This window comes from Flavobacterium suaedae (assembly GCF_014642915.1).
Lineage (GTDB): Bacteria > Bacteroidota > Bacteroidia > Flavobacteriales > Flavobacteriaceae > Flavobacterium > Flavobacterium suaedae.
On the sequence record NZ_BMJE01000001.1, the window covers coordinates 172,057 to 229,727 of the forward strand.

At 34.4% G+C, this 57,671-nt stretch carries 59 protein-coding genes (2 of these 59 only partly in view); 25 read left to right on the forward strand and 34 right to left on the reverse strand.

Going from position 1 to position 57,671, the window contains the following annotated elements:
- From IEW45_RS00800 to IEW45_RS00810, 3 genes are all read right to left on the reverse strand, one after another.
- Nucleotides 1-167: the beginning of a D-2-hydroxyacid dehydrogenase gene (locus IEW45_RS00800; RefSeq protein ID WP_188619321.1), read on the reverse strand. The gene continues 784 nt to the left of window position 1, outside the view; 167 of the gene's 951 nt are visible here — the first part of the coding sequence; it begins with the start codon at nt 165-167; the stop codon falls past the left edge of the window.
- 43 nt (nt 168-210) lie between these two features.
- The gene (gene serC / locus IEW45_RS00805; protein ID WP_188619322.1) at nt 211-1,284 is read right to left on the reverse strand and encodes a 3-phosphoserine/phosphohydroxythreonine transaminase; all 1,074 of its coding nucleotides are present in this window, start codon (nt 1,282-1,284) and stop codon (nt 211-213) included.
- Nucleotides 1,285-1,364: 80 nt separating this feature from the next.
- On the reverse strand, nt 1,365-2,423 hold the full coding sequence (locus IEW45_RS00810; protein ID WP_188619323.1) for an acyl-CoA reductase: 1,059 nt from the start codon (nt 2,421-2,423) through the stop codon (nt 1,365-1,367).
- A gap of 70 nt (nt 2,424-2,493) precedes the next feature.
- Between IEW45_RS00810 and IEW45_RS00815 the strand changes: the two genes are divergently transcribed.
- Complete coding sequence (locus tag IEW45_RS00815; RefSeq protein ID WP_188619324.1) at nt 2,494-2,844, forward strand: 4Fe-4S dicluster domain-containing protein; 351 nt, start codon at nt 2,494-2,496, stop codon at nt 2,842-2,844.
- A gap of 87 nt (nt 2,845-2,931) precedes the next feature.
- Here IEW45_RS00815 and IEW45_RS00820 read toward each other — a convergent pair whose 3' ends face one another.
- Nucleotides 2,932-3,468, reverse strand: a complete 537-nt coding sequence (locus tag IEW45_RS00820; RefSeq protein WP_188619325.1) for a hypothetical protein — start codon at nt 3,466-3,468, stop codon at nt 2,932-2,934.
- Between the two features lie 171 nt (nt 3,469-3,639).
- Between IEW45_RS00820 and ychF the strand changes: the two genes are divergently transcribed.
- Nucleotides 3,640-4,734, forward strand: coding sequence for a redox-regulated ATPase YchF (gene ychF / locus IEW45_RS00825; protein WP_188619326.1), 1,095 nt, complete (start codon nt 3,640-3,642; stop codon nt 4,732-4,734).
- 46 nt (nt 4,735-4,780) lie between these two features.
- Here the strand turns inward: ychF and IEW45_RS00830 are convergent, their stop codons facing one another.
- A complete protein-coding gene (locus IEW45_RS00830; protein WP_188619327.1) occupies nt 4,781-5,530 on the reverse strand; it encodes an NYN domain-containing protein in 750 nt (249 codons plus the stop codon).
- Between IEW45_RS00830 and IEW45_RS14770 the strand changes: the two genes are divergently transcribed.
- On the forward strand, nt 5,529-5,696 hold the full coding sequence (locus IEW45_RS14770; RefSeq protein ID WP_229665881.1) for a DUF933 domain-containing protein: 168 nt from the start codon (nt 5,529-5,531) through the stop codon (nt 5,694-5,696). The two genes, IEW45_RS00830 and IEW45_RS14770, sit on opposite strands and share 2 nt — an antisense overlap.
- Before the next feature lie 79 nt (nt 5,697-5,775).
- Here IEW45_RS14770 and IEW45_RS00840 read toward each other — a convergent pair whose 3' ends face one another.
- Complete coding sequence (locus IEW45_RS00840; protein WP_188619328.1) at nt 5,776-6,237, reverse strand: hypothetical protein; 462 nt, start codon at nt 6,235-6,237, stop codon at nt 5,776-5,778.
- Between the two features lie 150 nt (nt 6,238-6,387).
- Here IEW45_RS00840 and IEW45_RS00845 point away from each other — a divergent pair, with 150 nt between their 5' ends.
- From IEW45_RS00845 to IEW45_RS00865, 5 genes are all read left to right on the forward strand, one after another.
- On the forward strand, nt 6,388-6,930 hold the full coding sequence (locus tag IEW45_RS00845; protein WP_188619329.1) for an NADPH-dependent FMN reductase: 543 nt from the start codon (nt 6,388-6,390) through the stop codon (nt 6,928-6,930).
- Nucleotides 6,911-7,600: a TIGR02117 family protein gene (locus IEW45_RS00850; protein WP_188619330.1), complete on the forward strand. Its 690-nt coding sequence runs from the start codon at nt 6,911-6,913 to the stop codon at nt 7,598-7,600. Before IEW45_RS00845 ends, IEW45_RS00850 begins: the two co-directional genes overlap by 20 nt.
- Nucleotides 7,601-7,937: 337 nt before the next feature.
- Complete coding sequence (locus IEW45_RS00855) at nt 7,938-8,924, forward strand: transglutaminase domain-containing protein (protein ID WP_188619331.1); 987 nt, start codon at nt 7,938-7,940, stop codon at nt 8,922-8,924.
- Between the two features lie 117 nt (nt 8,925-9,041).
- On the forward strand, nt 9,042-10,901 hold the full coding sequence (locus IEW45_RS00860; protein WP_188619332.1) for a DNA topoisomerase IV subunit B: 1,860 nt from the start codon (nt 9,042-9,044) through the stop codon (nt 10,899-10,901).
- Nucleotides 10,902-10,960: 59 nt separating this feature from the next.
- The gene (locus tag IEW45_RS00865; RefSeq protein WP_188619333.1) at nt 10,961-13,600 is read left to right on the forward strand and encodes a DNA gyrase/topoisomerase IV subunit A; all 2,640 of its coding nucleotides are present in this window, start codon (nt 10,961-10,963) and stop codon (nt 13,598-13,600) included.
- A gap of 61 nt (nt 13,601-13,661) precedes the next feature.
- Here IEW45_RS00865 and IEW45_RS00870 read toward each other — a convergent pair whose 3' ends face one another.
- The 11 genes from IEW45_RS00870 to IEW45_RS00920 all read right to left on the reverse strand — a co-directional run bounded on the left by IEW45_RS00870 (nt 13,662) and on the right by IEW45_RS00920 (nt 24,079).
- Nucleotides 13,662-15,344, reverse strand: a complete 1,683-nt coding sequence (locus IEW45_RS00870; protein WP_188619334.1) for a T9SS type A sorting domain-containing protein — start codon at nt 15,342-15,344, stop codon at nt 13,662-13,664.
- Between the two features lie 244 nt (nt 15,345-15,588).
- The gene (locus IEW45_RS00875; protein WP_188619335.1) at nt 15,589-16,359 is read right to left on the reverse strand and encodes a TerC family protein; all 771 of its coding nucleotides are present in this window, start codon (nt 16,357-16,359) and stop codon (nt 15,589-15,591) included.
- 6 nt (nt 16,360-16,365) lie between these two features.
- Nucleotides 16,366-16,743 carry a DNA topoisomerase IV gene (locus IEW45_RS00880; RefSeq protein WP_188619336.1) on the reverse strand — a complete coding sequence of 126 codons (378 nt, stop codon included), beginning with the start codon at nt 16,741-16,743 and terminating at the stop codon, nt 16,366-16,368.
- Complete coding sequence (locus tag IEW45_RS00885; RefSeq protein ID WP_229665862.1) at nt 16,733-16,936, reverse strand: DUF6095 family protein; 204 nt, start codon at nt 16,934-16,936, stop codon at nt 16,733-16,735. Before IEW45_RS00885 ends, IEW45_RS00880 begins: the two co-directional genes overlap by 11 nt.
- 10 nt (nt 16,937-16,946) lie before the next feature.
- A complete protein-coding gene (murQ, locus tag IEW45_RS00890; RefSeq protein ID WP_188619338.1) occupies nt 16,947-17,762 on the reverse strand; it encodes an N-acetylmuramic acid 6-phosphate etherase in 816 nt (271 codons plus the stop codon).
- 24 nt (nt 17,763-17,786) lie between these two features.
- Nucleotides 17,787-18,515 carry a ZIP family metal transporter gene (locus IEW45_RS00895; RefSeq protein WP_188619339.1) on the reverse strand — a complete coding sequence of 243 codons (729 nt, stop codon included), beginning with the start codon at nt 18,513-18,515 and terminating at the stop codon, nt 17,787-17,789.
- A gap of 1 nt (nt 18,516) precedes the next feature.
- A complete protein-coding gene (locus tag IEW45_RS00900; RefSeq protein ID WP_188619340.1) occupies nt 18,517-19,248 on the reverse strand; it encodes a class I SAM-dependent methyltransferase in 732 nt (243 codons plus the stop codon).
- Nucleotides 19,249-19,339: 91 nt separating this feature from the next.
- The gene (gene nhaC, locus IEW45_RS00905) at nt 19,340-20,797 is read right to left on the reverse strand and encodes a Na+/H+ antiporter NhaC (RefSeq protein ID WP_188619341.1); all 1,458 of its coding nucleotides are present in this window, start codon (nt 20,795-20,797) and stop codon (nt 19,340-19,342) included.
- Nucleotides 20,798-20,890: 93 nt separating this feature from the next.
- Nucleotides 20,891-21,661, reverse strand: coding sequence for a TIGR02757 family protein (locus IEW45_RS00910; RefSeq protein WP_188619761.1), 771 nt, complete (start codon nt 21,659-21,661; stop codon nt 20,891-20,893).
- Between the two features lie 33 nt (nt 21,662-21,694).
- On the reverse strand, nt 21,695-23,407 hold the full coding sequence (locus IEW45_RS00915; RefSeq protein ID WP_188619342.1) for a DUF8201 family protein: 1,713 nt from the start codon (nt 23,405-23,407) through the stop codon (nt 21,695-21,697).
- A gap of 9 nt (nt 23,408-23,416) precedes the next feature.
- The gene (locus IEW45_RS00920; RefSeq protein ID WP_188619343.1) at nt 23,417-24,079 is read right to left on the reverse strand and encodes an ABC transporter ATP-binding protein; all 663 of its coding nucleotides are present in this window, start codon (nt 24,077-24,079) and stop codon (nt 23,417-23,419) included.
- Nucleotides 24,080-24,330: 251 nt separating this feature from the next.
- On the opposite strand from IEW45_RS00920, the gene msrA reads away from it, so the two are divergent.
- Nucleotides 24,331-24,876 (forward strand): peptide-methionine (S)-S-oxide reductase MsrA, encoded by a 546-nt coding sequence (msrA, locus tag IEW45_RS00925; protein ID WP_229665882.1) that lies wholly within the window; start codon nt 24,331-24,333, stop codon nt 24,874-24,876.
- 55 nt (nt 24,877-24,931) lie between these two features.
- Here the strand turns inward: msrA and IEW45_RS00930 are convergent, their stop codons facing one another.
- The 6 genes from IEW45_RS00930 to IEW45_RS00955 form a co-directional block, all read right to left on the reverse strand.
- On the reverse strand, nt 24,932-25,237 hold the full coding sequence (locus tag IEW45_RS00930) for a DUF6787 family protein (RefSeq protein WP_188619345.1): 306 nt from the start codon (nt 25,235-25,237) through the stop codon (nt 24,932-24,934).
- A gap of 31 nt (nt 25,238-25,268) precedes the next feature.
- On the reverse strand, nt 25,269-25,721 hold the full coding sequence (locus IEW45_RS00935; protein ID WP_188619346.1) for a DUF6146 family protein: 453 nt from the start codon (nt 25,719-25,721) through the stop codon (nt 25,269-25,271).
- Between the two features lie 90 nt (nt 25,722-25,811).
- Nucleotides 25,812-26,126 (reverse strand): hypothetical protein, encoded by a 315-nt coding sequence (locus IEW45_RS00940; protein ID WP_188619347.1) that lies wholly within the window; start codon nt 26,124-26,126, stop codon nt 25,812-25,814.
- 228 nt (nt 26,127-26,354) lie between these two features.
- Nucleotides 26,355-26,501, reverse strand: a complete 147-nt coding sequence (locus IEW45_RS00945) for a hypothetical protein (protein ID WP_188619348.1) — start codon at nt 26,499-26,501, stop codon at nt 26,355-26,357.
- 169 nt (nt 26,502-26,670) lie between these two features.
- Nucleotides 26,671-27,042 (reverse strand): fluoride efflux transporter CrcB, encoded by a 372-nt coding sequence (gene crcB, locus IEW45_RS00950; RefSeq protein WP_188619349.1) that lies wholly within the window; start codon nt 27,040-27,042, stop codon nt 26,671-26,673.
- Nucleotides 27,035-27,589 (reverse strand): GNAT family N-acetyltransferase, encoded by a 555-nt coding sequence (locus IEW45_RS00955; RefSeq protein WP_188619350.1) that lies wholly within the window; start codon nt 27,587-27,589, stop codon nt 27,035-27,037. Before IEW45_RS00955 ends, crcB begins: the two co-directional genes overlap by 8 nt.
- Before the next feature lie 166 nt (nt 27,590-27,755).
- Here IEW45_RS00955 and fabG point away from each other — a divergent pair, with 166 nt between their 5' ends.
- Entirely contained in the window at nt 27,756-28,502 is a 747-nt protein-coding gene (gene fabG, locus IEW45_RS00960; RefSeq protein ID WP_188619351.1) for a 3-oxoacyl-[acyl-carrier-protein] reductase, read from the forward strand.
- A gap of 37 nt (nt 28,503-28,539) precedes the next feature.
- Nucleotides 28,540-30,567, forward strand: coding sequence for a hypothetical protein (locus IEW45_RS00965; RefSeq protein WP_188619352.1), 2,028 nt, complete (start codon nt 28,540-28,542; stop codon nt 30,565-30,567).
- Nucleotides 30,568-30,631: 64 nt separating this feature from the next.
- Here IEW45_RS00965 and IEW45_RS00970 read toward each other — a convergent pair whose 3' ends face one another.
- Together IEW45_RS00970 and IEW45_RS00975 are read right to left on the reverse strand one after the other, a co-directional pair.
- A complete protein-coding gene (locus IEW45_RS00970; RefSeq protein WP_188619353.1) occupies nt 30,632-31,030 on the reverse strand; it encodes a glyoxalase in 399 nt (132 codons plus the stop codon).
- A gap of 74 nt (nt 31,031-31,104) precedes the next feature.
- Nucleotides 31,105-32,364 carry an OmpA family protein gene (locus tag IEW45_RS00975; RefSeq protein ID WP_188619354.1) on the reverse strand — a complete coding sequence of 420 codons (1,260 nt, stop codon included), beginning with the start codon at nt 32,362-32,364 and terminating at the stop codon, nt 31,105-31,107.
- A gap of 110 nt (nt 32,365-32,474) precedes the next feature.
- Here IEW45_RS00975 and IEW45_RS00980 point away from each other — a divergent pair, with 110 nt between their 5' ends.
- Nucleotides 32,475-33,827 carry an NAD-dependent succinate-semialdehyde dehydrogenase gene (locus tag IEW45_RS00980; protein WP_188619355.1) on the forward strand — a complete coding sequence of 451 codons (1,353 nt, stop codon included), beginning with the start codon at nt 32,475-32,477 and terminating at the stop codon, nt 33,825-33,827.
- A 70-nt stretch (nt 33,828-33,897) separates the two neighbouring features.
- Here IEW45_RS00980 and IEW45_RS00985 read toward each other — a convergent pair whose 3' ends face one another.
- The 4 genes from IEW45_RS00985 to uvrA form a co-directional block, all read right to left on the reverse strand.
- Nucleotides 33,898-36,303, reverse strand: a complete 2,406-nt coding sequence (locus tag IEW45_RS00985) for an alpha-ketoacid dehydrogenase subunit alpha/beta (RefSeq protein ID WP_188619356.1) — start codon at nt 36,301-36,303, stop codon at nt 33,898-33,900.
- A 184-nt stretch (nt 36,304-36,487) separates the two neighbouring features.
- Entirely contained in the window at nt 36,488-39,322 is a 2,835-nt protein-coding gene (locus IEW45_RS00990) for a gluzincin family metallopeptidase (protein WP_229665864.1), read from the reverse strand.
- Nucleotides 39,323-39,440: 118 nt separating this feature from the next.
- Nucleotides 39,441-40,166, reverse strand: coding sequence for an LOG family protein (locus tag IEW45_RS00995; RefSeq protein ID WP_188619357.1), 726 nt, complete (start codon nt 40,164-40,166; stop codon nt 39,441-39,443).
- A gap of 30 nt (nt 40,167-40,196) precedes the next feature.
- Nucleotides 40,197-43,028: an excinuclease ABC subunit UvrA gene (gene uvrA, locus IEW45_RS01000; RefSeq protein ID WP_188619358.1), complete on the reverse strand. Its 2,832-nt coding sequence runs from the start codon at nt 43,026-43,028 to the stop codon at nt 40,197-40,199.
- Nucleotides 43,029-43,318: 290 nt separating this feature from the next.
- Here uvrA and IEW45_RS01005 point away from each other — a divergent pair, with 290 nt between their 5' ends.
- The 4 genes from IEW45_RS01005 (at nt 43,319) to IEW45_RS01020 (ending at nt 45,653) form a co-directional block, all read left to right on the forward strand.
- Entirely contained in the window at nt 43,319-43,948 is a 630-nt protein-coding gene (locus tag IEW45_RS01005; protein ID WP_188619359.1) for a hypothetical protein, read from the forward strand.
- Nucleotides 43,949-44,015: 67 nt separating this feature from the next.
- Entirely contained in the window at nt 44,016-44,822 is an 807-nt protein-coding gene (locus IEW45_RS01010; RefSeq protein ID WP_188619360.1) for a hypothetical protein, read from the forward strand.
- A 22-nt stretch (nt 44,823-44,844) separates the two neighbouring features.
- Entirely contained in the window at nt 44,845-45,354 is a 510-nt protein-coding gene (locus tag IEW45_RS01015; protein ID WP_188619361.1) for a TlpA family protein disulfide reductase, read from the forward strand.
- Nucleotides 45,355-45,440: 86 nt separating this feature from the next.
- A complete protein-coding gene (locus IEW45_RS01020; protein ID WP_188619362.1) occupies nt 45,441-45,653 on the forward strand; it encodes a hypervirulence associated TUDOR domain-containing protein in 213 nt (70 codons plus the stop codon).
- 58 nt (nt 45,654-45,711) lie between these two features.
- Here IEW45_RS01020 and IEW45_RS01025 read toward each other — a convergent pair whose 3' ends face one another.
- Nucleotides 45,712-46,722: an aldo/keto reductase gene (locus IEW45_RS01025; protein ID WP_188619363.1), complete on the reverse strand. Its 1,011-nt coding sequence runs from the start codon at nt 46,720-46,722 to the stop codon at nt 45,712-45,714.
- A 220-nt stretch (nt 46,723-46,942) separates the two neighbouring features.
- Here IEW45_RS01025 and IEW45_RS01030 point away from each other — a divergent pair, with 220 nt between their 5' ends.
- Complete coding sequence (locus IEW45_RS01030) at nt 46,943-48,568, forward strand: ABC-F family ATP-binding cassette domain-containing protein (RefSeq protein WP_188619364.1); 1,626 nt, start codon at nt 46,943-46,945, stop codon at nt 48,566-48,568.
- A 62-nt stretch (nt 48,569-48,630) separates the two neighbouring features.
- Here the strand turns inward: IEW45_RS01030 and IEW45_RS01035 are convergent, their stop codons facing one another.
- Nucleotides 48,631-48,891: a hypothetical protein gene (locus IEW45_RS01035; RefSeq protein WP_188619774.1), complete on the reverse strand. Its 261-nt coding sequence runs from the start codon at nt 48,889-48,891 to the stop codon at nt 48,631-48,633.
- Between the two features lie 91 nt (nt 48,892-48,982).
- Between IEW45_RS01035 and pyrR the strand changes: the two genes are divergently transcribed.
- The 8 genes from pyrR to IEW45_RS01075 all read left to right on the forward strand — a co-directional run bounded on the left by pyrR (nt 48,983) and on the right by IEW45_RS01075 (nt 56,297).
- On the forward strand, nt 48,983-49,516 hold the full coding sequence (pyrR, locus tag IEW45_RS01040; protein WP_188619365.1) for a bifunctional pyr operon transcriptional regulator/uracil phosphoribosyltransferase PyrR: 534 nt from the start codon (nt 48,983-48,985) through the stop codon (nt 49,514-49,516).
- A gap of 27 nt (nt 49,517-49,543) precedes the next feature.
- On the forward strand, nt 49,544-50,473 hold the full coding sequence (locus IEW45_RS01045) for an aspartate carbamoyltransferase catalytic subunit (protein WP_188619366.1): 930 nt from the start codon (nt 49,544-49,546) through the stop codon (nt 50,471-50,473).
- Nucleotides 50,474-50,568: 95 nt separating this feature from the next.
- Nucleotides 50,569-50,904: a ribonuclease Z gene (locus IEW45_RS01050; RefSeq protein WP_188619367.1), complete on the forward strand. Its 336-nt coding sequence runs from the start codon at nt 50,569-50,571 to the stop codon at nt 50,902-50,904.
- A gap of 45 nt (nt 50,905-50,949) precedes the next feature.
- Nucleotides 50,950-51,855 (forward strand): ribonuclease Z, encoded by a 906-nt coding sequence (locus IEW45_RS01055; RefSeq protein WP_188619368.1) that lies wholly within the window; start codon nt 50,950-50,952, stop codon nt 51,853-51,855.
- A 112-nt stretch (nt 51,856-51,967) separates the two neighbouring features.
- The gene (gene pdxH, locus IEW45_RS01060; RefSeq protein ID WP_188619369.1) at nt 51,968-52,612 is read left to right on the forward strand and encodes a pyridoxamine 5'-phosphate oxidase; all 645 of its coding nucleotides are present in this window, start codon (nt 51,968-51,970) and stop codon (nt 52,610-52,612) included.
- Between the two features lie 91 nt (nt 52,613-52,703).
- The gene (locus IEW45_RS01065; protein WP_188619370.1) at nt 52,704-53,225 is read left to right on the forward strand and encodes a SixA phosphatase family protein; all 522 of its coding nucleotides are present in this window, start codon (nt 52,704-52,706) and stop codon (nt 53,223-53,225) included.
- Complete coding sequence (ppk1, locus tag IEW45_RS01070; protein ID WP_188619371.1) at nt 53,191-55,317, forward strand: polyphosphate kinase 1; 2,127 nt, start codon at nt 53,191-53,193, stop codon at nt 55,315-55,317. Before IEW45_RS01065 ends, ppk1 begins: the two co-directional genes overlap by 35 nt.
- Before the next feature lie 89 nt (nt 55,318-55,406).
- The gene (locus IEW45_RS01075; protein ID WP_188619372.1) at nt 55,407-56,297 is read left to right on the forward strand and encodes a Ppx/GppA phosphatase family protein; all 891 of its coding nucleotides are present in this window, start codon (nt 55,407-55,409) and stop codon (nt 56,295-56,297) included.
- 51 nt (nt 56,298-56,348) lie between these two features.
- Here the strand turns inward: IEW45_RS01075 and IEW45_RS01080 are convergent, their stop codons facing one another.
- The 3 genes in view from IEW45_RS01080 to IEW45_RS01090 are tightly spaced (at most 30 nt apart) and all read right to left on the reverse strand, a layout consistent with a single transcriptional unit that may run on beyond the window.
- Nucleotides 56,349-56,792, reverse strand: a complete 444-nt coding sequence (locus tag IEW45_RS01080) for a sensor of ECF-type sigma factor (protein WP_188619373.1) — start codon at nt 56,790-56,792, stop codon at nt 56,349-56,351.
- Nucleotides 56,793-56,796: 4 nt separating this feature from the next.
- Nucleotides 56,797-57,219, reverse strand: coding sequence for a hypothetical protein (locus IEW45_RS01085; RefSeq protein ID WP_188619374.1), 423 nt, complete (start codon nt 57,217-57,219; stop codon nt 56,797-56,799).
- Nucleotides 57,220-57,249: 30 nt separating this feature from the next.
- Nucleotides 57,250-57,671, reverse strand: partial view of an RNA polymerase sigma factor gene (locus IEW45_RS01090; protein WP_188619375.1) — the 3' portion only. The gene runs 121 nt beyond the window's last position; only the last 422 of its 543 coding nucleotides appear in the window; its start codon lies off the right edge, out of view — the gene reads right to left on this strand; it ends in the stop codon at nt 57,250-57,252.

Genomic DNA, 57,671 nt, shown 5'->3' on the forward strand with positions numbered 1-57,671 from the left:
TTAGTTACTTTGGTAGCACTACGTACTAATAATACACTAATATCATTTTTATTAATGTAGTTTGCCAGTTGTTCCTGTGCTACTTTTGTAGTTATTACTTCAAAGCCGTTTTCTTCCAGTTTTTCAATACCACTTTTAGAAATTCCGTCATTTGCCAGTACTTTCATATTTATCTGTTCTCGTTTTTATTCTATTTATATTTAATGCGCTTTATTTGAAACTCTTTTCAAATTCCTGCATTACGCTTATTAATACTTTTACACTTTCAATAGGCATTGCGTTATATATTGAAGCCCTGTAGCCACCCACAGAACGGTGCCCGTTGATACCCGAAATACCTGCGTCTTTACACAGTTTATCAAAAGCATCTGTATTTACTCCTTCAACAGTTACAAAGGTAACATTCATTTTAGAACGATCTTCTTTTATAGCCGTTCCTGTAAACAGGCTGTTTCTGTCTATTTCGTTATATAACAGTGCTGCTTTTTCATTATTTTTTTTCTCAATATTTTCAATACCTCCGTTAGCTTTTATCCATTGCAGGGTAAGCATTGCAGTATATGTGGCAAAAACGGGAGGGGTGTTGTACATGCTTTCTTTCTCGATATGTTGCTGATAGTCCAGCATTCCCGGTATAGTTCTGCCTGTTTTACCTAAAATTTCCTCTTTTATAAGTAATAATGTAACTCCTGCGGGACCTATATTTTTTTGTGCTCCTGCGTATATAATACCGAATTTACTAAAGTCGATTGTTCGGGAAAAAATATCCGAACTCATATCACACACTATAGGTACATTAGTTTCGGGGAATTCCTGCATTTGTGTACCATAAATAGTATTGTTACTGGTACAGTGGAAGTAATCTGCGTCCTCAGGTATAGTATAACCTTTCGGTATGTAGCTATAATTATCTTCTTTTGATGAACCTACTACGGTAACATCTCCAAAAATTTTGGCTTCTTTTATAGCTCCGGCAGCCCAACTTCCTGAGTCAATATAGGCAGCTTTACCATTAACTTTCATTAAGTTATATGGTATACGGTCAAACTCCAGCCTTGCACCACCCGAAAGGAATAATGCTTTATAGCCTTTGCCTGATAACCCTGAAAGTTCCAGAGCCAGCGATTGTGCCTCTTCCATAACAGCTATAAAATCTTTGCTGCGATGGGATATTTCCAGTATTGATAATCCTGAATTATTATAGTCCAAAACTGCCTGAGAGGCTTTTTTAAATACCTCTTCTGGTAGTATAGACGGTCCGGCACTGAAGTTGTGTTTTTTCATTGCGTAAATGTGATAAGAATGAAATGCAAATTTCATAATTATCTATCAAACTGGTATACTAAAACTGTTTAATAATTCAGCTATATTTTTGATAAAAATGAAATAGTATCCACATTATCCGCATAATCCCATAAAGCAGGTTTTTGCGTTTGCCCGAAAGCAATGCTGTCTTTGGTTAGCCCATTGCTCACAACACACTGTAATTGTTCATGTTCTGCTTTTAATTTTTCTTTTAAGACTTCTAAATCATCATAAAATTCATAAAATAAAGATGAAATAGGAGAGGAGTAGCTTGTGTCTTCTTTTAGTGTAAGAAATTCATTGTCGAGTAATTTAAAATTACTCATTAGAAATACAGCTTTGTTGTAGTCGTAATTATTAGCATACTTTTCATAATGTATAATGTCACCGTATTCATATATGGCCTCAAAAAAGTTTTTAAAGTCATAATCTTTAGGAACATATAACTTGGAAACATTTCTGCAACCTAATCCAAAATACCTGAAAATATCTTCGCCCAATGCTACTAAATCTTCCTTACTTTCATCTCCGGTAAGTATAGCTGTTGAATTTCTGTTTTTACGTATTATAGCAGGCTTGTCTTTAAAGTAATATTCAAAGTAACGAGCTGTATTATTACTGCCCGTAGCTATTACAGCATCAAAGTTTTCCAGTTTACCGTCAGTGAACTCTATTCGGTTAGCCAACTCATTATTTACAGCGATAAGGTATTTGGCTAAAAATGGTAGTAAATGCTTGTCGTTAGATGATGTTTTAACCAATGCTTTATTACCTGTAAGTATAACCGAAATAAAATCGTGAAAACCAACGAGAGGGATATTACCCGCCAGTATGAGTCCTACTGTTTTAGGTTCCTTATATTCAATAGTATATCTGTCAAGCCACTTGTTAAGGTTTTCTTCTGTAAGTGCTTCAGCCCACGACTGTACAGCATGGTGTACCTGCTCTTTGATAAACCAACGGTTATGTGATTGTGACAATGCTATAAGACTGATAAAATCATCATAAAATTCATCATTATATAAAACAGCCTCATTTTTAGTATTATTATCTAATGAAAACTGACTAAGGAATTTTCCTAGTTCTACGAAAGCATTTTTAGTTTCTGTTAACGTCATTTTTTTGCTTATGAATGTAATTGGGCGTAATTTTGTACAAATTTACAGTATTAAAAATAAAACAAAGCTTATGGCTATCATTATAACAGACGAATGTATTAATTGCGGTGCTTGCGAACCTGAATGTCCTAACACTGCAATATATGAAGGTGCAGATGACTGGAGGTATAAAGACGGTACAGCACTTAATGGTACAGTAGTACTTCCTTCGGGGGAAGAAGTTGATGCAGATGCACCACAAACACCTATTTCAGACGATTTATACTATATTGTTCCAAGTAAATGTACCGAATGTAAAGGTTTCCATGATGAACCGCAATGTGCGGCGGTATGCCCTGTAGATTGTTGTGTGCCTGATGATAATCATGTAGAGAGTGAAGAAACACTGCTTAACAGACAGGCGTTTTTACATAATGAATAACCTGCAATAGGTACTAACAAAAAACAAAAAATCCCGAACATCATCTTCGGGATTTTTTGTTTTTCATAGCAATTAATATATACTCTATTATTTTTTGATAAGCGTATACGTTTCTACTACAACACCTTCGCCATCATTATCATAACTTTCTACAACAAAGTCTCCATCTTTGTTAAAGTACCCGAATGATGTTTTATCATCTGTTTTATAAATAAAATTCCCGTTAGATGTTTTTCTTAATACTCCGTAATCAAGATTATCCGGTGTAGAAATTTTATACCCTCTGCGGTCTTTAACAAACATATAGTTTTTGCCATCCATAGTGTAGTATGTAGTAGTACCCATTTGTGTGGCAATACCATCACCCGAAATGGTTTCTGATTTTGTTACTTTAACCGGAGTGTCCTTTATATCCTTATTAAGTTTATTTCCTTTTTCTTCCTTAAATTCAATATCCTGAACTTTATCCGTTTTCTCTGTTTTTACTATTTTTTTCTTTTCAGTACCATTATCAACAGTAACAGTAGTAGTTTTAGTTTCTTCGGTTACATTTTTATTAACCTTTTCCTGAGCGTACATGCCTGCGCTAAGCCCAAGCATTACAATTAAAGCTATCTTTTTCATGTTTTTTCTTCTTTTTTGGTTTGTATAGTTACAAAAGTAATTTTGCAGTGTTAAAATAGCTGATAACAAAAGCATAAAGTATTTATAAATCATACTGCTACATACCTTGCAGTTACACTGTATTTTTAATTTCAAAAACTTATATTTGCAGCCTTAAAAACACAGTTACTAATGAAAGCAGGAATAGTAGGATTACCAAACGTAGGTAAATCAACCCTTTTTAATTGTTTATCTAATGCCAAGGCGCAAAGTGCAAACTTTCCTTTTTGTACTATAGAGCCTAACGTAGGTGTAGTAAACGTACCCGACCCAAGACTTGAAAAACTTGAGGAACTTGTAAACCCGGAGCGTGTACAACCGGCTACCGTAGAAATTGTAGATATTGCAGGCCTTGTAAAAGGAGCCAGTAAAGGAGAAGGTCTAGGTAATCAGTTTTTAGGTAACATAAGAGAGTGTAATGCTATTATACACGTACTGCGTTGTTTTGATAACGATAATATTGTTCACGTTGACGGTAGTGTAAACCCTATTAGAGACAAAGAAACAATTGATATAGAACTACAGCTTAAAGACCTTGAAACTGTAGAAAAACGTCTTGAAAAAGTAAAAAGAGCGGCTAAAACAGGTAATAAAGAAGCACAGGTTGAAGAAGCACTTTTAACCAAAATAAGAGAAGTTTTACTGGAAGGTAAATCGGCTAGGGTAGTAGAGCCTGCTAACCAGGATGAGGAAGAACTGCTTGAAGACTTCCAGCTTATTACTACTAAACCTATACTATATGTATGTAATGTAGATGAAGGTGCTGCTGCAACAGGTAACGAGTATGTAGAAAAAGTAAAAGAACTGGTTAAGGAAGAAAATGCCGAAGTTATTGTACTGGCTGTGGGTACAGAGGCAGATATTACCGAACTGGAAACATACGAAGAGCGCCAAATGTTTTTGGAAGACTTAGGCTTAACAGAACCGGGAGCTTCTGCATTGATACGCGCTGCATATAAACTCTTACGCCTGCAAACCTACTTTACCGCAGGAGTTAAAGAAGTACGTGCGTGGACTATAAACATAGGTGATACCGCACCACAAGCAGCAGGTGTTATACATACCGATTTTGAAAAAGGATTTATCCGTGCAGAGGTAATTGCTTATGACGATTATGTACACTATGGTAGTGAAGCTAAAGTAAAAGAGGCAGGAAAACTACGTGTTGAGGGTAAGGAGTACATTGTGAAAGATGGTGATGTAATGCACTTCCGATTTAATGTGTAACAGCATTGCTATAGCGATATACAAAAGGGAGGTAAAGTTTTAACTTTTACTTCCCTTTTATTTTTACATATATATGTTTTATATGCTTGTTTTCAACATTTCTTTCATCTACTACAAACTCTTTGGTTAACGATTTTATTAAAGGAGTAAGTTTAGGATAGCCATAATTTCTGGGGTCAAAATCAGGTTTTTTCTTCATGATTAAAGCCCCTACTTCAGCAAGAAAAGCCCATCCGCTATCATCTGCAATATCGTCTACTGTAGTTTTTAAAAGTTTAATAAATTTACTGTCAATAGCATCAAATTCAGTAGTATTAGGTGCGCTCTGTGCTGCTTTTCCTTTCGAAATCTCTTTGTTACCTATTATTTCTATATAAATAAATTTATCACAGGCAACAATAAAAGGCTTAGGTGTTTTCTTTTCGCCAATCCCGAAAACAGTTTTGCCGGATTCCCTTAACCGAATAGCAAGCCGGGTAAAATCACTATCGCTGGAAACAAGGCAAAAACCATCAACCTTTTCACTATGCAAAATGTCCATAGCATCTATTATCATAGCAGAATCGGTAGCGTTTTTACCGGTAGTGTAACCATATTGTTGTATAGGCGTTATGGCATGTTCCAGTAAAGCAGGTTTCCAGCCCGAAACGGTTGGTTTAGTCCAGTCGCCATATATCCGTTTTATAGTAGGTAAACCAAATTTAGCTATTTCATCGAGCATACCTTTTATATTAGAGTAAGGTATATTATCAGCATCAATTAAAACAGCTAATTTTAAATCATTTTTATTTTTCATAGATTCTTTTAAGAAGTCTTACCAAAGGTACACTTTTATTCCTATATCAGTTAATTTGCTTATTTACAGCAATGAGGAAGCGAAAGAAGCCGATAAACTACGGGTAGAAGGTAAAGAATACAGAGTAAAAGACGGCGATGTAATGCACTTCCGTTTTAATGTGTAAATAGTATTTAGATATTTAGCATTGAGTATAGAAATTAGCATTGAGTATAGAGATAAGATCCCGCCATTGGTGGGATTTTTTAATATGACTCCCAACCGGGACCTTTTCTCTCTCCACTGTACGGTTGTGTTATTATAAGGTGGTTTAATAATTCAGGATTTTCTCTTCGTTTTATTGCCTTATGCATTTTAAGAAGTATTTTTATCAAGAATATTATTTCTTCTTTTTCCGAATCATTTTTAATTAGTTTAGCAAGAGCCATTTGAGTAGCTTTCCAAAAATAAGCTCTGTTTTCCGGAGTGAATTCTCTTAAGTCAAACACAAACATTATAGACCCTTCAATTCCTTCACGGAAAAAACCTCCAAATCCATTATATTCATCTTCATCGGTCATAACAAGTTTAATAAGATAATTATAGAAATCTTCAGCTCCATCTAATAATTTAATCTCATCATTAATGAGTTTAAGCATATAGTTCATCCAACTCCATCTTCTGCAAAAACCTCTGCCATCTTCTAAATACCAAAATCCTGAAGCCATTTTTTTCTATTTATCTATTTTACTTTGTGAATAAATTTTTTCCTGTTCTTATAGAAAGGGTTAGTTTCAAAAGTAACTATCTTTCTCAATTCCTTAACATTTTAAACTATGTATTTTCTTAATTTTATACAACAACCAAAAATTTTAAAAATGAAAATATTAGCTTTTGCCGGTAGTAGCAGTAATCAATCTATAAACAAGCGTTTCGCAATCTATACCGGTAATTTGTTTGAAGATAAACAACTGGAAATTTTAGACCTTAATGATTACGAACTCCCATTATTTAGTGTAGACAAAGAAGAAGAAATAGGAAAGCCTGCTATAGCCCGTACTTTTCTTGATAAAATAGACTGGGCAGATGTACTGGTACTTTCGGTAGCGGAGCATAACGCAGGATTAACGGTAGCCTTTAAAAACATATACGACTGGGCTTCCCGCCAAAGGGTTAAAGTATTTGATAATAAACCGATGCTCCTGCTTTCAACTTCACCGGGAAAAGGGGGCGGTAAAAACGCCGTGGAAGCTGCTCAAATAATTTTTAAACGCTATGGCGGTAATGTAAGGGCTACTTTTTCATTACCTTCTTTCAACGATAATTTTGATATTGAAGCCGGTAAAATATCCAATAAAGAGCATGATGATGCGTTAAAGGATATTATACGCAACTTTGATTATGGCAAAGAGCCGTCTTAAAAAAACAGTACGTTTCATAAAACAATTTATACTAGCCTTTATAGCTGTTATTACAGTATATATACTGGCTACATTTATATTTTCAATAATTCCTGTTAACAGTAACATTGCCAATCAGGGAGATATAACTGTTTATATAAACTCCAACGGTGTGCATACCGATATTGTAGTACCTGTAAAAAACAATATAAAAGACTGGACAACAGTTATACCATTCAGTCATACCATAGCAAATGACAGTTTAGCCCAATATGTAGCATTTGGGTGGGGTGACAGGGCTTTTTATTTGGAAACCCCGCAATGGAGCGACCTAAAAGCTAGTACGGCTTTTAATGCCGCTTTCCATTTAGGAACATCGGCAATGCATACCCGCTTTTACAGAACATTACAGGAAGATGAAGAATGTATTAAACTTAAAATAAGTAAGAGTAATTATAAAAAACTGGTTACTTATATTGATAATAGTTTTGCCTATAGCGAAAGTAAACAAGTAAAGTGGATAGCAAACCGTTCCTATAATAATTATGATGCGTTTTACGAAGCCAAAGGTAAATACAGTTTGTTTTATACCTGTAATACATGGACTAACAACGCATTAAAAGCTGCTAACCAAAAAGCCGCATTATGGACACTTTACGATAAAGGAATATTATATCATTATGATAAGTAAACTATTAAACAGAATAACTTTAAAAGCAATTTTCCCTACAATTCTTTTATGTACAGGTTTAATCCTTACAGAGTTTTGTAAAATGTTTAAATATACAGAGTACCATGACTATATGGCTTATGGAATTGTTTTAGGTTATTTAACATTATTGTTTTCTATTGTTTTTAGTTTTGTGTGCTCTTTAGAAGTATACAGGGAAATGAAAGTAAATTTTAAGCGATATTATATTTTACTTCTGCTATTAGCGCTATTGCCTCTTTTTTTGTTTATATTCCTTATGATACTATTTGCTTTATATTAAATATAGCTTTGGCAATATTTTTGGTTATAAATAACCATGAAAAAGTATATTCTTACAATAACATTATTATTTTGTTTGTTCTCCGGTATAGCAACCGCTCAAAGCTATACACAGGTAGATGAAAAAGTAAAAACATATCCACAGAAGTTCTCAAGTATAGAGAAATTAGCTGAGCAAATTAATTCAGACTTTACTAAGGACGATGAAAAAGCCCGTGCCATTTTTACATGGCTCGCATTGCATATACAATACGCTTATAAAGCCTTCGGTGCAAACCAAAAGCCTATAGCATATACCTTTAAATCGCAAGAGGAAAAATTAGCCAAAGAGAAAAAATTTAATGAAGACTTAGCTCTGAAAACCTTGCGTACCCGTAAGGCAGTGTGTCAGGGGTATGCAACCTTATATATGCTGGTTGCCGAACAGGTAGGACTGGAAGCTCAGGTGGTTTCGGGAACATCAAAAGCACATTATACACACATAGGTAGAGTTCCAAGTTTAAATACCAGTGACCATGCATGGAATGTGGTTAAAATAGATGGAGAATGGAAGTTGATTGATGTTACATGGGCTGCAGGTTCAGTAACAGGAAATCCCCCAAAATTTGAGTTTGATTTTAATGATAAATACTTTTTTACAAGCCCTGAAGTCTTCTTTTTAAATCATTACCCTGATGATGAAAAATGGCTGATGCTTAATGCTTCAAAAGACGATTTTACAGCGCTGCCGTTATATTTTGGTAATGCTATAAGAGAGGGCTATAAATTTCTTGTGCCTAATATTGGTACACTTACCAGCGACAGAAAAACAGGACTATTAATACCTTTTAAAGTTGAAAACCTAAAACCACAAGACAGGGTTGATTATGTGTACAGCAGCGAAAGAGTTTTTAAAAATGTAACGCCTACATTCAGTAATGGGGTTGCAACATTTTCTATTCCGTTAGAGAGGAATTACAGTGGGTATTTAACGGTATATATCAACGGAGAGTCTGCCATTTCATACAGGGTTACAAGGCAATAATTAGGAAAATAGTCAAAAAGATGCTTTTTTATGCTTTTTGGTGATAAGTTTCCGCATTTGCTACTTTCATCTTTACGGCAGATATATTAAATTAGCACAAAATCCATAAATTTTTCTATGCTGGAGCAAAATCAGTACACTGAAGATAACATCCGTTCACTTGACTGGAAAGAGCATATACGTATGCGCCCGGGTATGTACATTGGTAAGTTAGGGGATGGTTCTTCACCTGATGATGGTATATACATACTTTTAAAAGAGGTTCTGGATAACTCTATTGATGAGTTTGTAATGGGTACAGGTAAAACCATTGAGGTTTCTGTACGCGATAAAACGGTTACCGTACGTGACTATGGTAGGGGTATTCCGCTTGGTAAAGTGGTAGATGTAGTATCTAAAATGAATACCGGTGGTAAGTATGATTCCCGTGCGTTTAAAAAGTCAGTAGGGTTAAACGGTGTAGGTACAAAAGCCGTTAATGCCCTTTCTACATTTTTCAGGGTAGAATCAGTAAGAGATAATCAGCAAAAAGCTGCGGAATTCTCTGCCGGAGAAATTACCAATGAAGAAGATGTTATTGAAACCACAAAGCGTAAGGGTACAAAAGTATCCTTTATTGCCGATGAGACTATCTTTAAAAACTACAAGTACCGTAACGAGTATATTGTAAAAATGCTTAAAAACTATTGTTACCTGAACAGAGGGTTAACAATAATTTTTAACGGCGAAAAATTTGTATCGGAAAACGGACTTAAAGATTTACTTAGCGAAAATATAAGCGAAGAAGACATGCTATACCCAATTATTCATCTTCAGGATGATGATATTGAGGTAGCCATGACGCACAATAAAACCCAGTATAGCGAGGAGTATTACTCATTTGTAAATGGGCAGAATACTACACAAGGGGGTACACACCTTAGTGCTTTTAGAGAAGCAGTAGTACGAACAGTAAAAGAATTTTACGGTAAAAACTTTGAGGCTGCCGATATTAGAAAAAGTATAGTAAGCGCTATTAGTATAAAAGTTGAAGAGCCTGTTTTTGAATCGCAAACCAAAACAAAACTGGGTTCTACTGATATGGGGCCTAATTTACCTACGGTACGTACTTTTATAAATGATTTTATAAAAACCAAACTCGATAACTTTTTGCACCGTAACCCGGAAGTTGCCGATGCTTTACTGAAAAAGATATTACAGGCAGAGCGCGAGCGTAAAGAGCTTTCGGGTATCAGGAAGTTAGCACGAGACAGGGCTAAAAAAGCCAGCTTACACAATAAAAAACTAAGGGATTGCCGTGTACACCTTACCGATAGTAAAAACCCAAGAAGTTTAGAGAGTACCCTGTTTATTACAGAGGGGGATTCTGCATCGGGTTCTATAACCAAGTCTAGGGATGTAAACACACAGGCGGTATTTAGCCTTAGAGGTAAGCCGCTGAATTCATTTGGCATGAGTAAAAAGATTGTTTATGAAAATGAGGAATTCAACTTATTACAGGCAGCACTAAATATTGAGGAGGATATGGAAAACCTCCGTTATAAGAATATAGTAATCGCTACCGATGCCGATGTTGACGGTATGCACATACGTTTACTGCTTATAACCTTCTTTTTACAGTTTTTCCCTGAGTTAATAAAAGAAAATCATCTTTACATATTGCAAACACCGCTTTTTCGTGTGCGTAATAAAAAAGAAACAATATATTGCTATAGCGAGGAAGAGCGCAGAGCAGCTATAGAAAAACTAAAAGGTAAACCTGAAATTACCCGATTTAAAGGACTTGGGGAGATTTCACCTGATGAATTTAAACACTTTATAGGCGATGATATTCGTTTAGACCCTGTCATGCTGGACGGTGCAACTTCTATACAAACCATGTTAGAGTTTTATATGGGTAAAAATACACCTGACAGGCAAGAGTTTATTATAAACAACCTTAAAGTAGAGCTAGACGTAGTTGACGACGAAGAATAGCGAACACTTTACCAAAAAGAAAAAGTACTAACATATCAAATAGAATTTGAGGGTATTACATGAGCGAAGATAACTTTGAACCTCAGGAAGGGGAAGAACTTTACGATAATACAGAACATCAGGAGCAGGGCGATACCATAACCAAAGTTACCGGTATGTATAAAGACTGGTTTTTGGATTATGCTTCATACGTTATACTGGAAAGGGCAGTACCGGCTATAGAGGACGGTTTTAAGCCTGTGCAACGCCGTATAATGCACTCGCTTAAAGAGCTTGATGATGGCAGGTATAATAAAGTAGCCAATGTAGTAGGGCACACTATGCAGTATCACCCGCACGGAGATGCCAGTATAGGTGATGCTATGGTACAAATCGGTCAGAAAGATTTGCTTATAGACACTCAGGGTAACTGGGGTAACATATTAACAGGCGATAGTGCTGCTGCACCACGTTATATAGAAGCAAGACTATCTAAGTTTGCTCTGGATGTATTATACAGCCCAAAAATTACCACATGGCAACTATCGTATGACGGTCGTAAAAATGAACCTGTAAATCTGCCTGTAAAATTCCCATTATTATTAGCACAGGGAGCAGAGGGTATTGCAGTAGGACTTTCTACCAAAGTATTACCTCATAACTTTAATGAGCTGATAGATGCTTCAATAAAAATATTAAAGAATAAACCGTTTACTATATATCCAGACTTCCCAACTGCGGGTATAGCGGATATGTCTAATTATAACGAAGGTATGCGTGGCGGACGTGTGCGTGTGCGTGCCAGAATTAATCAGGTTGATAAAAGTACACTTGCCATAACCCAAATACCTTTTAGTACGACTACATCATCCTTAATTGACAGTATTTTAAAGGCTAACGATAAGGGTAAGATAAAAATTAAGAAAATAGAGGATAATACCGCTGCTGATGTAGAGATATTAATTCATTTACCTACAGGAGTATCGCCGGACAAAACTATTGATGCCTTATTTGCTTTTACAGCCTGTGAAACATCAATAGCACCATTAGGTTGTGTTATTCAAGACCATAAACCACTATTTATAGGAGTTAAGGATATGCTTAAAATGTCTACTCACCAAACGGTAGACTTATTAAAGCGTGAACTTGAAATTAAGCTTGATGAATTGGAAGAGCAATGGCACTTCCTTTCGTTAGAGCGTATATTTATAGAAAACAGAATATACCGCCTTATTGAAGAAGAGGAAACTTGGGAAGGCGTTATAAAAGCTATAGATGAAGGACTTAAACCTTTTACTAAAAACTTAAAAAGAGCTGTTACCGAAGAAGATATTATCAGGTTAACAGAAATTCGTATTAAGCGTATTTCTAAGTTTGATATTGATAAAGCTCAAGAAAAAATTGAGGCTCTTGAAGGAGAAATAGCTCAGGTTAAGCATCATCTTGAACATATTATTGATTTTGCTATAGATTATTTCCGTAACCTGAAAGAAAAATACGGTAAAGGCAGGGAGCGTAAAACAGAACTTCGCAACTTTGATAATATTGAGGCGGCAAAGGTTGTGATGCGTAATACTAAGCTGTATGTAAACCGTTCGGAAGGTTTTATAGGTACAGGTCTTAAAAAAGATGAATATGTTGCTGATTGTAGTGATATAGATGATGTTATTGTTTTCCTTAGAGATGGTAGCATGATAGTTACTAAAGTAGATGTAAAAACCTTTGTAGGTAAAGACATATTGTATGTGGCTATATTCACAAAAGGCGATAAGCGTACTACGTATAATATGATTTACCGTGACGGCAGGTCGGCACCTTCTTACGTAAAGCGTTTTAATGTAACATCGGTAACCAGAGACAGGGCTTATGATCTTACAAGAGGTACAAAAGGCTCACAGGTACTGTATTTTTCAGGGAACCCTAACGGAGAAGCTGAGGTAGTTACTATTTATCTGAGACAAATAGGCAGCATTAAAAAGCTGAAATTTGAAATTGACTTTGCAGATATAGCTATAAAAGGACGAGCATCTAAAGGTAACACGGTTTCCAAATACCCAATTAAACGTATTGAACTTAAAGAAAAAGGTATTTCTACTTTAAAGCCAAGACGTATTTGGTTTGATGAAACAGTGCAACGACTTAATGTTGAGGGTAGAGGAGAGCTTCTGGGTGAGTTTAAAGCAAATGACAGGTTATTGATAATTAATCAGTCAGGAAAAGTGAAAACTATTATACCGGAGTTAACTACTCATTTTGATGAAGATATGATAGTATTGGAAAAATGGAAGCCTACTAAACCTATTTCCGCTATTTATTATGATGGTGATAAAAAACGTTACTACGTAAAACGTTTTGTAATAGAAAATGAAAACAAGGAAGAGCTGTTTATCTCTGAACATGAAGCCTCGCAGTTAGAAATAGTATCTACTGATTATAAACCTGTGGCTGAGATAGTATTTTCTAAAATTAAGGGTGTACAAAAAGATAATTTAGTTATAGAGCTTGAAGAGTTTATAGCAGTTAAGGGTATAAAAGCGCAAGGTAACCAGTTAACTGCTGATAAAATAAAGCAAATAAACTTATTAGACCCATTACCTTTTGAAGAGCCAGAGGAAAAAGAACCTGAGGATATTGAAGTGAAAGATGAGAGTGAAATATTGGACAGCGATGATAAAAGTGAGCTTGATGATGACGGACAAATAACTATGAGTTGGGATTAATTAAATAAAAAAACAGCCCTGTAAAACTTAGGGCTGTTTTAAAAACTAAGAAAAAAGACAATTATTTTTTAATTACTATTTTATGTTGAGATTTTGTTCCGTTTACTTCTAAATCTAACATATACATTCCGTTTTGAAGTCCTGAAACATTTATAGTATTTGCTGTAGCAGCATTCATTACATTTCTACCGGACATATCATATATAGTGTAATTTACATCAGCACCCAGTGTATTACTTATAGTTATTTGAGAAGACGCCGGGTTCGGATAAATTACTAATTCGTTAGTATCAAATTCTGTAGCACTAAGCGGTACCGAAGGTAACTCTACAAGCGCACCACCATTAGCAGTAGCAGCCCATAATCCAAAAGCAGGTCCATTACTATTCATAGTAGGGTCTAAAAAACCACTTGCCAATACTGTTATTGCTGCACCTTCTAAATTTAAGGTAGCAAGAGGAGCATCATATCTGGCAACAACTGTATTGCCATCGGCAGTTGTAACATCAAGTGTGTAATCCGCTGTAGCCAATTCTAAGTAACCGTCAAAGTTACCATACATAATGTCATCTACCACTGTGCCTGCAGGAACACTACTTTCTACTACATCAACTGTAGGAGCATCAGTTGCACCATGGAATACCAGAACATCTGTATTACTACCGTCCGTTGCCATTTCTCTACCCATCGCATAAACATATAATCCAAAAGGTTCATCGGGAGTATATCCTGAATCACTAACTATACCATTAGCTATAACAATATAAGTTTCATTAACATCAAGTGTTGTTGTAAGGTTATAAATACTTTCGCTTGCCGATGTACTTGTAGAAGGAGCAATATCAATTGATATTTCTTCATTTGCCGGAGCATCTATAAAAGGAGTAGCTGTTCTGAAAGCAAAATCATCCTGTAAAATTTCACCATTTAGATAAACATCTACTGTTTGAGCAGCTAAATCGGCAGAATTGTGTATTACCTGAACTCTTGCTGTAAGTTCTGCTGTTGGTAACTCTACAAGAGGTCCACCGCTTGCTGTAGCAGCCCATAATCCAAAAGCAGGTCCTTCACTATTCATAGACGGGTCTAAAAAACCACTGGCTAATACTGTTATGGCTGCACCTTCTAAATTTAAAGTAGATAATGGTGCCTGGTATGAAGCTACAGTTGTACTACCATCGGCAGTAGTAACACTCAATATGTAATCATCAGTAGGTAATTCAAGGTAGTTACCGTTAAAATCGCCATACATAATATCATCTACTACTGTACCTGCACCAAGAGCAGTTACGTCAACAGTAGGTGCATCTGTTGCACCATGAAATGCTAATACGTCGGTATTGGTACCTGCTGATGCATTTTCTCTACCCATAGCATAAACAGAAAGTTCAAATGGTTGTGCAGGTGAGTATCCCGTTTCACTTACTATTCCGTTAGCTACTAAAATATACGTTTCACCTTCTGTGAGAGTAGTGCTTAGTGTGTATATACCATCAGCATCAGATGTGCTTGTAGATGGAGCTACAACAATTTCTATTTCAGTTTCAGCAGGAGCATCTATAAATGGAGTAGCTGTTCTGAAAGCAAAATCATTTAATAATATAGTTCCGTCTAAATATACATCTACTTCATCAGCAGCTGCATCTGCACAGTTGTGTATTACCTGAACCCTTGCATTTTGTGCTGTGGCTGTTAAGCCGATAAGGGCAAACATTAATGTAATAAGCTTTGTAAAGTTTTTCATTTTTATAGATTTTTTTTGTTTAACATTGAATAAAATTAATTAAACAAAAATAATTTTGCACTTTTAGATTAGTAACTATAAGAAATAATTAACGGTTGTTTAAAATTATTTTTTCACATATAAAGTATTAATTATAAGTTTATTATAGGCTTTTTACGGATTTGTGTAAATAATGAAAGTTATAAAAATTAAACAAAAAACGACAGCTATATAGCTGTCGTTTTTTGTTATGAAAAATATTTTGTTATTTATTTTTTCTCATTTTCATATTTAGGAATTCTACTGCCAGTGAGAAAGCAATAGCAAAGTATAAATACCCTTTTGGTACGGCACCTACATGTTGCCCGGCAAGTTCAGCCCCCGAAAGATGCATACTTTCCGTTATTAGCATAAAACCGATAAGTATAAGGAATGCAAGACCTAAAATTTGTATCGATGGGTTTTTGTTTACAAATTTACCTACCGGCACTGCAAACAGCATCATTACACTAACAGATATTACTACAGCAGTAATCATAATGTATAAAGCACCTTCCAGTCCGTTGGTCATACCAACAGCTGTCAATATAGAGTCTACAGAGAATATAAGGTCAATTAAAAGTATTTGCACAATAACATTAGAAAACGACTTTTTAGCTACTGTCTCTAAACTCTTTTCCTCTTCGCCTTTATGATCTACTTTTTCGTGAATTTCTTTAGTACTCTTATAAATCAGGAAAATACCACCGGCTAAGAGTATGAGTGCCTGTCCCGTAAAACTGGCACTAAACCACCCCCAGTTTACACTAAACCAAGGCTCTTTCATTGCAACAAGCAGGCTAATACCAAATAGTAGTCCTATACGCATAAACATAGCGAGAAATAAACCTATTTGAGTGGCTTTCTTCCGGTTTTCTTCCGGTAATTTACCTGTAACTATCGATATAAAAATAATGTTATCAATACCCAGTACAATTTCAAGAAATGTAAGGGTTAAAAGTGCAATCCAGGTATCCGGGCTGGCTAAAAATTCCATAGTCAGTTAGTTTATTTTAGTAACAGTTCCTTTTTGTTTATTATTATCTCCCACAATTGAAAACTCAAAAGTATACGTATTATCATTCGTGGTAAGTATTTTCATGTGTACTGCTTTTTGCTCCTGCATGTTTTTAGGATTAATTTTTTTCAAAATATATTCGCAGTCATTTATCCAGCGTATTGATGATGTATCTGTTTTACCCTCAAAAGTTTCTACTTCAATAGAGTCATTACGCTCAAAATAAGTAGTTTGTTTTTTACCATTTATTTCATGTTCAAACTTAAACTTACCTGTTTTAAAGTCTTTACAGTTACGTTCCTGATTATAACAAGACGATAACAGTATAACACAAAATAAAGATAATAGAAGTTTAATTTTCATTTTCAAAAAGACTGTTAATTATTGTTTTTATTCCTTTTGCCATAAATAAAATAGCCAAAAAGCAAAAAATGATTCCCAATCCTAAAACAGGTATAAACAGAGGGTGACCTTCATTTTTAAAAGAAATGTGTATTACAACAGGACCTAAAAAAAATAGAGGTAGCGCCCAACCCATATAGGTTAGTCCTTTCATTAATATTTTCTTATTTGTTGGCATAACTTTCTATAGCTTTTCTTACACTTTTATGCTCGCTAAGTAACTCTTCTGCTGTTTGTTGCGAAACGTTTAGCTCACCCATAACCATTCTCACACCACGATTTACAAGCTTATTATTACTAAGTTGCATATCTACCATTTTATTTCCTTTTACTCGTCCTAATTGTACCATAACAGCGGTTGATATCATATTAAGCACGAGTTTTTGTGCTGTACCGGCTTTCATGCGTGAGCTTCCTGTTACAAATTCAGGACCTGTTACAACCTCAATAGGGTATTGTGCTGTTTGCGATAGCGGACTACCTGCATTACAGGTTATACACCCCGTAATAATGTTATTTGCATTGCATTTCTCTAATCCGCCAATAACGTATGGAGTAGTACCCGAAGCAGCAATACCAATTACTACATCGTTACCATTTATGTTGTATTCAGATAAATCTTTCCAAGCTTGGTTGTTGTCATCTTCGGCAAATTCAACAGCTTTTCGTATAGCAGTATCGCCCCCTGCAATTAATCCGATTACCAAATCGTGCGGAACACCGAAAGTAGGAGGGCATTCCGAAGCATCTACAATACCCAAACGACCACTAGTTCCTGCGCCTATATAAAATAATCTTCCGCCAACTTTCATTTTATCAACGGTTGCTTGTACAAGTGCTTCTATTTGCGGGATAGCTTTTTCTACAGCAAGCGGAACGGTTTTATCTTCGTTGTTAATATTACGAAGTAAATCGCCTACAGGCATGTTTTCCAGTTGGTTGTAATTAGAATCTTGCTCTGTAGTCTTGGTAAAAGACATATAGTTGTAGTTTTAACCGTAAAATTAGATAAAATACGCCAAAATAACCCCTAATATTATAACTAATAGCTTAGCCATATTAAATTTATGCCCTTCGCTGCTTTCAAATATTATGGTTGAGGATATATGGAACAGTATACCTACTACTATTGCAGAAACTTCTTTATAATATTGCGTAAGGAAATCAAAATGTCCTGAAATTAATGTTCCCAGTGGTGTCATAACAGCAAATGCCATCATAAACAGTAAAATTGCTGTTTTGTTTAAACCGGAATTTACAAAAAAAGCAGTGAGTATAATAGCAATAGGGAAGTGGTGTATGGCAATACCCCAAGCTAAATCATGTTGATGGTTTACCGGCATGCCCTCCATTAGCGCATGTATACATAAGCTTATAAATAATAGCCAAGGCATATGGTCTTTATGTTCATGTCCCTGTCCGTGTACATGCCCGTGCTCAGCGCCTTTAGAAAAGTACTCCAGTATTATCTGGAAAATAATGCCCGCCATTATAAATAACCCCAGCGGACTGTTGTGGTTATGTGCATGACCTCCGTGCTCATGAAGTTCGTGCGCATGTTCACCTGCTTCAATAGAGTACACTTCAGGAAGTAGGTGCATCACCGTGATTGACAGTAAGAAAGCACCACTAAATGCAAGTAATAGTTTAATGCTTTTAGGGTTAGAAGGTTTTAGTAATAATGCTACGACATACCCCAAAACAACTGAAACTAATGGTAATATATATATCATTTTATTTGAAAATCATGATTAAACGTTCAGACTCTTTTTTATCAAACTTATGTAGTTTGTAGTCCCCAAAAATATCAAGCAGGTATATACCAGCTTCTTCCATTAAAGCCTCAAAATCCTCAAGTTTTAAAGCCTTAACTTTTTCGGTATAATTATATTCAGTACCATTATCGGTAAATGATATATCTTTATAAATGTGACTGTCTTTTTCATATCGTTTAATATGAAAATCAATACCATCTACGGTTTTGGTTTCTTTGGCTACAAGGTTTTTTAGTACATAATCAACATTCATAAAGTCAATTACAGCAAAACCATATTCATTTAAGTTACTTTTTATAGCTTTTAAGGTAGTAAGGTTATCCTCATCATTTTCAAAATAGCCAAAACTGGTGAAAAGGTTGAAAACAGCATCAAACTTTTCAGCAAAAGGTTTTCGCATATCATGCACTACAAAATGCAGGTTATCATTACTGAATTTAGAGGCTTCTTCTATGCTTTTTTCAGATAAATCAGCACCTGTAACATTATACCCCAGTTTGCTTAAGTATTTAGAATGTCTTCCTCTGCCACAGGCAAGGTCAAGTATTTTAGCATTATCAGGCAGGTTAAGATATCGAGTTAAGTTTTCCATAAAAAGCCCTGCTTCGGCATAATTACGGTCTTTATATAGAATATGATAATAGGGTGTGTTAAACCACGATGCAAACCATTTTGCTTTGTCTTGTTGCATAGAATTTATTTGTAGCCGCAAATTTATTAATAATTATGATAAGCTACATTTAAATTTGTAAACAAATGCAATATTGTTGCAATAAAATATTTTATCCTTTTATCAGCTTTCTTATTTTTATTCTGAAAGCAGCAAATATTAAAGTGGTTATAGGGCTTAATATATTAAAGAAAGCGTATGGGAGGTATGATAATGTATCTACTCCTAATACCCCTGATTGATAGGCACCACAAGTATTCCAAGGTACTAATACAGAGGTTACAGTTCCTGAATCCTCCAGTGTGCGGCTAAGATTTTCAGGTGCAAGTCCTTTATCTTTATAGGCTTCGGCAAACATTTTACCCGGTACTACTATAGCTAGGTACTGGTCGGAAGCTGTAATGTTTAATGCTATACAGCTTGCTACCGTACTGGTAAAAAGCCCGAATATACTGTTGGCTATACTTAATAATGCTCGACTTATGGTTTTTAAAGCGCCAATAGCTTCCATAACACCACCAAATACCATAGCACATATAATAAGCCATATAGTATTCAGCATTTTGGTCATACCACCGGCAACGAACAACTCACTTAATGTTTTATTTGAAGTTTCTATAACTGTTTCTACTGTAATAGCATTCATTACACCTTTATAGCCTGAAATGAAGTTTAGTGTTTTAGCTCCTCCGGCTTTAGCTACCAATTCGGGCTGAAATATAACCGCAAATGCTCCGCCAAGTAATATACCCAGCATTAAGGCTATAAGTGGCTCAGTTTTCTTTACAATAAGTATTATTACAATAACAGGAACTATAAATAGCCGGCCGTTAATATTAAAAATTTCTGTTATTGCAGTTTGGGTAGATACAGTATCTGTAGAACCTGATACATCTTGTGTTAATCCCAGTATGATAAATAAAATAAGTGTAACAACTAATGTAGGGACTGTTGTAAACGTCATATAACGTATGTGTGTAAACAAATCAGTTCCTGCCATAGCAGGGGCAAGATTGGTAGTATCTGATAAGGGAGACATTTTATCGCCAAAATAAGCACCTGAAATAACAGCTCCGGCCACCATACCCAAATGTATACCCATAGCACCGCCAATGCCTACCAATGCTATACCTACGGTTGCAGATGTTGTCCATGAACTACCTGTAGCAATAGATATTATAGCACATATTACTACACAAGCAGGCAGGAAAATATCAGGGTTAAGTATTTGTAAGCCATAATAAACCATAGCAGGTATAATACCACTTAACAGCCATGTGCCTGAAAGTGCGCCTACCATTAAAAGAATTAATATAGCACCTGCTGTAGATTTTATATTTTTTGAAACTTTGCCTAACATTGTACTGTAAGGTACTTTATGGGTAAAGCCTACTATAGCAGCTATTGCACCTCCTAAAAGTAATACAAACTGGTTGGAACCCGATAGTGCATCGTCGCCAAAAACATATACATTAAAAGCCAAAATGGCTACAAGTAATATAACAGGAATAAGTGCTTTAAATAAACTTAATTGTTTAGTAGTATCGGTAGCTTCAGGAGTAGTGTCCATGTATAAATTTCGGAATTTGAACCTGCAATTTACTAAAATTATATAAATGTAATTTTTACTGTCGCAGTTTCTGCTAAAAAAGAAATTTAATTGCTAAAACTTTTCGAATACTCCTAAACCAAATAAAGCGAAATCATATTTAACCGGGTCATTGCTATCCATTTCCCGTAATGCTACATCCAATTCTGCTAAGGCTTTGGCATCGTTTTGCTTACGATTAAGAATACCCAGTTTACGGGCTACATTACCCGAATGTACATCTAGTGGGCACGATAGGGCGGAAGGGGAGATACTTTCCCAAATGCCAAAATCTACACCTGTGTTATCTTTTCGTACCATCCAGCGCAAAAACATATTAATACGCTTAGCAGCCGAGCCTTTTAACGGGTCAGAAATATGCTTTTGGGTTCTTTGCTGGTGTTCTATTTCAAAAAAAGTCTTTTTAAAAACTGATATACTGTTTTGAAGGCTGTTATTTTGAATGTTTTTATTTAAAACAGCTTCCAGCCCGTTATGGTTAGTATAAATATGCTGTATCGCTTTAATAAAAGTGCTGAAATCAACTCCGTTAAAGGTGCGGTGTACAAAACCATCTAAGGCTTCTAAATGATGTTCTTTATGCTCCATAACAAAATCATACGGAGTATTCCCCATAAGTTCCATCATTTTGCGGGCATTATTGATTATCATTTTACGGTTTCCCCATGCAATAGTTGCTGATAGAAAGCCTGCTATTTCAATATCTTCTTTTTGGGTAAAGCTGTGCGGTATTTGTATCGGGTCTGATTCTATAAAATCAGGTTTATTATATAGTATTACTTTCTCGTCCAGAAAGGCTTTTAAATCCGTTGCATTTAGTGTCATTTCCATAATTGCAAAGATACTAAAGCGTAATGATTAGTTATTATCTACTTTTTTAGCAAAAAAGCCGTCTTTTATTTTGTTGCTTCTCTGTTGTGGTATATAACCTGTTTTTCGTTCAAAATATTTTATTTGTGCTTTATTTACACAGGGTATAGGGCCATTACCCGAAGCCCAGAAAAAATCATTTTTTATGGGTGAGTAAAAAGTAAGGTTTCCTATAGTCACTTTCTCAAATTCAGTATTTAATTTACTATTGCTGTGAGGTGCTACAATTTCTTCAAGTTTAAAGTTGCTGGTTTCTAAAGCGAATTTATTTTCGGCAAATTTATTAAGATCAATGGGTATAAAAAGTACATAGGCAGTAGCTATCATACTGAATATAAGTATAGGTTTCAGTAACATTTTATTTAAAAATAGTTTACTGCTCGTAAATATGAGTGCTGCAAAGAAAAAAGAAAACAATAACAATGTATTCATAAAAAAGCGGTACTGCGGTGATGAAATAAATAAAATAACCATTTGTACTACCATTAGTGTATATAATATCCACCACTTTCTTTCATTCTTGAATTTATAAATACCAAAGGGGGTTATAAAAATAAGTATTGCCCCTATAAGATTAAACAAGCCGTGCAATTTCGGTAATGTTAACCAGCGTAGTATAAGTTCTTTATACGACATGCTGTCGTATGCAGACTTTTTTAATAAGTAACCATACACTTTAGTTTCATCGTAGTACATTTGCGCTATAGACTCAGGGATTACCCAATCAGCATTATAAGCAAAATTTACTACAGGAAATAAAGGGTATCCGCTAATGATAGTATTCTTGACGATAAAAGCGCTTAACGTAATTAAGCCTATAATACTTAACGAACTTATAGCAGGTAATGTTTTTTTGAAATTACTAAAAAACATTATCAAGGGAACTGTTAGTAGGGCTACCGCAGTTGTTTTAATGAAAATAAGGTAAATAATAAGTAGGGCTATAATTTTAAAATCTTCTGTAAAAGTTTCTTTTTTACCAGTAAGGAAATAGCTGAAAATTATAAAACTGAAAACGTATACAGGTATATCAGGGGATGGAGCACTAATAAACTGAAAGAAAAATACATTTGCTAACGGGAACATTCCTATAACAAGACTATTAAATTTTCTATCGGTAAAATACTCGTTTAATTTGAAGATACAGAAGAGATTCCCCAGTAGCAGACAATAGCCACTTATATCATTAAAATTAGAGTATAAAAAAGAAAAACTGAATGCACTTTGGGTTATATGCCACCCACTTGATTGTGCCAGAAAGAAATGAATATTACCTAAACCCTTTACAAATCCACATTCATTCAACCATTTAATTGATTGTATGTAATAGGATTCATTATCAATAACATAAGGAGAAGAAGCACATTGCGCTATAATAAGGATTATATTTATAAATAATAGCGATTTACATATCAGTTTCAGACTGTTTATTTTTGACAAAATCTCTTTGTATATCGCTTTAATTTCCTTTCGTAACGAGTAGCCCGAAGCTAAAGTTAAGAGTAGTAAAAGTATGTGAAACTCTAAACCTACGTTTTTAAAAATAGCCCAAAATGAGGCTATAAGTGTAGTGGTAAACAACCCTAATATAGCAATAACAGAAAAGTTGTTTGTTTTTAATTTTACCAGTTTGGCAAACAGGCAACCTAAATTTATAGTTACAAAGCCTATATATATCCAGCTAATAAAAATTAAAAGCATAACATAGTTTTATCGGATTATATTTCCGTCGCTCATTACCAGCTTACGGTCTGCCATGTCGGCAAGATCTTCGTTATGGGTAACAATAACAAATGTTTGCCCCATTTCATCACGTAGTTTAAAAAATAACTTGTGTAAGTTTTCTGCCGAAGCAGTATCTAAGTTACCGGAAGGCTCATCGGCAAAAATTACAGCAGGTTTATTGATTAATGCCCTGGCAACTGCCACACGTTGCTGCTCTCCACCCGAAAGTTCTCCCGGTTTGTGATTTATTCTGTGTGATAGTCCTAAGTATTCTAAAAGCCTTTTGGCTTCTGCTTCAGCTTCTTTTTTAGGAGTATCGGCTATAAAAGCAGGAATACATACATTTTCCAGAGCGGTGAACTCGGGTAATAATTGATGAAATTGGAATATAAAGCCCAGTTGCAAGTTTCTGAATTTAGAGAGCGCTTTGTCTTTCATTGCCAATACATCTTCGTTATTAATTAATAACGAAGTGCCGTTTTCTTTGGCAGGTCTGTCTAAAGTACCCAGTATTTGCAATAAGGTTGTTTTACCCGCTCCTGAAGCTCCTACTATAGAAACTATTTCGCCTTTTTGTATATGCAGGCTAACTCCTTTTAAAACCTGAAGATTGCCGTAATATTTATGAATATTCTGTGCTTTTATCATTATAAGCTGTTTTCACAAAGAAACGAACAATTTAAAAAATTATAAATGTTTTTTGGCACAATATTTACTGTATTTGTATTGTAAAGTTTAGTTAACGCGGCAATAAGGCGATTTATAATTATTAATTTTGAACAGCTATGAAGAAGGGAATTGCATTAATTTTTGTTATGACTATTTTTTCCTGCCAGCTTAAAGGGAAAAACTCAAAAGAAGAAGTAGCAGAAAACATAAAGGAGAATACAACAAATACTATGGAAAATACAAATACAGCGACTGCAATTTTTGCAGGAGGTTGCTTTTGGTGTACAGAGGCATTTTTTACTGATTTAAAAGGAGTAGAGAAAGTAGTTTCAGGATATATAGGGGGCACGGTTAAAAATCCCAGTTACAGGGAAGTTTGTAATGGCACTACCGGTCATGCCGAAGCTATTAAAATAACTTACAATCCTAAAGAGGTAGCCTACGACGATTTGTTAGAGATATTTTTCGCAACGCATGACCCAACTACGCTTAACAGGCAGGGGGCTGATGTTGGTACACAATACCGAAGCGAAATATTTTACACTAATGACGAGCAGAAAAAAGCTGCTGAGAATTTTATACAGTTACTGGAAAGTCAAAATATATTTGGTAAACCAATAGTTACCAAAGTAAGTGAAGCGAGTACTTTTTACCCTGCGGAAGATTATCATCAGGATTATTATGCACAAAATTCAAATCAGCCGTATTGCCAGGCGGTAATATCGCCCAAGTTGGAAAAACTGAAAAAGAATTATAAATCGAAACTTAAAGAGTAAGAAATAGTAATATTATAATTTGATATATAACAGCCCTGCAAATTGTGGGGCTTTTTTAGTCTTTAAATAAAAAGCCGAAGCCCATCATTTTCAGCATTCTTTTCTCAAAAGCCCAAAAGAATTTGAATTGCCCGAATATAAAGCCAAAGGAAACGAGTAAAACCTGATATATAGGGAATATTAAAATTATATATAGCGGAATGTAGAAATAGAGTGGTAGAGTGTCTTTAGTAATACCCATCCATGCTAAAACCGGTTTAGAAAGATAAGCAGACGTTGAGCCTGTAACTGCAAAAACAATAAATATTATAACTAGCTGAAAATTACTATTTATACCCCAACGTTCTTTTAGTTTTTTCATAATGATAAACCTTCTCGCAAATATACCTGTTTTAGTATTGCGGTACAACACCTGTGAAGTTTTGATTGTTACTTATTTGAAAATAGACTAAATAATTGTAAAGCAAGTAGTTTACCTCATAACCGTAGTCAATATTAGGTCTGTAGTCAATTTGCATTTGGTACAAGTTACCGTATTTCAACGGATTTTGCGCTCTTATATTCCATTCGGTAACCCATTGCCTGTTCTTTACTTCAAGATAAGGCTGTTCATAATAGCCCCTTGGTCGTGCTGTGGAAGCAAGCCAACCTGTAAACCCCGGGTCAATAATAATTATCTCATATTCTATATCATCATTAGCAATACGTACAGTATCATTTTTAATACTACTGTCAGCTAATTCTTTATTAGTAGTATTAGGCTCTTTAAAATTAGGTTTATTTGTTTTACAGCTAATTGTAAGGGTTGCTATAAGTATAGGTATGGTAAAAAAGAGCTTTTTCATGGCAATTGAATTTTATTGTATAAAGTTATAAAAATAAAAGCGCCCTAAAAAGGCGCTTTTATCACAATTGTTGTATTCTTTATGTAGTCGCTATGCTGTTGCTGAGTTGTAATTTTTCTCTTCGGTACTTGCTTTTACATCTATAGTATCACCAAGTTCCTTTCCGGTATTAGCCTTATGTTCTTTTGCTTTGCTGGCAAGATCTTCTCCTTTTTGTACTACCTCGTTAAATCTCTTTTTTGCAGATTCTTTTACATTATTAAACTTGTCTTTAAGGTCGTGTCCCAGTTCATCAGCTTTTTCAGAAACTCCGTCAAGATATCCTTTTCTTTTTAGTACAATTCCTACTGCTGCCATTGCTGCTACACCGGCAGCTATTCCTAATATTAGTTTCTTGTTGCTCATAATAATTTTTTTTGCTTTAATGATTCTACATTTAGTTGTAAGTGGTCAAGTAATGTTTTCCTTGATTATTACAGTACTAAATTAGTCATACTATAAGCGAAACTATACTAAAGGTGTCTTAAAATTTGATAACCAGTAGGTTATTTAACGTCTTGTTAGTAAAGGAGGGAGGAGATACAAAATCCGTGTTAAAAAAAGAGCTGGTATTAAACCGGCTCTTAATGTATATTATACGAATAATGGATAATCTTCTTCGTTACTTACATCTTGCTCCGGTTCATCTTCATTCCATTCGCCTTCCGTTGCATAACCAAAATTAAATTGATGTTTTGGGTTAATGTTAGCGAATAGTTTTAATAATAAATCGATTTTCATTTTCATCTTAATTTTTGCAATTTTAATTGATACAAACAGTACAATTCTGTTTTTCTTAATATTTTATTGCAAAACTATCAATTACATTGTTTCGATGAAAATTTTTAGTAAAACTTTAATATTTACCAAGAATTATTAATGAATAGTTTATGTTTTAGTGATAATTATTTTATTTGCCCAGATATATTCCCAGCCAAACAGCAAAGAGTCCTGTAATTATACTCGCTGCCATATAAGCAAACGCAGTAAAAGTATGTTGCCCTTGCAGCAGGTTTACATTTTCTATGGCAAAAGTAGAGAAGGTGGTGTAACCGCCACAAAAACCTGTTATAAAGAAATATTTAAAGTTATCACTGGCAATTTGCTGTTTTTCCATATAACCGAAAAGTAACCCTATAAGGAAACAACCTATGATATTTACTATAAACGTAGCAGCAGGAAATAAACTGTTTAAATACTTATTGGCAAGTAAAGAGGTTAAGTAACGTAATATACTGCCTATGCCTCCGCCAAGACCTATTATTAATATTGATTTAAACATGATTCTGAATGTATTTTACCATAGTTATCTTATCAGCTATGTGCTTTTCTTTAAAAAAGTTTTTAATGGTGCCACATTCTTCAAAGCCAAATTTATCATAGAGTTTAATCCCTGAAATATTAGAGGAGTAAACTTCCAGCCATATAATATTTACAGGTAAATGTTTTGTAGCAATTTTCAGTAGCATGTCCATAAGGCATGTGCCAATACCTAAATTTTGCCAATTGTTGGCTATACCCATGCCTAGTGCAGCAGTATGGAATATTTTTTCACGTTGATTTCCTGTAAGGTCTATATTTCCTATTAGTTCGTTATTATGTTCAGCAACAAGTAATAAACTGTTTTTTTGCTGTTTATACCTGTTAATTAGTTCTGCTTCATCATCAACTGTATTTCTATATTCATATTCATACAGTGGAATGGAAGTAGTATTTTTTATATAACCTTTTTTCAGGCGTAGCAACGCTTCTGCATCTTCTGTATCTGCTTCACGAACAATTATACTTAAACCGTTTTTTAATTTATATGTCTGGTTTATTAAACTCATAGAAAACTTTTAAGTACAGTTTTTAGTTATTTATAAAGGCTATGCATGTTTACAAATTTAACAAGTTTATTTATGTTGTGCGCCAAAACTATAAAACATAGCGTAATATTACCGTAAACAATTTACTATATTTGCTACTTTGTAAAGAAACAAACTAACGAAATCTATGAAATTATTAGAAGGAAAAACGGCTATTATTACCGGCGCGAGCAGAGGTATTGGTCGTGGTATAGCAAAAGTTTTTGCAGAGCAGGGTGCTAATGTAGCTTTTACATACAGTAGCAGTGCAGAAGCAGCAAAAGTACTTGAAGAAGAATTAACAGCTTTAGGAATCAAAGCAAAAGGTTACCAAAGTAATGCTGCTGACTTTAATGCGGCACAACAACTTGTTGATGATGTAGTAGCTGAATTTGGTACTGTAGATATTTTAATAAACAATGCAGGTATTACTAAAGATAACCTGCTTATGCGTATATCTGAAGAAGACTTTGATAAAGTTATAGACGTTAACCTTAAGTCAGTATTTAACATGACTAAAGCTGTACAACGTACTATGCTAAAGCAGCGTAAAGGTTCTATAATTAATATGAGCTCTGTAGTAGGAGTGAAGGGTAATGCAGGACAAACTAATTATGCAGCATCAAAAGCAGGGGTTATTGGTTTTACAAAATCTGTAGCGCTGGAGCTTGGTTCAAGAAATATACGTTGTAACGCAATTGCACCGGGCTTTATAGAAACAGAAATGACAGAAAAACTTGGTGAAGATGTTGTGAAAGGTTGGACTGAGAATATTCCGTTAAAAAGAGGAGGAAGTCCGGAAGACGTAGCCAACGCATGTGTATTCCTTGCTTCTGATATGTCTGCCTATGTAACAGGGCAAACATTGAATGTTGACGGTGGTATGCTTACGTAATTAAAAAGAATATAAATTTATAATATAAGGGATTGGAATGACTACATCTATGGTTTTATTACTAATAGTAGCTGTTTTTGCAGCATTTGGATTGTCATTCTATCAATATATATTTAAAGCTAAAAAGAAGGGTAAAGCACTTTTCTTTTTAGCTTTTTTACGTTTCTGCAGTTACTTGGCAATATTTATTTTGCTGATAAACCCTATAATAACCCATAAAGACTTTGAAGTAGAAAAAACACCACTACCTGTATTGGTAGATAATTCTGCTTCTATAAAAGAGCTGGGGCAGGATAGCTTGGTTAACAACCTTTATAAAGAGATAGTTGAAGATAAAGCCTTAAATGATAAGTTCGATGTTCAGTTATTTACTTTTGATGAAGGTTTTAACATGGGAGAAGAACCTGACTATAAGGGTAAACAAACTCATATTGCTCAGGCAGCACAAAACTTAAAACAATTATACAGGGGTAAAAAGTATCCGGTACTGTTAATTTCAGATGGTAACCAGACTCTAGGCAATGACTACATATACAGTTTTACTGAGGATACCCAAGTTTACCCAATTGTAGTAGGGGATACTACCTTATACCCTGACTTAAAAGTAAATCAGGTAAACGTTAACAAATACGCACTACTTAAAAATAAATTTCCTGTAGAAGTTTTTCTTCAATACAGTGGGAATAAAAATATAGATGCTGAGTTTAGCATTAAACAGGGGAATACAGTAGTATATAAGCAAAAAGTATCATTTACCCAGAATAATAAAGCACAGGTAGTAAATGTATTGCTTGAAGCTAAAAAAGTAGGTGTACAAACCTATAAAGCGGTAATAACTTCTGCCGAAAAGGAAAAGAACACTTATAACAATACTAAAAACTTTGCTGTAGAGGTTATAGACCAACGTTCGGAAGTTGCAATAGTATCAAACATTACACATCCTGATTTGGGTGCTTTAAAACGTGCTATAGAGAATAACAAGCAACGTAATGTAACATTATTAAAACCTAATGAAGTAAAATCATTACAGGACTATAATGTTTTACTATTATACCAACCTGATGCTACCTTCCGTAATTTATTAGAACAGAATAAAACAGCAGGCTTAAATACTTTTGTTATTACAGGATTACATACTGATTTTAACCTTTTAAACAGGTATCAGGATTTATTAAGCTTTAAAATGACTTCGCAAAAGGAGAATTATACGGCGAAATATAATTCGTTGTTTAACCTTTTTGCTGTTGATGATATAGGTTTTGAACAGTTTCCCCCTTTGCAAAATCCATTTGGTACGGTAACAGTAAAGTCAAGTGCTAATGAATTATTGGGTTCAAGCATTAGAAATTTAGATACTGATAGTCCATTATTTGTTTTTTCTGAAAACGGAGCTTCCCGCAACGCTTTTTTACTCGGTGAAGATATTTGGAAGTGGCGAATGGAAACGTACCTTAAAAATAACTCATTTGAGCAGTTTGATGTATTTATTGATAAGACAATACAGTTTTTAGCTTCAAACTCTAAAAGAAAGTCACTTATAGTTAATCATGAAAGTTTTTATAACTCAGGTGAACTAATAGGTATAACGGCTCAGTTTTTTAATAAAAATTATGAGTTTGATGAAAATGCCCGTTTAACTATAAGCATTAAAAATACTACTACAGGAGAAAGTAAAACATATGATTTTTTAAAAGGTAATAATGAATATAAAGTTAACCTTGATGGTATTACCGCAGGTAAATATTCGTTTACGGTAAAGGAGAATAACTCCAATACTGTTTACAGCAGCTCTTTTGAAGTATTAGATTTTGAAATAGAAAAACAATTTGTAAACCCTGACTTGAAAAGACTGCAACAAACAGCTTTAAAAACAGGAGGGGATGTGTATTACCCAAATAATACAAAAACGTTGTTAGAGAAGCTAATTTCGAATGATAACTATAAGGCTACTCAAAAAGAGATAACCCAAAAATCACCATTAATTGATTGGGTATGGCTATTAGTTATTTTAGCTATAACCTTAGCTATAGAGTGGTTTGTAAGAAAGTACAATGGTTTAATGTAATTAAATAATTTTTATAGTTACATTAATTGAAATAAAAAAAGAGGGCATTTTGCCCTCTTTTTTATTATGCTATTTTTTCCAATAGCTGTACTTGGTCTTTTAATCGTTCAATGAGTAAGTTCATCATTCTTTTATTTAACCTTGACGAATTAGTTATATACTCATTATACTCATCAATAGTAAACATTGCTATAACCATACCTTTTAAAGCATTTCTAAACTTTATGTCCTTTTGTATGGCATTCTCTATAAAAATCAGTTTTTTCTCTGTGTTAAGGCTGTAAAAATCACCTTTATGCTTATTTACATAGTTTAAAAAAGAAGCTAAAAAGAGATCATTCTGAAATTTAAGTATTGGTCGTATTGTTTTGTTTTGGAATATTTCTTCTTCTGATGATTGGGGGTGTATATCGCCTAATATATCACCTCTTATACCAATCAAACCTCTGTCTCTTGTTTCCATGGTTTTTATTTTAAATATAAAAAAACCTCTGCGGCTAGCAGAGGTTTCTATATTTAGTTATCAACAAGTTATTACTATTTCAGTATGAAAGTTACTTTTCTTACTGTTTGACGTGCATATCTTGAGCTCTTATCTACTGATGTATCTTCACCATTACCAACTATATTAAGTCTCGAACCATCAATACCTGCATCTACAAGTATTTGTTTTACATTCTCAGCTCTTCTGCTGGATAGTTGTCTATTATATTCAGTATTACCAATCTCATCAGCATAACCTATTACGTCAGCATTAACTTCAGGATGGTTTTTTAAATATGTAATTAAGAAGTTAAGTCCGTTTGTAGACTCTTGATTTGGCATATCTCTGTTAAAATCAAAGTATACATTTACATAACCACTATTAATAAGATCTTTAATATTACCATTCATAGTTTGAACGCTTTGTTCAACACTCTGCTTAACCTCATTATTTTTTTGTTCTAAGTATGATTCTAACTCATCAGGTACACCATTATTATTTCTGTCAATAGTTCTACCTTTACTATCTACAGCTACTCCGGTAATAGTATTTGGTTCAGCATCAAGATAATCAGGAATACCATCTTTATCAGAGTCATCAAGCATAGTTTCCATTTCGCCAAGTCTGTCTTCTATATCTAATAACTCGTCAGACTTGTCCTCAATATACCAGTCAGCGTGTTGTTCGTGCTTTCCTAAGTAAATTGAAAGACCAATAGTAGCATTGTATAATGTACCATCAAATCCTTGACGACCTTGTCTGTCATAATCACCACCATCCCAGTTTTTATGTTGAGAGAATGTATTCATCATAGTAAAGTCAGCATTAAGAGCAAGTCTTCGTGAAATTTTATACTGTACTCCCATACCTATTAAAAAATCACCAAGGCGATCCTCACCATCAAATCTGTCTCCTGTTAATTGAGAAACACCAAATCCCATGTGTCCTAAAACATTTAATCTGTTTGTCCACGACTCGAATTCCATGATTCTGCCAAGGTTAGCATATCCTTGGAAACCTATTGTTATTACTTCAGATTCAAAAGTGTTATCACTATCACCATCATCGTTTAATACATCATAACCTCCGTGGATTTTTAAACCAAACTTAGTGTTAAACATATACCTAAACCCTAAATCAGCATGAAATAAATTATTTGCATTCATGTGATAGCCTAAAGACATCGGGTTACCGGCCTTATTAACACCACCATTAATATCAATTGACCATTTATTATAGTCGCTTGCACTTTTTTCCTGTGCATTCATTGATGTGAGGCAAATTAATAATAAAGGTAGTACGAGTTTTTTCATAAATAATTGATTAACGTTATCGGTATGTTGAATTTCGGTGTAAATGTAATAATTTTATATTTAAGTAAATACGTGTTATATTTAAGTAATTAACCATGTAAAAGTAAGAAATGTTTTCAATTACAAACCCTTTTAATCAAACTTTTTTGTCTGAATATCAGTATATTACTGATGAACAAGCCATTTCTGATGTAGAAATATGTCAGAAAGCATATATGGGATGGAAAAGTAAAACTGTCGATGACCGACTAAAATTTATCAAAAATTTAATATTTGAGCTTGAAAATCAAAAAGAAATATTAACAAAGCAGTGTACTTTAGAGATGGGGAAACCCCTAAAACAGTCTGTAGCAGAGATAGAAAAGTGCGGAAAGCTATGTGAGTATTATATAAAAAACGCAGAAGATTTTCTTTCAGGAAAGAATATTACTACAGATGGAAGTGAAAGTTATACCACACATGAACCTTTAGGAGTCATTTTGGGTGTAATGCCTTGGAATTTTCCTTACTGGCAGGTTTTCCGCTTTGCAATACCAGCTATAATAGCAGGAAACACTGTTTGTGTAAAACATGCATCGAATGTAGCAGGGTGCGGAAAGTTATTAGAAAAGCTTTTTAAAGATGCCGGTTTTCCTCAAGGAGTATATAAAAACCTACTTATTTCGGGTAAACAGGTAGAAAATGTTATTAATAGCCCTATAATTAAAGGCGTATCATTAACAGGAAGTGAAAAGGCAGGTGCATCGGTAGCATCGGCAGCAGCTAATTTGATTAAAAAATCAGTTTTAGAACTTGGAGGCAGTAATGCATTTGTAATATGTAAAGATGCCAATATTGATGACGCTGTAGAAACAGCTGTAAATGCCCGAATGCAAAATACAGGACAAAGCTGTATTGCAGCGAAACGTTTTATAGTTCACGAAAGCTTATATGACTCTTTTGTAGATAAGTATAAAGCAAAAGTAGCAGATTTAGTTTCCGGTGATCCTATGGATGAAAATACTTATATAGGACCATTGGCAAGAATAGACCTTGCAGAAGATCTAGAAGAGCAAGTAAACAAATCTGTTGAAATGGGAGCCAAGGTAGTAATAGGAGGGAAGCGTAAAGATGCTTTTTATGAACCTACTATAATTACTGGTGTAACTAAGGATATGCCTGTGTTTAAAGAAGAGGTTTTTGGTCCTGTAGCTCCGGTAATATCATTTAAAACTTTTGAAGAAGCTGTGGAGATTAGTAACGATACTGAGTTTGGTTTAGGCGTTACGGTATTTACTGAAGATATAAAAGAAATAAAAGAGAAACTACACCTGTTTGATGAAGGAGCAGTGTTTATTAATGCTTTAGTGAAATCAGACCCTGCGTTACCATTTGGCGGAGTGAAAAAATCCGGTTACGGAAGAGAACTTGCTGAAAATGGAATAAAGGAGTTTGTAAACGTAAAAACAGTTTACATTAAATAAGACTTAAATATTATTCACATATAAAAGAAAAGCCCTGCAATTGCAGGGCTTTTCTTTTATAATTTCTAAATTAATATAATTCTGGATATTGTTCAGGATTAGATTCGTGCATAATAGCGTATACCTTTTCATAAATATCTTCTGCCGAAGGTTTAGAGAAGTAGTCCCCATCAGTACCATAAGCAGGGCGGTGTGCTTTAGCAGTAAGTGTTTCAGGCTTGCTGTCTAAGTGCCTGTATGCGTTTTGCTCGTCTAATACTTTTTGTAGTATATACGCAGAAGCACCACCAGGAACATCTTCGTCAATAACCAATAACCTGTTTGTTTTGGCTACACTTTTCACGATGTCATGGTTAATATCAAACGGTAATAAAGACTGGATATCTATAATTTCAGCATCAATGCCTTTTTCTAATAATTCTTTAGCAGCTTGTTCTACCAAACGAAGTGTAGAGCCATAAGAAACTAAAGTAATATCAGTACCTTCTTTTATTGTTTCAACAACGCCAAGCGGAGTTTTAAACTCGCCCATGTTTGTCGGCATTTTTTCTTTTAATCGGTAACCGTTAAGGCATTCTATAATTAAAGCAGGTTCATCAGTTTCTAAAAGTGTATTATAGAAACCTGCTGCTTTAGTCATATCACGAGGTACTAAAACATGCATACCTCTAAGCGCATTTATTATCATCCCCATTGGCGAACCGGAATGCCATATACCTTCCAGTCTGTGACCACGTGTTCTAATAATTAGCGGAGCTTTTTGCTTTCCTGCTGTACGGTATTGTAGTGTAGCAAGGTCATCACTCATTATTTGTATAGCATATAATAAGTAATCTAAATACTGAATTTCAGCAATAGGGCGTAAACCACGCATTGCCATACCAATCCCTTGACCTAAAATAGTCGCTTCGCGTATACCGGCATCACAAACACGGAAATCTCCGTATTTTTCCTGCATACCTTCAAGCCCTTGGTTAACATCACCAATATTACCGCAGTCTTCACCAAAAACAAGTGCTTCAGGATATTTTGCGAAAAGAGCATCAAAATTATCACGTACTATTACACGTCCATCAACATTTTCTGCATTTTCATCATATTCAGGAGCAACACCTTCTATATTTAATGCATTCTTTTCAGACTCTGAATATAAATGAGAACTGTATTTAGGTTGAATTTTAGCAGTATAATCTTTAATCCATTGTGCCAGTTTGCCTTTACCTGCTTCCCCAACTATAAGTCTCAGTACTTTTCTTGCAGTAACCAATAGCTCTTTACGTATAGGCTCTTTTATAGCATCAAGTTCGTTAGCAAACTTTTCTATAAATACTTTATTAGGGCTATTGCCGGCTATTTCATTAAGTAAATCAACAAGTTCCTTTTTTTCTGCTTTTATAGGAGCGGTATAGGCTGTCCAGGCTGCTTTTTTACCATCGCGAACATCTTTCTTCGCTTGGTCATCAATAGCTTTCAGTTCTTCTTCATTAGCAATATTGTTTTCAAGCATCCACTTTTTCATCTGTGCAATACAGTCGTACTCTTTCTCCCAGGAAAGTCTTTCTTCGTTTTTGTATCGCTCGTGCGAACCGGATGTTGAGTGCCCCTGTGGTTGTGTAAGTTCATGTACGTGCATTAATACCGGTACATGCTCTTCTCTTGCTATAGTAGACGCTTTTTCATAAGCTGCTACCAGTTCAGCATAATCCCAACCTTTTACTTTTATTATTTCGTACCCCTTATTGTCTTCATCACGCTGAAAACCTTTTAATATTTCAGAGATATTTTCTTTTGTTGTTTGGTAACGTGCGTGTACTGAGATACCGTATTCATCATCCCATACACTTATAACCATAGGTACTTGTAGTACTCCTGCCGCATTTATAGTTTCGAAAAACAACCCTTCGGATGTACTGGCGTTACCTATAGTACCCCATGCTACTTCGTTACCTTGTACTGAAAAGTTGTTTTCAGCTTTTATTTCTTTAACGTTGCGGTATATTTTTGATGCCTGAGCTAATCCCAGTAAACGAGGCATTTGTCCCGCTGTAGGAGAAATATCGGCACTTGAGTTTTTCTGTTGCGTAAGGTTTTTCCAGTTTCCGTTTTCATCAAGGCTGTGTGTGGCAAAGTGCCCGCCCATTTGTCTACCTCCGGACATAGGATCGTTTTCTATATCAGGATGGCCGTATAAGCCTGCGAAAAACTGTTGTATAGTTAATTCGCCTATAGCCATCATAAAAGTTTGGTCACGGTAATAACCGGAACGAAAATCTCCGTTTTTAAACGCTTTTGCCATTGCAAGTTGCGGAACTTCTTTACCATCTCCGAAAATTCCAAACTTGGCTTTACCGGTTAGTACTTCACGTCGTCCTAGAAGACTACACTCTCTGCTTACTACAGCAATTTGATAATCGTTAAGTACTTCGGTTTTAAAATCTTCAAATGAAATCGATTTTTTAATCTCTGTCTCTGTCATATAAAAGCGGGTTGTATGTCTACAAATTTATACAAAAGAATTAAATTTTGAAATGCCGTAACTGATTTTGATTTAATTTTTTTCAATAATACGGTTGATATTGAAGGTTTTGGTAGATAATAACCAACGAAATGTAACAAAAAATAGAAAATGTGTATTTTTTAGCTTTTTGATTACATACTCCCTAAAACCACTTTCGGGTAAACAGGTTAATTAGCGTACCGGGGCTTATAGTTACTACAAAGCGTATTTTTTCACTGTAATTACCTTCGTTAAACTCAAAACCATTGCTCGAATATACAGGGAAATATAATTCGAAGTAATCAGGTAAAAGGTTTAAGCGTATACCACTATCATACACAAATTTAGCCCCTCGGTATTTATTTTTAAATAAACCTACATCGCCATAAACTTCTACCCAGTTCCATATATTAAAACTGGCATTTACGGTAGTCATCCATTGGTTTGCAAACCTTGTGTCGAAAATAGATTTAAAGCCACCTTCTGCCATTATATACTGTTGACTGAAAAGTCCATCTGATTCTGAGCGACCGTAGTAGTTATAATCAAACATATAGTCACTTGGGCGGTCTAGTCCAAAACTGAAAAACTCTGAGCTTGTGCTTCTGTACATAAAAGCACCTGCAAAAAAACGAAGGTTTATTTGCCTGTTATCATCAAAAAGTCTCCTATATTGTATTTCTCCTGATAGTTTACCAAATGACTTTGAAATTTGTACATCAGTATAAAAATTATAGTGTTTAACTATTTCTGATTCGTATTTGCTATAGCGCAGGTTAAAAACAGAATAATTTTCATTTTGTTCTTCGGTAGCTACATATCTTGATTTTTCGCGTTCTACCATTACTTGGCGTAATACAATGAACTCCTTTTTGTTTTTCCTGAAATCTTCATCCCTTATCCTGAATGATACCGAAGGTACAAATTTGGTATATCGGGCATCGGGTGCGTAGTGAAATGTTGAGCCACCTATTGAATACCTAACATTGTAAAGTCCTTGTTCCCTTATATAATTGTTATAGGTTAAGTTAAAAGAACCTATAAGTGTACCTGTATTCATGGAGTAGGTAGGCGAAACATCAAATATAAAAGGCTTGGCTAATAATGATTTGTTATGGAAACGCATACCGGGCGAGAAGCCATCGTATAAGTTAAATACAAAGCTAGGCACATAGAACAGTTGGTTATACCTCGGGTCTTCTATATCCTGAAAAAAAGTAAATTTAAAAGGCTTTCGGTTAGGTAGCCAGTTACCTAGTGTTTTTGAATTATTTCTTAAATTAAACTCAGGTATTTCATTATTATAGTTTAAAACCAAACGGTCAGCATCATAAGAATGTATTGTTAATGTGGTATCAGTTTTTACATTTTCAAGCCACTTTTTAAATACTACTGTATCATTTTTAATGCTATATAAGGATATTGGCACATTAGTATGCGTACGGTTTTTAACTTTAACTCTTAAAGAGTCACCTTTTCGCTTAACATGACCAAATTTATAATCAATTAAATCTCGGGTGTCAATAACAGTATTAAAAAACCAGCTAATGTCTTTATCAGTTTTACTTTGTAGTATATTTTCAAAGTCTTTTCTACTCGCTTGTTTTTCGGAGTTTAATTTATAGAACTCTTTTAAACCCTCGGCTACAACATTGTTTTTAGTATAATTGTCAAGGTAGTTTATACTTAACCCTGCACGGTATTTATTAGCTATTTGTTCATTAAATTTTATTAAATCATCTTTTGGCATATTTAATGGCTGATCCAGGTTTCTGCGAGCCATTAACAGGTATAAATAATTATACTTTTCATTATAATCTATCTCAAAAAGATGATGTCCTTTTAAAATACCCCAGGTAGAGAGTTGTCCCATCATTTTTTCATTTTGGTGATACTCTTTTACATACTCCATCATTACATAAATCTGAAAGGCATCATATATCCATGCATCTTTACGCGGGTTGAGTTTTAAGGCATTTTTGAGGTTAGCATATAAGTACGTTTTTAAAAAACGCATTTCATATTTAAATGAGTCTGGGAAAGGGCTTATAAAAGAAGGGAGCTGGTTAAGCCCATATACAGGATTACGCTCATAATCAGTTTGCGATACTATAATTTTACCATTAGGGTAACGCCCAAGCTTTTCATCAACAAATTTAGTTATCTGGTCTATTATAAGCGTTTTTTGTATCTCTGTAATTCTGTTTTCTTTCAGGTTAGTGTTTACTTCAATAACAGAGTTTCTGTAAGTCTGAAAAGTTTTTTCTTTTTCAAGGATTAAACTAAACGTGTTAAACTGTTTACCTATAAAATAGTACTTTGTAGTGTTTTCTTCTTCTATTTTGTTACCCAGGTATAGGTCACACATTACCGAAATATCCGAAGGTACAGTTAAAGACAGTTCAAAATCACTAATAGCGTTAGCAATATCATCAAGATTTTCATTACTGTAGAGTGTAAACTCACCATTAACCAGTCGGGCAGGAGCTAAGTACCAGTTTCTTATATTAAAGTTACCATTATCATCATACCCAAATTTTGTAAACCTGCTACTGGGTATTTTAACCTGATAGCGTAAATAAAAACTGAATTTATGGTTAGGGTATATGGGATTTTTAAGCTGAATACGTACAATATCAGGATGCTCTGTAAATCTGCTCCAGTCCAGCATACGACCGTTTTGGTCTACTACAGATGCTATATCAGTATAACCGCGCTCTTCATCTTTGGCTAAATGAAAAGCACGGACATATTCATCTGAAAATCGTTTTGCAAGCGGACTGTTTTTATCAGAATAAGCATTATTCCAGTCGTTAAGTACAAAACTGTTTAAGGTATCGTTTGATTGGTTATGGAAAGTAATTTCCTGTCTTACATGTAATACTTTAGCATCATAGTCAACATCTACAGATAATTTGTTAAGATGTTGTCCACTAGCGTTTACTGAAAATAACAGTAAAATGAAAAGTAGCCTTGTAATAAAATTAAATTTCCGCAAATAACCTTGATTTTTAATGTTTTGAAAAACAAAAGTTGTACTAAATAGTAACGCCAATAACTTGTAATAAGATGCAATTATTGCATTTAGGTTGCCTTGATAGCTACTAAATACATTACTAGAAGTTAGGGCTAAGGTTATATTTTTTATAGAATGTTTCTATAGCTTCAAGCACTTCATCTTCGGTATCTACAACCTGAATAAGGTTTAAATCTTCAGGGCTGGCATTGAAATACTTTTCAATCATTACACTTTTTATCCAGTCTAAAAGACCGCTCCAAAACTCTCTTCCAACTAATATAATAGGGAATTTAGCTATTTTTTTGGTCTGTATAAGTGTAATGGCTTCAAACATTTCATCAAGCGTACCAAAGCCTCCGGGCATTACAACAAACCCTTGCGAATACTTTACAAACATTACTTTACGTACAAAAAAGTAATCAAAATTCAGGTTTTTGTTAGCATCGATATACGGATTGAAATGCTGCTCGAAAGGTAACTCTATATTAAGCCCTACAGATGGACCGCCACCTGTGTGCGCACCTTTATTTCCGGCTTCCATAATACCTGGACCACCACCTGTAATAACACCGTAACCGGCTTTAGCTATTTTATAAGCAATTTTTTCAGCAAGTAAATAATATTTATCGTCCGGTTTTGTACGTGCGGAACCAAATATGGAAACAGAAGGTCCTATACGAGCCATTGATTCGTAACCGTTAACAAATTCAGCCATTATTTTAAAAATAGCCCAAGAGTCGTTACTTCTTATCTCATTCCAGCTTTTTTGTTTTAACCTTTCCTGTATGCGTTCGGCATCATTTTCATATTTTTCTGTTGACATGCAATATTTTTTTTCAATTGAACAAACACGCTAAGATAGTTCTTTTTTAAGAAATTTAGCGGTATAACTTTTTTTGTCTTTTGCTACTTCCTCCGGTGTTCCTTTTGCAACAAGCTTCCCGCCGCCTTTACCACCTTCGTAGCCAATATCAATTATATAATCAGCCAGTTTAATAACATCTAAGTTATGCTCTATAATAAGTACTGTGTTCCCTTTATTAACCAGCTTGTTAATTACTTCCATTAATACTCTAATATCTTCAAAATGAAGCCCTGTAGTAGGCTCATCAAGAATATAAAAAGTATTACCGGTATCTCTTTTAGAAAGTTCCGAAGCGAGTTTTATACGCTGGGCTTCTCCTCCTGAAAGCGTAGTACTTTGTTGTCCTAGCGTAATATAACCTAAACCAACATCTTGTATGGTTTTTATTTTACGATATATTTTCGGGATGTTTTCAAAGAATACTACAGCTTCGTCTACCGTCATTTCCAAGACATCCGATATAGATTTTCCTTTATAGCGAATTTCCAGCGTTTCACGGTTAAAGCGTTTTCCTTGGCAGGTTTCGCACTCTACATACACATCGGGAAGGAAATTCATTTCAATAACACGAAGTCCCGAACCTTCACAGGTTTCACAACGTCCGCCTTTCACATTAAAACTAAATCTACCCGGTTTGTACCCGCGAATCATAGCTTCGGGTGTTTGTGTAAATAAACTGCGTATTTCACTGAAAACACCTGTATAAGTAGCAGGGTTAGAGCGTGGTGTACGCCCAATAGGCGATTGGTCAATATCAATAACCTTATCAATATGTTCCAGCCCTTTAATACTTTTATAAGGCTGTGGTTTTTTAACCGCATTAAAAAAGTGTGCGTTTAAAATAGGGTAGAGGGTTTCATTGATCAGCGTACTCTTACCGCTACCTGAAACACCTGTAACACATATTAGTTTACCTAATGGGAACTCAACCGATACATTTTTTAGGTTATTACCTGTAGCACCGGTTAGTTTTATAATATGTCCGTTACCCTCTCTGCGTTTTTTAGGTATTTCAATTTCTTTTTCACCGTTTAGGTAAGCAGCGGTAAGTGTATGTTCTTTAAGTAATTGTTTTGGCGTTCCTTTACTAACTATTTGCCCACCAAATCGACCCGCAGCAGGACCTATATCAATAACATAATCGGCACATTCTATCATGTCTTTATCGTGTTCTACCACAATAACCGAATTCCCTATATCTCTTAACTGTTCTAAAGAGTGAATTAATTTCTCATTATCACGTTGGTGTAACCCTATACTTGGTTCATCTAATATATATAGTACTCCAACCAATTGCGAACCTATTTGTGTTGCCAACCTTATACGTTGTGCTTCACCACCCGAAAGCGAGCGTGAACTTCTGTTTAATGATAGATAGGTAAGCCCTACATCTACTAAAAAGCCGAGTCTTGCGCTAATTTCCTTTACAATTTCGGTTGCTATAGCCTTTTGCTTTTCCGAAAGTTCTTTATCAATATTGTCAAACCAGTTGTGCAAGTCTGTAATATCCATTTCGGCAAGTTCAGCAATGTTGAGACCGTTTACTTTAAAGTAAAGCGATTCTTTTCTTAATCTACTGCCGTTACATTCGGGACAAGCTACCTCATCCATAAACTCCTTTGCCCAGCGTTTAATGGAGGTACTGCTGTTTTCGTTATACTGATTTTTTATAAAGCTGGCTATACCCTCAAAATCAATTTTGTATTCCCTGCTAACACCAAGCGTTTTAGATGATACGGTAAACTTTTCTTTACCACCGTTTAAAATCATATCCATTGCCTTTTCAGGAATATCCTCTATAGCGTCAGTCAGTTTAAACCCGAATTTCTCTCCAATAGCTTCAATTTGCTTAAATATCCAAGAGTTTTTATAATCTCCCAGTGGCGCAAATCCCCCTTTTTTAATAGTAAGTTTTGGGTTGGGTATTATTTTAGAAAGGTTAATCTCGTTTACTTTACCAAGACCATTACAATTTGGGCAAGCACCTTTTGGTGAGTTAAACGAAAATGTATTCGGCTCAGGGTTAGGGTACGATATTCCTGTGGTTGGGCACATAAGGCTACGGCTGTAATAGCGCATTTCATTAGTCTCATGTTCAATCACCATCATAACATCATCCCCGTGATACATAGCAGTTTTAATACTTTCTGCTAAACGCTTCTCTGTATCCTCCGATGTATCAACAGCCATACGGTCTATAACCGTTTCTATATCGTGGGTTTTGTAACGGTCAACTTTCATTCCGCTTTCTATTTCACGAATTTCGCCATCAACACGAACTCTTAAAAACCCTTGTTTTGATATTTGTTCGAAAAGTTCACGGTAATGTCCTTTTCGCGAACGAATTACAGGAGCCAGTATAGTAATGCGCTTACCGTTAAATTTTTCAATGATAAGATCACGAATCTGGTCGTCGCTGTAGCTTACCATTTTTTCGCCTGTTTCGTAACTGTAGGCATCAGCAGCACGGGCGTAAAGCAGACGCAAAAAGTCATATATCTCGGTGATAGTTCCTACGGTAGAACGTGGGCTTTTACTGGTTGTTTTTTGTTCTATAGCAATAACCGGTGATAGCCCGTCTATTTTATCTACATCGGGGCGTTCCAGCCCACCCAAAAACTGACGCGCATAAGCCGAAAAAGTTTCTATATAACGGCGTTGCCCTTCGGCGTAAATGGTATCGAAAGCTAAGGATGATTTTCCCGAACCGGAAAGACCGGTAATTACCACGAGTTTTTCGCGGGGTATGGTAACATCTATATTTTTAAGGTTGTGGGCGCGTGCGCCTAACACTTCAATCGTATCTTCGTTATTCAGCATAGCATTTTTGTGCAAAACGCAAATTTACTGATTTTTATGGAGAATAAAGAGGTAAGTGAATTGCAATGTATTGTTAAAATAGAAATATAATATTATACTATTAGTTTACTTAAGTTGTGATTTTTTGATATTTTAACATTAAATTTTACTTTTTAATAAATTAGATAGTTAAAGTATTGATGCCAAGTGTTTTTACCTGTTTTTTGTATAAATATATGATATATGTTTGTTTTATCATTTTGTAGCTACAATGATATTTTTTTTAATTTTTAATAAAAAACTAATTAATTATGAAACAAATAAAGTATTATACATTAGGATTGTTAAGTGTAGCATTATTAACTGTAGGTTTATATTCCTGCAGTAATGAAGATAATAGTGATATCCAAAATAATGAAGCAAGTAAAACTGTCTGGAATAAATCAAATGATGATGTTAGAGGAGGTCTGGTAGCAAAAATTGAAAACGGTGTTGCTGTGGCTTTATATGATGAGAAAGAAGCAAAAGATTTACTAGTAGATAGTGGTACTTTTACTGATGTTGAAAGCATCGAATTAGCATATGGGTTAAATCCTGATACAAATCAGTATGAAGCATTCGTAACTCTTATTGCCACAGAGGCATCTACTTCTATGGTGGTGGGTATAGTAGCAGATTTAACTATAGAAGGAGATAAATTAATTATTCCAAACCCTGAAACGGAATATCAAGCTTTTGCTAAACACTCATGTACTCCAAAAAATTGCAGTTGGTGTCAGTTTGACAGAAGTTGGTTTTTGGGAAGAATAAAGGGGTGTGATTGCAATAGAGCTGCTGAGGAAGGTAAGCCATCTTCATGTTTGCATGGGTTAAATAGTGGTCCTGCGCCTGGTTTACCTGAATTAGTAAGTACTTTAACTAAACTAGCTGCAGGAATTTAGAAGTTAAATTATTAAAGTCCTAATATAGTTTTTACTATATTAGGACTTCATTTTTCAACTAAAAATTATGAAAATTAAATGCCTATTTCTTAAAATGGGATGTTTACTTACTTTATTAAACACATATAGTAATTATGCACAACTTCCTGTAAAAGAGACATTAAAAGTCTTGCAAAAAATGGATGAGTCTTTGCTTAATATCAATACTGTTGTCTATAAAATAGATTATAAAAAGAAATTTCTGTCAAGTAGAGATACTGTTCATACCATAGCTGTTTGCTCACTTTATATAGCACCAAAAGATAAAATGAAAGCATACAATATTGTAGATTTATTGGTAGAAAATAGTTATGGGCATAGGCGATATGATGGAAAAAGGGCTTTTTTAAAGTATCATAGTGTTGATTCTTTGACTAAAGATGTTGAACCGCAGATATATAAAAGAAGAAGAGTAAGACATGCAGTGGTAGAGGGCTATAAGGATTTATTATTAAGTGAATATCTGCCACGTGAGAAATCTCCACACAAGTATAAGCTAAATGATGAAAACGAAGGGAGAATTGAAAATTTCACCCTCACAGAAGATATATTAAATGGTACTCCTGTTTATCTGCTGACTATAAATTTTAAAGATCAAGATGGTATAAAGGATAATGTTGAAAAGCATTATATTAGGAAATCAGATTATTTACCTATCGCTTACTATTCTTATATGTGGTGGGAGACTATGGTTCAATATAGGTATTATGAGGTAGATTATTTAGCTATAAACCCTGATATTTCATTAGATGAATTTAAAGTTGATAAAAATGAAACTATTAATGCAGAAGAGCGTTATAGTACTTTAATGGAGAAACTTAAGAGTGAAGAATAGCAATTTTAAAAATGGATAAATTATGAAAAATAGCTATACTATTATTGTGTTTTGTTTTTTAATAGTAATTTTTAGTTTAAACAGTAGTAATGCTCAAACTAATGAAAAAGAAATAAGTTTACCTGATTTAGAATTAAAATTACATAATGATGAGGTGTTAAATCTTAGTGAACTAAAAGGCAAAGTAGTATTACTTGATTTTTGGTACAGAGGCTGCGCTCCATGTTTAGAGGCTATGCCAGAACTGATTAAGTTACAGAAAGAGTTTAAAGATGATTTGGTTATAATTGGTATAAATAAATTTGATTTTAAAGAGGATATTGTTGCTTATTTTGAATATAAAAAAACGAATTATCCATCTACATATAAAGTTCAAAAAGATATTGATAAATATTTAAATATTACAGTAGAAGGTTACCCTACTGTTGTTCTTTACGATAAGGAAGGAAATATGATTAAAAAGGATTTTGGTTATAGTAAAGGAAGAATGCGTTCTTTATATAAAGCAATTAAAAGAGCTGTAAAGCGATAATTGTTGAGCTTAAAGCGAACTTTAATTAAGTCTTAACGCAAGTAAAAAAATGTCTTCTTTATCTTTAAAGTTAAATAAACATAACTATGGCTTATAAAGAAACTGATACAGTAGAATGGAATTGGGGTAATGGTACAGGTACGGGAAAAATAAAAAAAGTGTATACCCAAAAAATAACAAAAACTATTAAGGATACTGAAGTTACCCGAAACGCCAGTGAAGACAGCCCAGCTTACCTTATAGAGCAAGAGGATGGCGATAAAGTTTTAAAAGGGCATGACGAATTAAAAAAGAAATAGTTTCTATAATAATAAAAAAAGCATTTCATAATGAAATGCTTTTTTTATTAAAGTGTTTTTATCTCCCGTATGCCTGGCGTTCTACCATCCATTGCGGGTATTCGGTCGTTAACTTGCTTACTTCATCAATACGTTGCAGTTCTTCTTTGCTTAGTTCTATTTCTGTAGATTTTAAGTTGTCGTTTAACTGGTTAATGTTTTTCGCTCCTATAATAGTACTGCTAATACCCGGCTGCATTCGTACCCATGCTAAAGCTATTTGTGCTGCCGATGCATTTTTTTGTTTACCTATTTGGGTTATTATATCAATAATATCGTACCCTTTATCCTTATTAACAGGAGGGAAGTCAAAGTTTGCACGACGGCCTTCTGCATTTTCATTATTGCGAGTGTATTTCCCTGAAAGGAACCCTCCTGCTAACGGGCTCCAAGGCATAATGCTTAAGTTCTGGTCTTGTGCCAGGGGCATTATTTCACGTTCAATATCTCTGCCTGATAACGAGTAGTAATACTGCATACCTACAAATTTATGCCAGCCGTTCTTTTCTGCTATTCCCTGTGCTTTCATAACCATCCATGCCGGCCAGTTACAAACGGCTACATAGCGTACTTTACCTGACTGTACTACATCATTAAGTGTACGCATTATTTCTTCAACGGGAGTACGCGGGTCTACACCGTGAACATATAATATATCAATATTGTCCAGTTGTAAACGCTTAAGGCTTTCATCAACCGAGTAGAATATATGGTAGCGCGAAAGCCCTTGCTCATTTGGTCCTTCACCCATTGTGCCTCTAACTTTTGTAGCAATAACTAAATCATTTCGGTTTACACCTAAATCTTTTAATGATTGCCCTAACAGTGTTTCTGACTCTCCCATAGAGTAAATATTGGCAGTATCAATAAAATTAATACCCGAATCAATTACTGTTTTCATTAATTCGTTAACACCGTCTTGCTGAACGCCTGCAATTGCGCTCCATATACCTTTGTCGCCAAAAGTCATAGTCCCGAAACATAATTCCGAAACAAGCAGCCCTGTGTTGCTTAAATAATTGTAATTCATAGTAGTATTGTTGATTTTGTTTACAACAAAATTAACAGATTATGGAGCTAATCAGGTTGCGCGAATCAAACTTAAAATTGCAAAATTCAAACAATAGAACTGTAGTTTTAGTTAAAGTTTGTTAAAGCGAAAATAGCTTAAGGAAGGTTTTATTTTTATTAAACCTTATACTACTATTATAGTTCTCCTTTTTTTATACTTTTGCAAAAAAAATATAAACATGCTTTCAGTTTCAAATTTATCTGTACAGTTTGGCAAACGCGTTTTGTTTGATGAAGTAAATACTTCATTTACACAAGGGAATTGCTATGGAATTATAGGTGCCAACGGTGCAGGGAAATCAACATTTCTTAAAATATTAGCAGGAGATATAGACCCAACATCAGGTCATGTAAATCTTGAGCCTGGCAAACGTATGTCGGTACTAAACCAGAACCACAATATGTTTGACGAATATACGGTACTGGAAACAGTAATGATGGGTAACAAAAGGCTGTATGAGGTAAAGAAAGAAATGGATGAATTGTATATGAATCCTGATTTTTCTGATAAGGATGCTGAAAGAGTAGGAGAGTTACAGGTAGTATTTGAAGAAATGAATGGCTGGAATGCTGATACTGATGCTGCTACTTTATTATCCAGCCTTGGCATAGGTGAGGAACACCATTATACCCAAATGGAAGATATGGATAGCAAACTAAAGGTACGTGTGCTTTTAGCACAAGCGCTGTTTGGTAATCCTGATGTACTGATAATGGATGAGCCTACTAACGACCTTGACTTTGAAACAATTTCATGGTTAGAAAATTTCCTTGCAAATTATGATAATACAGTAATAGTAGTATCGCACGACCGTCACTTTCTTGATGCTGTATGTACACATATATCAGATATTGACTTTGGTAAAATAAACCAATACTCGGGTAACTATACTTTCTGGTACGAATCAAGTCAGCTTGCTGCTAAACAAAGAGCACAGCAAAATAAAAAGGCTGAGGACAAGAAAAAGGAATTACAGGAGTTCATTATGCGATTTAGTGCTAACGTGGCAAAATCTAAACAAGCTACCAGTCGTAAAAAAATGATTGAGAAGCTAAAAGTTGATGATATTAAGCCGTCAAGCCGTCGTTATCCTGCTATTATATTTGAAAGAGACCGTGAAGCGGGCGACCAGATATTAAACATAACAGGGCTTAGCGCATCTGTAGAAGGGGAAACGCTTTTTAAAGATGTAAACTTTAATATGGCGAAAGGCGATAAAGTAGTGGTAGTTTCTAAAGACTCCCGAGCTACTACAGCCTTTTATGAGATTATAAACGGAAATATGGAGCCGGAAAGCGGAAAGTTTGAATGGGGTATTACTACTTCTCAATCGTACCTACCTGCTGATAACAGTGAGTTTTTTGATAATGACCTAACACTTGTAGACTGGCTTCGCCAGTGGGCTACAACTGAGGAAGAACGTGACGAGGTTTATGTACGCGGTTTCCTTGGTAAAATGCTTTTCAGTGGAGAAGAGGCTTTAAAAACAGGAAGGGTATTATCAGGAGGTGAAAAAGTACGTTGTATGCTTTCACGAATGATGATGATTCGCGCTAATGTATTAATGCTTGATGAACCTACTAACCACCTTGACTTGGAAAGTATTACAGCCTTTAATAACTCATTAAAGAACTTTAAAGGTTCGGTACTGTTTACAACGCATGACCATGAATTTGCACATACAGTGGCCAATCGTGTACTGGAAATAACACCAAATGGTATTATAGATAAATACATGACATTTGATGATTATTTTGATGATGAAAAAATAAAAGAACAAAGAGCTAAGCTATACGCTAAGTAATAATATAAAATCCCGCAATATTTATTGCGGGATTTTTTTATAGGTTAAATACTCTCTGTTTATTACTTTCTAACTTTATATACAAGCCATAGCACTAATGCTATTATGGCTATTACTATAAATATACCAACGCTTATACCGGCTTCAAAAATATCACCGGCTAGTTCACACCCTGCAAATAAAGGCAATAACATAGAGAGTAAACCAAGTTTTATTATTCTGTTTTGCATAATAATTAATTGTTTAAGGTTTGCTATAATAAAGTTAGGATATGTTATGGTGTATTTAGTTAAAAATAAACTAATTGTGATAATATTATCCATGTAAGACTTATTATCCACAATAAATTTAAACCTCATTTTTATAAGCACAGTATTTTTCTGTAATTTTACAGACTAAACCAATAATGCATTTATGACTCAAAAAGTATTACTTACTGCTAAAGAAGTCAACATCATATTACATCGTTTAGCATGTCAGTTAATAGAAAATCATCTTGATTTTAAAGAAACTATATTAATAGGATTACAGCCCAGAGGTCGCTTTTTAGCAGAACGTATTAAACAAATTCTGGAGCAGGATTATAACGTAGACAATGTATTACTTGGTTTTTTAGACATAACTTTTTTCCGTGATGATTTCAGGAGATCAGGAAAACCTTTGGAAGCCAATAAAACCCAAATAGACTTTTTAGTTGAAGGTAAAAATGTTGTTTTTATTGATGATGTACTTTATACAGGCAGAAGCATAAGAGCAGCACTTACCGCAATACAATCTTTCGGCAGACCGTCGTCTATCGAGTTATTAACACTAATAGACCGTCGTTTCAGTCGCCATTTGCCAATTCAGCCTGATTACAGAGGCAGGCAGGTAGATGCCATAAGCGACGAAAAGGTAAAAGTAACCTGGAAGGAAAACGAAGGAGAAGACAGCGTTTATTTAATTTAAAAAAGCATACAGCAACACAACCATATAATGAAAGAATTAAGCGTTAATCACCTGTTAGGCATAAAGTATATAACCAAAAATGATATAGATCTTATTTTTGAAACTGCCGACCAGTTTAAAGAAGTAATTAACCGCCCTATAAAAAAAGTTCCTTCTCTTAGGGATTTTACTATTGCTAATATATTTTTTGAAAACAGTACCCGTACCAAACTCTCTTTTGAGCTGGCACAGAAAAGACTGTCTGCTGATGTTATTGGTTTTTCAGCAGGGCAATCATCAGTAAAAAAAGGAGAAACCTTAATTGATACTGTAAATAACATACTGTCAATGAAGGTAGATATGGTGGTAATGCGCCATTCAAGCCCGGGAGCGGCACACTTTTTATCGCAAAATGTAAAAGCAAGTATAGTAAATGCCGGAGATGGTGCACATGAACACCCAACACAAGGCTTACTGGATTCTTATACCATTCGTGAGCGATTAGGTAGTACAGAAGGTAAAAAAGTAGTTATAGTGGGCGATATATTACATTCGCGTGTTGCGCTGTCTAATATTTATGCTTTACAATTACAGGGAGCAGAGGTTAAAGTTTGTGGTCCTAAAACATTAATACCAAAGTATATTGAATCGTTAGGAGTTAAGGTTGAGCCTAATTTACGAAAAGCTTTAGAGTGGTGCGATGTTGCTAATATGTTAAGAGTACAAAATGAAAGGCTTGATGTAAATTACTTCCCTTCAACAAGAGAGTATACACAACAATATGGAGTGGATAAAGAACTGCTGGACTCTTTAAATAAAGAAATAGTTATAATGCACCCGGGACCTATAAACAGGGGGGTAGAAATAACCAGTGACGTTGCAGATTCTCAGCAATCCGTAATATTAGATCAGGTAGAGAACGGAGTGGCAGTACGTATGGCTGTTATATATTTATTAGCTTCTAAAATAAAGCAGTAAGTAGTATTATTAACTAAATGATATTAAAATTTGGTTAAGCTTATAATTTAAAACTATTTACATTAGTAACTTAGCTGAAATTAAACAAAATAAAAATGAAAGTAGTAGAAAAAGGAAATACTGTAACTATTAAAAATACTCAGGGAGATATTACTGCTTTTCAGGAAAAGATTAATAAAGAATACAACAATAAGTTTAAAGATTATAATATAGTACTTGACCTTTCTCATGACGAGAAGTTGAGTTTAAATCAAATATTATCTTTTTTACCATTATCTAATAAACACCGTAAAGCAAAAAAATCATTTGTATTGGTTATTAGTGATTTTGACTATAATGACGCTCCGGAAGAAATGGTAATAGTGCCTACAGTACTTGAGGCACACGATATTATACAAATGGAGGAAATTGAGCGTGATTTAGGTTTTTAGGTCCTAAATATAAATATACCTTTCTCCACCAATTAACGAGAAATAATGAATTTAACAATATTAGGCTGTTATGCAGCTACACCAAGGACTTTAACAAATCCTACTGCTCAGGTATTGGAAATTAAAAACAGAATGTTTTTAATTGATTGCGGAGAAGGTACACAGGTACAATTACGAAAACATAAGCTTCGTTTCTCTAAGATAAATCACATATTTATTTCACATCTGCATGGTGACCATGTTTTTGGACTTATAGGACTCATATCTACTTTTTCGTTACTTAATCGCCAGACAGATTTACATGTACATGGACCGAAAGGCATAAAGGAAATGATACTTTTACAGTTAAAACTTTCTAAAGCATGGACAGGGTATAACCTGTATTTCGATGAACTGGAATCGGATGAATCACAGGTAGTTTTTGAAGATGATAAAGTAAAAGTTAGTACAATACCTTTAAAACACCGTATATATGCTAATGGTTATCTTTTTGAAGAAAAGGAAGACCCGCGAAAGCTAAATGTAGCAGCAGTAGAAGAATACGGTATAGAAACCTGTTATTATAATAAAATTAAAGCAGGTCATGATATGAAGCTGGATGATGGCAAATTAATACCAAACAAAGAGTTAACTTTTGATCCTGCTCCGCCAAAAAGCTATGCATTTTGTTCGGATACCGTTTACCATGAGCCTGTTATACCCATTATTAAAGATGTTGATGTTTTATATCACGAAAGTACTTTTTTGGATAGTGAAGAACACTTATGTGAAAGAACAATGCATACTACTGCAAAGCAGGCGGCTTTAATAGCGAAAAAAGCAAATGCTAAAAAATTGATTTTAGGTCATTTTTCTACACGATATAAATCAATGGAACTCTTTAAAAAAGAGGCACAAACTGTATTTGAAAATGTTGATATTGCTGATGACGGTAAATTTTTTGATCTGTAATTATCAGTTTTGCAACTTATTTAATAATAAAAGTAATCTTACCTTTGTACTACTGGAAAAGTGATTTTTTTCAGTAGTATTTTTTTATAAATAACTTCATTATTTTCCTGCTATGAAAGATTTAAGCAATTATAGAAAATCATACGAAAAAAGTAAACTTATAGAAGAAAACCTTCCTGAAGATCCTATTTCGCTTTTTAGAAACTGGTTTATAGAGGTTGAAGAATTTGGTGGTGGGGCAGAAGTAAACGCTATGACTGTTTCTACTATAGGATTAGATGGTTTTCCAAAATCAAGAGTAGTACTTTTAAAACAATTTACTTTTGAAGGCTTTGTTTTTTATACTAATTATAATTCTGAAAAGGGTAAAGCAATAGCGAAAAATCCAAATGTATGCTTATCGTTTTTTTGGCACGAAATGGAAAGACAAGTTATTATAAAAGGTAAAGCTGAAAAGATAGCTGAAAATCTTTCAGACGGATATTTTGACAGCAGACCTGTTGGAAGCAAACTAGGTGCTGTTGTTTCTCCGCAAAGTCAGGTAATACCATCACGTGATTATTTAGATAAAAAATTAGTAGAATTTGATAAAGAATATCAAGGTAAAGAAATACCGAGACCGGATAATTGGGGAGGCTATATTGTTAAACCTGTGTCAGTTGAGTTTTGGCAAGGCAGAGCTAACCGACTACATGACAGAATACGCTATACTATGGCTGAAGATTACTCCTGGAACAAGGACAGGCTGGCTCCTTAAACTTTAATAGCAAATTAACAGCTAAAAATGTTCGTTGTGTTAAATTTTTTAAGATATTTAAGAACAGATTCTTTAATTAAATGCGTACACAATGAAAAATTTGATTCTTATACGCCACGCAAAATCCAGTTGGGATGCTCCGTTGATCGATAAAGACAGACCACTGTCCAGACGAGGGATAAATGATGCACATTTGGTTTCAGCCAATGTAGAGGAGTTTTTACCGGATTCGTATATAGTATGGAGCAGTACTGCTCAAAGAGCTAAAAACACAGCTTATATATTTGCAGAAACATTATCTATACCACAGGAAAGTATAGTGTTTAAAGACAGTCTTTACACTTTTGATGCTAAAAAACTGGAAGCAGAAATAAAAACCTGTGACGACCAATTTGATAACTTAATTGTTTTTGGGCATAATGATGCTATTACTACTTTTGTAAATACCTTCGGAAGTCAGGATGTAGAGAATGTTCCTACATCAGGATTTGTATATTTGTCTTTTAATGTTGATAGCTGGCAGGATATACAACAAGGAAAAACAGAAAAGCTATTGTTCCCAAGAGATTTTAAAAAATATGATTCACCACTCACCGGTAAACCGATATATTGACAGAGAAAAAAGCTGGCTTGCTTTTAATGCCAGAGTATTACAGGAAGCTTCAGATGAACATGTACCACTTATTGACAGACTTCGTTTTGTAGGGATTTTTTCCAATAATTTAGATGAATTTTTCCGGGTTAGGTATGCTGCTATTCGCCGATTAAGCCTTGAAGGTAAAACAGGTGAAAAAATACTGGGAGGTATTACTGCCGAAAAACTGCTTAAAGAAATTACAGAAGTAGTTATAGAGCAGCAGTCAGAAAGTTTACGCATACTTAGTGTAATAGAGCAAGAGCTTGAAAAGGAAAGTATACATATAATTAATGAAACAGAAGTAACTAAAGAGCAGGGACTTTTTATAAAAGACTTTTTTATACAAGAGGTAAGCCCACAGTTGGTTACTATTATACTTAACGATTTAGATGAATTCCCGTTATTAAAAGATACATCTGGCTACCTTGCTGTTAAATTAGTAATGAAGCCTAAAACAGATGAAATTGAAGACGAGGATGAAGAGGATAGCTTTACAGATGATAAAGTTAGGTATGCAATAGTTGAAATGCCTAAAAATATTAATCGCTTTGTAGTGTTACCTCCTGATAATGGTAAGCAGTACGTAATGATGCTTGATGATGTTATTCGTTATAACCTGCATAGCATATTCAATATGTTTAAATATCAGGAAGTAACGGCACACATGATTAAAATTACCCGAGATGCCGAGCTTGAAATTGATAGTGACCTAAGTAAAAGTCTTATGGAAAAAATATCAAAAGGAGTTCTGGAAAGAAGGGTAGGAGAGCCGGTACGTTTTGTTTATGACCAGTCTATAGATGAGGATACTTTACAGTTTTTCCTTAACCGTATGGGTATAGACGCTTCGGACAGTATAATACCCGGTGGACGTTACCACAACAGAAGAGATTATATGAACTTCCCTACATTGGGAAGGAAAGACTTGCAGTATAAAGAAAATATACCTCTGCCTGTTGATGGTTTAAGTCTTGAAGGCAGTATTATAAAGAAGATAAAAAAGAAAGATTACCTGTTATACGCTCCTTACCAGTCGTTTGCTTATATAATTAAGTTTTTACGAGAGGTAGCGTTGGATCCGAAAGTTATATCAATAAAAATAACACTATACAGGCTCGCTAAAAATTCGCAGATAATAAGCTCGCTTATAAACGCAGCTAAAAACGGTAAAAAAGTTACGGTACAAATAGAGTTACGTGCTCGTTTTGATGAAGCCAGCAACATATATTATGCAGAGTTAATGCAAACTGAAGGCATCAATCTTATTTTTGGTGTAAAAGGCTTAAAAGTGCATAGTAAAATATGTATTGCAGAGCGTGTAGAAGATAAAAAGCTAAAACGTTACGGGATTATATCTACAGGTAACTTTAATGAGTCTACCTCCAAGATATATACCGATGTAACATTATTTACAAGCCATCAGCCTATTTTAAAAGAGATTAATAAGGTATTTGACTTCTTTGAAGTAAACTATCGTATAAGCCGATATAAGCACCTTTTGGTTTCTCCGCAGTACACCCGAACAAAGCTTTATAAACTTATTGACAGGGAAATATTAAATGCTATTGCCGGTAAGGAAGCCTATATGAAGCTGAAAATGAACAGCCTTACCGATACTAAGATGATTGATAAGCTGTACGAAGCCAGTAGAGAAGGGGTAAAAATTCAGCTTATAGTACGCGGTATGTGTTGCCTTATACCGGGAGTTGAAGACATGAGCGAAAATATAGAGGCCATTAGTATTGTAGACCGCTATTTAGAACACTCCAGAGTGTATATTTTTGCTAATGCCGGAAATCCTGATGTTTATATTTCTTCCGCTGATTTTATGACAAGAAACTTAGATTCAAGAGTAGAGGTTACATGCCCTATTTATGACGAAGAAATTAAGCAGGAACTTATAGATACTTTTGATATAGGCTGGAAAGGTAATGTAAAAGCCCGTTTACACTCAGAAGACCTGAGTAATACTTATAGAAAAATTAATACTCATAAGGTATTCAGAGCGCAGCAGGAAATGTATAATTACTACCTTAATAAGCTGGAAGTTATATACGAGCAGCTATAATGGCTTCAAAGAAAAACTTTAAAGAGAAAGTTGTAGTATGAGGTGCTTTGCTATGGATAATAGCGTACCTTCAACCGGAATAATATATAATGATTACTATAAAAAAATATGCTGCTATAGATATTGGCTCTAATGCCATGAGGCTACTTATTGCCAATATTGTAGAGCAGGAAGGAAAAGAAACACAATTTAATAAAAGTTCATTAGTACGAGTACCTATCCGTTTAGGTCAGGATGCCTTTACCGAAGGTAAAATATCCGAAGACAGTAAGCAACGCATGGTAGAGGCTATGAAGGCTTATAAGCTGCTTATGGGTGTTCATAAAGTAGAGCGTTATACTGCTTGTGCTACTTCTGCTATGCGGGAAGCAAAAAACGGAAAAAAGATTGTAGAGCTTATAGAAAAAGAAACAGGAGTTAAAATAGATATTATAGATGGTAAAAAGGAAGCAGCGATTATAGCAGCTACTGATTTACACCGTTTTATAAAACCTGAAAATACTTATCTGTTTGTTGATGTAGGTGGTGGAAGTACTGAGTTTTCTTTATTTGACAATGGGAAAATAGTCGCTTCAAAATCATTTAAAAATGGTACGGTAAGGCTGCTTAACAATATGGTAGATGATTCTGTATGGAATGATATAGAAAAGTGGGTTAAAAAGGCTACTGCACCTTATGACAGGGTAATTTTAATAGGTTCAGGAGGAAATATTAATAAGTTGTTTAAACTATCGGGAAAAAAGCAGGATCTGCCGCTTTCCTATATGTATGTTAATTCACAATACCAATTTTTAAATAAATTGACGTATGAAGAGCGTATTTCGGAACTGGGACTTAACCCGGATAGAGCAGATGTTATTATACATGCTACAAGAATATACCTTAATACTATGAAATGGAGTGGCGCACGTAATATTTTTGTTCCCAAAATAGGTCTTGCCGATGGTATAGTTAAAGCCATGTATTACGGTAAAATATAAAGAAAAAGCGGTTTTTAAACCGCTTTTTCTTTATCTGTTGTTTTTTTCTATTTACTCTTTACCTTTTTTATATCTTGCCCAAAGCCTCCTGTTAAATTCATCTTCTGCTTTTTTGAGCTTTAAAATTTTTACAGGACCAATTATCGGTTTTAAATCTTCCACCAATTTTTTACGTAGTTGTATTAGCTTAGTTTCTGCTTCCTCAAATTCTTTCAGGTAGTTTAATGCCTCCTTGTCCGACATTTTATCGATATCACTTGCATCCAGCTTTTTCACTAAGCCTCTCATTTTATCGTGTCTTAAAGCAAATTCTTTTTCTTCAAATTCATTATATATAGGCCAAAACTTAGCAGATTCTTCACTACTAAGGTTTAACTCAGTAGTAATAAACGATACTTTAAGTGCTTTAATACGTTCTCTTTTTTCCTTATGCCCCTGGCTGTAAGATGTTAAAGTAAAAAGTAATATAAAAGGTAATAAATATTTTATTTTCATAGCTTTAATCATTTATGTAATATTCATATTCGTTTTCATAAGCTATATAATTCTCTATAGCTTCATTACTTATTTGTATATTTTCTTCCAGTATTTCTATATCACTTTCATTAAGGCTTTGATATAAATCTTCATTAGTAATATCAGACTGGTAAACCAAATAATTTTCAATGGTAGAAGCATCGGGTTGTACAATTTCATCTCCTGATGTGTTTAATTTAAAAAATAATCCCACACCAAATAAAATAACCAATATTGCTGCGACCCCTCCATACCATTTTTGTACGCTCTTGTATAAAGGTACTACTTTGGTTTCTTTCTCCGGTAATTGTTTCATTACCTTATCGGTAAAGTTGTCAAAGTATCCTTCGGGAGCCTTAAACCCTGAAGTTACCTTTTTTTCGTTATCCAGTTTAAAATTTTTCATAACAGTAAAACTCAATTATATGTAAATGGTTTAAGTTTTAGTAATATATTCCTCAACTTTTTTAACCGCATGGTGATAAGATGCCTTTAATGCCCCTACAGATGTTCCCAATACATCAGATATTTCTTCATACTTCAAATCTTCAAAATACTTCATTTTAAAAACTAACTGCTGCTTTTCGGGCAATATACTAATAGCTTGTTGTAGTTTAAGCTGTATTTCATCTCCTTCAAAATGTTCATCTGCTGTTAGGTTTTGTACTGCTTTTTGAACTACTTCCTCGTTAGTTATACCCTGCTTTCTAGCCTTTTGGTTAATAAAGGTAATAGCTTCATTGGTTGCAATTCGGTACATCCATGAAAACAGTTTGCTTTCACCTTTAAATCTATCTAGGTTTTTAAACACCTTTATAAAAGTGTTTTGTAAAACATCATCAGTGTCATCATGATTAA

Excerpts from the sequence above, each read along its gene's own strand:
- IEW45_RS01055 (WP_188619368.1), top strand. The coding sequence starts at position 50,950 with ATGAATTTAACAATATTAGGCTGTTATGCAGCTACACCAAGGACTTTA.
- IEW45_RS00830 (WP_188619327.1), bottom strand. The coding sequence starts at position 5,530 with ATGAAAAATAAAAATGATTTAAAATTAGCTGTTTTAATTGATGCTGAT.
- IEW45_RS00820 (WP_188619325.1), bottom strand. The coding sequence starts at position 3,468 with ATGAAAAAGATAGCTTTAATTGTAATGCTTGGGCTTAGCGCAGGCATG.
- msrA (WP_229665882.1), top strand. The coding sequence starts at position 24,331 with ATGGAAAATACAAATACAGCGACTGCAATTTTTGCAGGAGGTTGCTTT.
- nhaC (WP_188619341.1), bottom strand. The coding sequence starts at position 20,797 with ATGGACACTACTCCTGAAGCTACCGATACTACTAAACAATTAAGTTTA.
- ychF (WP_188619326.1), top strand. The coding sequence starts at position 3,640 with ATGAAAGCAGGAATAGTAGGATTACCAAACGTAGGTAAATCAACCCTT.
- IEW45_RS00815 (WP_188619324.1), top strand. The coding sequence starts at position 2,494 with ATGGCTATCATTATAACAGACGAATGTATTAATTGCGGTGCTTGCGAA.
- IEW45_RS00895 (WP_188619339.1), bottom strand. The coding sequence starts at position 18,515 with ATGATATATATATTACCATTAGTTTCAGTTGTTTTGGGGTATGTCGTA.
- IEW45_RS01025 (WP_188619363.1), bottom strand. The coding sequence starts at position 46,722 with ATGAATTACAATTATTTAAGCAACACAGGGCTGCTTGTTTCGGAATTA.
- IEW45_RS01045 (WP_188619366.1), top strand. The coding sequence starts at position 49,544 with ATGAAAGAATTAAGCGTTAATCACCTGTTAGGCATAAAGTATATAACC.
- uvrA (WP_188619358.1), bottom strand. The coding sequence starts at position 43,028 with ATGCTGAATAACGAAGATACGATTGAAGTGTTAGGCGCACGCGCCCAC.
- IEW45_RS01010 (WP_188619360.1), top strand. The coding sequence starts at position 44,016 with ATGAAAATTAAATGCCTATTTCTTAAAATGGGATGTTTACTTACTTTA.
- IEW45_RS00945 (WP_188619348.1), bottom strand. The coding sequence starts at position 26,501 with ATGAAAATCGATTTATTATTAAAACTATTCGCTAACATTAACCCAAAA.
- ppk1 (WP_188619371.1), top strand. The coding sequence starts at position 53,191 with ATGATTCACCACTCACCGGTAAACCGATATATTGACAGAGAAAAAAGC.
- IEW45_RS00840 (WP_188619328.1), bottom strand. The coding sequence starts at position 6,237 with ATGGCTTCAGGATTTTGGTATTTAGAAGATGGCAGAGGTTTTTGCAGA.
- IEW45_RS00965 (WP_188619352.1), top strand. The coding sequence starts at position 28,540 with ATGACTACATCTATGGTTTTATTACTAATAGTAGCTGTTTTTGCAGCA.
- murQ (WP_188619338.1), bottom strand. The coding sequence starts at position 17,762 with ATGTCTTTTACCAAGACTACAGAGCAAGATTCTAATTACAACCAACTG.
- IEW45_RS01050 (WP_188619367.1), top strand. The coding sequence starts at position 50,569 with ATGAAAGTAGTAGAAAAAGGAAATACTGTAACTATTAAAAATACTCAG.
- IEW45_RS00845 (WP_188619329.1), top strand. The coding sequence starts at position 6,388 with ATGAAAATATTAGCTTTTGCCGGTAGTAGCAGTAATCAATCTATAAAC.
- IEW45_RS00900 (WP_188619340.1), bottom strand. The coding sequence starts at position 19,248 with ATGCAACAAGACAAAGCAAAATGGTTTGCATCGTGGTTTAACACACCC.
- IEW45_RS00980 (WP_188619355.1), top strand. The coding sequence starts at position 32,475 with ATGTTTTCAATTACAAACCCTTTTAATCAAACTTTTTTGTCTGAATAT.
- IEW45_RS01080 (WP_188619373.1), bottom strand. The coding sequence starts at position 56,792 with ATGAAAATAAAATATTTATTACCTTTTATATTACTTTTTACTTTAACA.
- crcB (WP_188619349.1), bottom strand. The coding sequence starts at position 27,042 with ATGTTTAAATCAATATTAATAATAGGTCTTGGCGGAGGCATAGGCAGT.
- IEW45_RS00860 (WP_188619332.1), top strand. The coding sequence starts at position 9,042 with ATGCTGGAGCAAAATCAGTACACTGAAGATAACATCCGTTCACTTGAC.
- IEW45_RS00870 (WP_188619334.1), bottom strand. The coding sequence starts at position 15,344 with ATGAAAAACTTTACAAAGCTTATTACATTAATGTTTGCCCTTATCGGC.
- IEW45_RS00910 (WP_188619761.1), bottom strand. The coding sequence starts at position 21,661 with ATGACACTAAATGCAACGGATTTAAAAGCCTTTCTGGACGAGAAAGTA.
- IEW45_RS00975 (WP_188619354.1), bottom strand. The coding sequence starts at position 32,364 with ATGAAAAAACTCGTACTACCTTTATTATTAATTTGCCTCACATCAATG.
- IEW45_RS00875 (WP_188619335.1), bottom strand. The coding sequence starts at position 16,359 with ATGGAATTTTTAGCCAGCCCGGATACCTGGATTGCACTTTTAACCCTT.
- IEW45_RS00970 (WP_188619353.1), bottom strand. The coding sequence starts at position 31,030 with ATGGAAACAAGAGACAGAGGTTTGATTGGTATAAGAGGTGATATATTA.
- IEW45_RS01005 (WP_188619359.1), top strand. The coding sequence starts at position 43,319 with ATGAAACAAATAAAGTATTATACATTAGGATTGTTAAGTGTAGCATTA.
- IEW45_RS00915 (WP_188619342.1), bottom strand. The coding sequence starts at position 23,407 with ATGCTTTTAATTTTTATTAGCTGGATATATATAGGCTTTGTAACTATA.
- pyrR (WP_188619365.1), top strand. The coding sequence starts at position 48,983 with ATGACTCAAAAAGTATTACTTACTGCTAAAGAAGTCAACATCATATTA.
- IEW45_RS01085 (WP_188619374.1), bottom strand. The coding sequence starts at position 57,219 with ATGAAAAATTTTAAACTGGATAACGAAAAAAAGGTAACTTCAGGGTTT.
- IEW45_RS00885 (WP_229665862.1), bottom strand. The coding sequence starts at position 16,936 with ATGAAAGGACTAACCTATATGGGTTGGGCGCTACCTCTATTTTTTTTA.
- IEW45_RS01015 (WP_188619361.1), top strand. The coding sequence starts at position 44,845 with ATGAAAAATAGCTATACTATTATTGTGTTTTGTTTTTTAATAGTAATT.
- IEW45_RS01030 (WP_188619364.1), top strand. The coding sequence starts at position 46,943 with ATGCTTTCAGTTTCAAATTTATCTGTACAGTTTGGCAAACGCGTTTTG.
- IEW45_RS00930 (WP_188619345.1), bottom strand. The coding sequence starts at position 25,237 with ATGAAAAAACTAAAAGAACGTTGGGGTATAAATAGTAATTTTCAGCTA.
- IEW45_RS00920 (WP_188619343.1), bottom strand. The coding sequence starts at position 24,079 with ATGATAAAAGCACAGAATATTCATAAATATTACGGCAATCTTCAGGTT.
- IEW45_RS00955 (WP_188619350.1), bottom strand. The coding sequence starts at position 27,589 with ATGAGTTTAATAAACCAGACATATAAATTAAAAAACGGTTTAAGTATA.
- IEW45_RS00850 (WP_188619330.1), top strand. The coding sequence starts at position 6,911 with ATGGCAAAGAGCCGTCTTAAAAAAACAGTACGTTTCATAAAACAATTT.
- fabG (WP_188619351.1), top strand. The coding sequence starts at position 27,756 with ATGAAATTATTAGAAGGAAAAACGGCTATTATTACCGGCGCGAGCAGA.
- IEW45_RS00865 (WP_188619333.1), top strand. The coding sequence starts at position 10,961 with ATGAGCGAAGATAACTTTGAACCTCAGGAAGGGGAAGAACTTTACGAT.
- serC (WP_188619322.1), bottom strand. The coding sequence starts at position 1,284 with ATGAAAAAACACAACTTCAGTGCCGGACCGTCTATACTACCAGAAGAG.
- IEW45_RS00855 (WP_188619331.1), top strand. The coding sequence starts at position 7,938 with ATGAAAAAGTATATTCTTACAATAACATTATTATTTTGTTTGTTCTCC.
- IEW45_RS00985 (WP_188619356.1), bottom strand. The coding sequence starts at position 36,303 with ATGACAGAGACAGAGATTAAAAAATCGATTTCATTTGAAGATTTTAAA.
- IEW45_RS01020 (WP_188619362.1), top strand. The coding sequence starts at position 45,441 with ATGGCTTATAAAGAAACTGATACAGTAGAATGGAATTGGGGTAATGGT.
- IEW45_RS00880 (WP_188619336.1), bottom strand. The coding sequence starts at position 16,743 with ATGAAAATTAAACTTCTATTATCTTTATTTTGTGTTATACTGTTATCG.
- pdxH (WP_188619369.1), top strand. The coding sequence starts at position 51,968 with ATGAAAGATTTAAGCAATTATAGAAAATCATACGAAAAAAGTAAACTT.
- IEW45_RS01035 (WP_188619774.1), bottom strand. The coding sequence starts at position 48,891 with ATGGATAATATTATCACAATTAGTTTATTTTTAACTAAATACACCATA.
- IEW45_RS00995 (WP_188619357.1), bottom strand. The coding sequence starts at position 40,166 with ATGTCAACAGAAAAATATGAAAATGATGCCGAACGCATACAGGAAAGG.
- IEW45_RS00810 (WP_188619323.1), bottom strand. The coding sequence starts at position 2,423 with ATGACGTTAACAGAAACTAAAAATGCTTTCGTAGAACTAGGAAAATTC.
- IEW45_RS00935 (WP_188619346.1), bottom strand. The coding sequence starts at position 25,721 with ATGAAAAAGCTCTTTTTTACCATACCTATACTTATAGCAACCCTTACA.
- IEW45_RS01065 (WP_188619370.1), top strand. The coding sequence starts at position 52,704 with ATGAAAAATTTGATTCTTATACGCCACGCAAAATCCAGTTGGGATGCT.
- IEW45_RS00940 (WP_188619347.1), bottom strand. The coding sequence starts at position 26,126 with ATGAGCAACAAGAAACTAATATTAGGAATAGCTGCCGGTGTAGCAGCA.
- IEW45_RS01075 (WP_188619372.1), top strand. The coding sequence starts at position 55,407 with ATGATTACTATAAAAAAATATGCTGCTATAGATATTGGCTCTAATGCC.